52 protein-coding genes (1 of these 52 running past the window's edge) are annotated in these 57,671 nt (G+C 62.9%); 28 read left to right on the forward strand and 24 right to left on the reverse strand.

The window, feature by feature from the left end:
- From E8A46_RS01455 to E8A46_RS01470, 4 genes are all read right to left on the reverse strand, one after another.
- The coding region (locus E8A46_RS01455; RefSeq protein WP_291556458.1) for a hypothetical protein at positions 1-356 on the reverse strand (356 nt) is incomplete at its 3' end.
- 93 nt (positions 357-449) lie between these two features.
- The gene (locus tag E8A46_RS01460; RefSeq protein WP_291556460.1) at positions 450-1,625 is read right to left on the reverse strand and encodes an alpha/beta hydrolase; all 1,176 of its coding nucleotides are present in this window, start codon (positions 1,623-1,625) and stop codon (positions 450-452) included.
- A 195-nt stretch (positions 1,626-1,820) separates the two neighbouring features.
- Entirely contained in the window at positions 1,821-3,365 is a 1,545-nt protein-coding gene (locus tag E8A46_RS01465; protein WP_291556462.1) for an acyl-CoA synthetase, read from the reverse strand.
- Positions 3,366-3,477: 112 nt separating this feature from the next.
- Positions 3,478-4,650, reverse strand: a complete 1,173-nt coding sequence (locus E8A46_RS01470; RefSeq protein ID WP_291556465.1) for an acetyl-CoA C-acetyltransferase — start codon at positions 4,648-4,650, stop codon at positions 3,478-3,480.
- Positions 4,651-4,802: 152 nt separating this feature from the next.
- Between E8A46_RS01470 and E8A46_RS01475 the strand changes: the two genes are divergently transcribed.
- From E8A46_RS01475 to E8A46_RS01500, 6 genes are all read left to right on the forward strand, one after another.
- A complete protein-coding gene (locus tag E8A46_RS01475; RefSeq protein WP_291556467.1) occupies positions 4,803-5,456 on the forward strand; it encodes a TetR family transcriptional regulator in 654 nt (217 codons plus the stop codon).
- 109 nt (positions 5,457-5,565) lie between these two features.
- Positions 5,566-6,324 (forward strand): SDR family NAD(P)-dependent oxidoreductase, encoded by a 759-nt coding sequence (locus E8A46_RS01480; RefSeq protein ID WP_291556469.1) that lies wholly within the window; start codon positions 5,566-5,568, stop codon positions 6,322-6,324.
- 78 nt (positions 6,325-6,402) lie between these two features.
- A complete protein-coding gene (locus E8A46_RS01485; protein ID WP_291556471.1) occupies positions 6,403-7,530 on the forward strand; it encodes an acyl-CoA dehydrogenase family protein in 1,128 nt (375 codons plus the stop codon).
- A 147-nt stretch (positions 7,531-7,677) separates the two neighbouring features.
- Positions 7,678-8,925 carry an acyl-CoA dehydrogenase gene (locus E8A46_RS01490; protein WP_291556473.1) on the forward strand — a complete coding sequence of 416 codons (1,248 nt, stop codon included), beginning with the start codon at positions 7,678-7,680 and terminating at the stop codon, positions 8,923-8,925.
- Between the two features lie 112 nt (positions 8,926-9,037).
- Positions 9,038-10,282 (forward strand): acyl-CoA dehydrogenase, encoded by a 1,245-nt coding sequence (locus E8A46_RS01495; protein WP_291556475.1) that lies wholly within the window; start codon positions 9,038-9,040, stop codon positions 10,280-10,282.
- 148 nt (positions 10,283-10,430) lie between these two features.
- Complete coding sequence (locus tag E8A46_RS01500) at positions 10,431-11,135, forward strand: nitroreductase (protein ID WP_291556477.1); 705 nt, start codon at positions 10,431-10,433, stop codon at positions 11,133-11,135.
- 85 nt (positions 11,136-11,220) lie between these two features.
- On the opposite strand, the gene E8A46_RS01505 is transcribed toward E8A46_RS01500, so the two are convergent.
- Positions 11,221-12,006, reverse strand: a complete 786-nt coding sequence (locus E8A46_RS01505; protein ID WP_291556479.1) for an enoyl-CoA hydratase/isomerase family protein — start codon at positions 12,004-12,006, stop codon at positions 11,221-11,223.
- 11 nt (positions 12,007-12,017) lie between these two features.
- The gene (locus tag E8A46_RS01510) at positions 12,018-13,130 is read right to left on the reverse strand and encodes a cyclic nucleotide-gated ion channel (RefSeq protein ID WP_291556481.1); all 1,113 of its coding nucleotides are present in this window, start codon (positions 13,128-13,130) and stop codon (positions 12,018-12,020) included.
- Positions 13,131-13,557: 427 nt separating this feature from the next.
- On the opposite strand from E8A46_RS01510, the gene E8A46_RS01515 reads away from it, so the two are divergent.
- Positions 13,558-13,914, forward strand: coding sequence for a DUF3307 domain-containing protein (locus E8A46_RS01515; RefSeq protein WP_291556569.1), 357 nt, complete (start codon positions 13,558-13,560; stop codon positions 13,912-13,914).
- Here E8A46_RS01515 and E8A46_RS01520 read toward each other — a convergent pair.
- Positions 13,895-14,401, reverse strand: coding sequence for a GNAT family N-acetyltransferase (locus E8A46_RS01520; protein WP_291556483.1), 507 nt, complete (start codon positions 14,399-14,401; stop codon positions 13,895-13,897). The two genes, E8A46_RS01515 and E8A46_RS01520, sit on opposite strands and share 20 nt — an antisense overlap.
- Before the next feature lie 249 nt (positions 14,402-14,650).
- Here E8A46_RS01520 and E8A46_RS01525 point away from each other — a divergent pair, with 249 nt between their 5' ends.
- Positions 14,651-15,052 carry a hypothetical protein gene (locus E8A46_RS01525; protein ID WP_291556485.1) on the forward strand — a complete coding sequence of 134 codons (402 nt, stop codon included), beginning with the start codon at positions 14,651-14,653 and terminating at the stop codon, positions 15,050-15,052.
- A 140-nt stretch (positions 15,053-15,192) separates the two neighbouring features.
- Here the strand turns inward: E8A46_RS01525 and E8A46_RS01530 are convergent, their stop codons facing one another.
- Positions 15,193-15,513, reverse strand: a complete 321-nt coding sequence (locus E8A46_RS01530; RefSeq protein WP_291556487.1) for a YkgJ family cysteine cluster protein — start codon at positions 15,511-15,513, stop codon at positions 15,193-15,195.
- Between the two features lie 55 nt (positions 15,514-15,568).
- Complete coding sequence (locus E8A46_RS01535) at positions 15,569-16,267, reverse strand: YafY family protein (RefSeq protein WP_291556571.1); 699 nt, start codon at positions 16,265-16,267, stop codon at positions 15,569-15,571.
- A 225-nt stretch (positions 16,268-16,492) separates the two neighbouring features.
- On the opposite strand from E8A46_RS01535, the gene E8A46_RS01540 reads away from it, so the two are divergent.
- A complete protein-coding gene (locus E8A46_RS01540; protein ID WP_291556489.1) occupies positions 16,493-17,221 on the forward strand; it encodes a glutathione S-transferase family protein in 729 nt (242 codons plus the stop codon).
- A 94-nt stretch (positions 17,222-17,315) separates the two neighbouring features.
- Here E8A46_RS01540 and E8A46_RS01545 read toward each other — a convergent pair whose 3' ends face one another.
- Positions 17,316-17,939 carry a pyridoxamine 5'-phosphate oxidase family protein gene (locus E8A46_RS01545; RefSeq protein WP_291556491.1) on the reverse strand — a complete coding sequence of 208 codons (624 nt, stop codon included), beginning with the start codon at positions 17,937-17,939 and terminating at the stop codon, positions 17,316-17,318.
- Positions 17,940-18,072: 133 nt separating this feature from the next.
- Between E8A46_RS01545 and E8A46_RS01550 the strand changes: the two genes are divergently transcribed.
- Positions 18,073-18,972 carry a LysR family transcriptional regulator gene (locus tag E8A46_RS01550; protein WP_291556493.1) on the forward strand — a complete coding sequence of 300 codons (900 nt, stop codon included), beginning with the start codon at positions 18,073-18,075 and terminating at the stop codon, positions 18,970-18,972.
- A 162-nt stretch (positions 18,973-19,134) separates the two neighbouring features.
- Here E8A46_RS01550 and E8A46_RS01555 read toward each other — a convergent pair whose 3' ends face one another.
- Together E8A46_RS01555 and pobA are read right to left on the reverse strand one after the other, a co-directional pair.
- Complete coding sequence (locus E8A46_RS01555; protein ID WP_291556495.1) at positions 19,135-19,554, reverse strand: PaaI family thioesterase; 420 nt, start codon at positions 19,552-19,554, stop codon at positions 19,135-19,137.
- Positions 19,555-19,797: 243 nt separating this feature from the next.
- Positions 19,798-20,967 (reverse strand): 4-hydroxybenzoate 3-monooxygenase, encoded by a 1,170-nt coding sequence (pobA, locus tag E8A46_RS01560; RefSeq protein WP_291556497.1) that lies wholly within the window; start codon positions 20,965-20,967, stop codon positions 19,798-19,800.
- A 139-nt stretch (positions 20,968-21,106) separates the two neighbouring features.
- Here pobA and E8A46_RS01565 point away from each other — a divergent pair, with 139 nt between their 5' ends.
- The 9 genes from E8A46_RS01565 (at position 21,107) to E8A46_RS01605 (ending at position 29,995) form a co-directional block, all read left to right on the forward strand.
- The gene (locus E8A46_RS01565; protein WP_291556499.1) at positions 21,107-22,123 is read left to right on the forward strand and encodes a TRAP transporter substrate-binding protein; all 1,017 of its coding nucleotides are present in this window, start codon (positions 21,107-21,109) and stop codon (positions 22,121-22,123) included.
- Positions 22,124-22,210: 87 nt separating this feature from the next.
- Positions 22,211-22,720 carry a TRAP transporter small permease gene (locus tag E8A46_RS01570; protein ID WP_291556501.1) on the forward strand — a complete coding sequence of 170 codons (510 nt, stop codon included), beginning with the start codon at positions 22,211-22,213 and terminating at the stop codon, positions 22,718-22,720.
- A gap of 7 nt (positions 22,721-22,727) precedes the next feature.
- Entirely contained in the window at positions 22,728-24,047 is a 1,320-nt protein-coding gene (locus tag E8A46_RS01575; RefSeq protein ID WP_291556503.1) for a TRAP transporter permease, read from the forward strand.
- Between the two features lie 37 nt (positions 24,048-24,084).
- On the forward strand, positions 24,085-24,546 hold the full coding sequence (locus E8A46_RS01580; protein ID WP_291556505.1) for a DUF3237 domain-containing protein: 462 nt from the start codon (positions 24,085-24,087) through the stop codon (positions 24,544-24,546).
- 203 nt (positions 24,547-24,749) lie between these two features.
- Complete coding sequence (locus E8A46_RS01585) at positions 24,750-25,550, forward strand: crotonase/enoyl-CoA hydratase family protein (RefSeq protein ID WP_291556507.1); 801 nt, start codon at positions 24,750-24,752, stop codon at positions 25,548-25,550.
- 1 nt (position 25,551) lies between these two features.
- Positions 25,552-27,450 carry a feruloyl-CoA synthase gene (locus tag E8A46_RS01590; protein WP_291556510.1) on the forward strand — a complete coding sequence of 633 codons (1,899 nt, stop codon included), beginning with the start codon at positions 25,552-25,554 and terminating at the stop codon, positions 27,448-27,450.
- Between the two features lie 119 nt (positions 27,451-27,569).
- Entirely contained in the window at positions 27,570-28,331 is a 762-nt protein-coding gene (locus E8A46_RS01595; RefSeq protein WP_291556511.1) for an SDR family NAD(P)-dependent oxidoreductase, read from the forward strand.
- 9 nt (positions 28,332-28,340) lie between these two features.
- A complete protein-coding gene (locus E8A46_RS01600; RefSeq protein ID WP_291556513.1) occupies positions 28,341-28,760 on the forward strand; it encodes a thioesterase family protein in 420 nt (139 codons plus the stop codon).
- 86 nt (positions 28,761-28,846) lie between these two features.
- A complete protein-coding gene (locus E8A46_RS01605) occupies positions 28,847-29,995 on the forward strand; it encodes an ABC transporter substrate-binding protein (RefSeq protein WP_291556515.1) in 1,149 nt (382 codons plus the stop codon).
- 129 nt (positions 29,996-30,124) lie between these two features.
- On the opposite strand, the gene E8A46_RS01610 is transcribed toward E8A46_RS01605, so the two are convergent.
- The 3 genes from E8A46_RS01610 to E8A46_RS01620 are packed head-to-tail and all read right to left on the reverse strand — an operon-like array spanning position 30,125 to position 33,680.
- Positions 30,125-30,868, reverse strand: a complete 744-nt coding sequence (locus E8A46_RS01610) for an ABC transporter ATP-binding protein (RefSeq protein ID WP_291556517.1) — start codon at positions 30,866-30,868, stop codon at positions 30,125-30,127.
- Positions 30,865-32,634 carry a branched-chain amino acid ABC transporter ATP-binding protein/permease gene (locus E8A46_RS01615; RefSeq protein ID WP_291556573.1) on the reverse strand — a complete coding sequence of 590 codons (1,770 nt, stop codon included), beginning with the start codon at positions 32,632-32,634 and terminating at the stop codon, positions 30,865-30,867. Before E8A46_RS01615 ends, E8A46_RS01610 begins: the two co-directional genes overlap by 4 nt.
- Before the next feature lie 5 nt (positions 32,635-32,639).
- The gene (locus tag E8A46_RS01620) at positions 32,640-33,680 is read right to left on the reverse strand and encodes a branched-chain amino acid ABC transporter permease (RefSeq protein ID WP_291556519.1); all 1,041 of its coding nucleotides are present in this window, start codon (positions 33,678-33,680) and stop codon (positions 32,640-32,642) included.
- Positions 33,681-33,865: 185 nt separating this feature from the next.
- Between E8A46_RS01620 and E8A46_RS01625 the strand changes: the two genes are divergently transcribed.
- A complete protein-coding gene (locus E8A46_RS01625) occupies positions 33,866-34,387 on the forward strand; it encodes a MarR family transcriptional regulator (RefSeq protein WP_291556521.1) in 522 nt (173 codons plus the stop codon).
- A 719-nt stretch (positions 34,388-35,106) separates the two neighbouring features.
- Entirely contained in the window at positions 35,107-36,873 is a 1,767-nt protein-coding gene (gene nirK, locus E8A46_RS01630; protein ID WP_291556523.1) for a copper-containing nitrite reductase, read from the forward strand.
- Positions 36,874-36,982: 109 nt separating this feature from the next.
- Here the strand turns inward: nirK and E8A46_RS01635 are convergent, their stop codons facing one another.
- The 9 genes from E8A46_RS01635 to E8A46_RS01675 all read right to left on the reverse strand — a co-directional run bounded on the left by E8A46_RS01635 (position 36,983) and on the right by E8A46_RS01675 (position 47,926).
- Positions 36,983-39,136: an EAL domain-containing protein gene (locus tag E8A46_RS01635; RefSeq protein ID WP_291556526.1), complete on the reverse strand. Its 2,154-nt coding sequence runs from the start codon at positions 39,134-39,136 to the stop codon at positions 36,983-36,985.
- Positions 39,137-39,311: 175 nt separating this feature from the next.
- Positions 39,312-40,598 carry a glycerate kinase gene (locus E8A46_RS01640; RefSeq protein WP_291556528.1) on the reverse strand — a complete coding sequence of 429 codons (1,287 nt, stop codon included), beginning with the start codon at positions 40,596-40,598 and terminating at the stop codon, positions 39,312-39,314.
- A gap of 256 nt (positions 40,599-40,854) precedes the next feature.
- Entirely contained in the window at positions 40,855-42,087 is a 1,233-nt protein-coding gene (locus tag E8A46_RS01645) for an ABC transporter substrate-binding protein (RefSeq protein ID WP_291556530.1), read from the reverse strand.
- Between the two features lie 238 nt (positions 42,088-42,325).
- A complete protein-coding gene (locus E8A46_RS01650; RefSeq protein ID WP_291556532.1) occupies positions 42,326-43,555 on the reverse strand; it encodes an ABC transporter substrate-binding protein in 1,230 nt (409 codons plus the stop codon).
- A gap of 18 nt (positions 43,556-43,573) precedes the next feature.
- Positions 43,574-44,590, reverse strand: a complete 1,017-nt coding sequence (locus E8A46_RS01655) for a branched-chain amino acid ABC transporter permease (RefSeq protein ID WP_291556534.1) — start codon at positions 44,588-44,590, stop codon at positions 43,574-43,576.
- A gap of 2 nt (positions 44,591-44,592) precedes the next feature.
- Positions 44,593-45,471, reverse strand: coding sequence for a branched-chain amino acid ABC transporter permease (locus E8A46_RS01660; RefSeq protein ID WP_291556536.1), 879 nt, complete (start codon positions 45,469-45,471; stop codon positions 44,593-44,595).
- Positions 45,472-45,482: 11 nt separating this feature from the next.
- Positions 45,483-46,196 carry an ABC transporter ATP-binding protein gene (locus E8A46_RS01665; RefSeq protein ID WP_291556538.1) on the reverse strand — a complete coding sequence of 238 codons (714 nt, stop codon included), beginning with the start codon at positions 46,194-46,196 and terminating at the stop codon, positions 45,483-45,485.
- Entirely contained in the window at positions 46,193-46,990 is a 798-nt protein-coding gene (locus E8A46_RS01670) for an ABC transporter ATP-binding protein (protein ID WP_291556539.1), read from the reverse strand. Before E8A46_RS01670 ends, E8A46_RS01665 begins: the two co-directional genes overlap by 4 nt.
- 72 nt (positions 46,991-47,062) lie before the next feature.
- A complete protein-coding gene (locus E8A46_RS01675) occupies positions 47,063-47,926 on the reverse strand; it encodes an IclR family transcriptional regulator (protein WP_291556540.1) in 864 nt (287 codons plus the stop codon).
- 134 nt (positions 47,927-48,060) lie between these two features.
- Between E8A46_RS01675 and E8A46_RS01680 the strand changes: the two genes are divergently transcribed.
- From E8A46_RS01680 to glpK, 7 genes are all read left to right on the forward strand, one after another.
- The gene (locus tag E8A46_RS01680) at positions 48,061-50,157 is read left to right on the forward strand and encodes a 3-hydroxyacyl-CoA dehydrogenase NAD-binding domain-containing protein (protein WP_291556541.1); all 2,097 of its coding nucleotides are present in this window, start codon (positions 48,061-48,063) and stop codon (positions 50,155-50,157) included.
- Positions 50,158-50,332: 175 nt separating this feature from the next.
- The gene (gene pimA, locus E8A46_RS01685) at positions 50,333-52,021 is read left to right on the forward strand and encodes a dicarboxylate--CoA ligase PimA (protein WP_291556543.1); all 1,689 of its coding nucleotides are present in this window, start codon (positions 50,333-50,335) and stop codon (positions 52,019-52,021) included.
- Entirely contained in the window at positions 52,018-53,205 is a 1,188-nt protein-coding gene (locus E8A46_RS01690) for an acetyl-CoA C-acyltransferase (protein ID WP_291556545.1), read from the forward strand. The genes pimA and E8A46_RS01690 overlap by 4 nt, the downstream gene beginning before the upstream one ends.
- Positions 53,206-53,374: 169 nt before the next feature.
- Complete coding sequence (gene pimC, locus E8A46_RS01695) at positions 53,375-54,565, forward strand: pimeloyl-CoA dehydrogenase large subunit (RefSeq protein ID WP_291556547.1); 1,191 nt, start codon at positions 53,375-53,377, stop codon at positions 54,563-54,565.
- 185 nt (positions 54,566-54,750) lie between these two features.
- Positions 54,751-55,893: a pimeloyl-CoA dehydrogenase small subunit gene (pimD, locus tag E8A46_RS01700; protein ID WP_291556549.1), complete on the forward strand. Its 1,143-nt coding sequence runs from the start codon at positions 54,751-54,753 to the stop codon at positions 55,891-55,893.
- Positions 55,894-56,015: 122 nt separating this feature from the next.
- Positions 56,016-56,789: an SDR family oxidoreductase gene (locus tag E8A46_RS01705; RefSeq protein ID WP_291556551.1), complete on the forward strand. Its 774-nt coding sequence runs from the start codon at positions 56,016-56,018 to the stop codon at positions 56,787-56,789.
- A gap of 331 nt (positions 56,790-57,120) precedes the next feature.
- On the forward strand, positions 57,121-57,671 hold the 5' portion of the coding sequence (gene glpK / locus E8A46_RS01710) for a glycerol kinase GlpK (RefSeq protein WP_291556553.1). Its footprint extends 955 nt past the window's final position; 551 of the gene's 1,506 nt are visible here — the first part of the coding sequence; its start codon is at positions 57,121-57,123; its stop codon lies beyond the right edge, outside the window.

Here is a 57,671-nt window from a genome sequence, read left to right on the forward strand (position 1 = left end):
TAGCCGCGAGGATAGAAGCTGTGGTGGTGGTGATGATGGTGGTGGTGGTGGTGGCGATATCGGGGCACGACCACCACGGGCCCATACCGGCGCCAGGCATTATGATGATGATGGTGGTGATGGTGGTGGTAGTATTGCGCAAGCTGGATATTATCACCCGCCGAGGAAACCGGCCCTGATTCATCGACCGCCTGCAGCAGCGCCGCGGCATTGGGAATCGGCTCCAGCAGTTCGGCAAAGGAATTCGCCCTCAACACATCGCTCGGGGCCGGAGTTGGGATCGGTGCGGCTTGCGCGGCGTTGAATGCCCCGAGCGTCGCCATCGCACCCAGAAGTCCAGCGATCTTCTTTTCCATAATCTCTCCTTCAATATCTGACGCCGGGCGCATTACCCGACAGCCGCCAACGCTGGTGGCCGAAAAAGGTTCCGCGACAACCTTGAGTCGGTTTCAGGCCGAAAATGGTTCATCGGCGGCGGTCTGCTTCAGGAATTGCAGTAACCGACGGCTAACTTCACTCGGCTGCTCTTGCTGGACCCAATGTCCGGCGCCCTCGACCAGATGGCAGCCGAGCATGCGGGTGCAGGCGCTTGCCTGCATCGCCTCAAAGACGCCGGGACGCTGATACGTGCCCCAGTCCTGCCGGCCCGAGATGAAGCAGGAGGGCACGTCGATGCTGCGGCCCGACCAGGTTTCGAGCTCGGTAGTGAACAGGCCCGAGGTGCCGCAGCGATACCATTGCAGCCCACCCTGGAAACCGGTGCGTGCATATTCGGCGCTGTAGAAGGCGAGCTCGCGGTCGGGCAGCCATTGATTGGCGGCGATTTGTTCGGTCGAAGGCATTTCCTCCGCGACGGTCTCGGCCATGTTTTTCGCCAGATCCATCACGTAATAGGTCGGCAATCTGGCCAGCTCGCGCGCAGACCATGATTGCAGCGGAGTGGGCTTGTTGTCCTTCCAGTCCGCGCTCTTGTGGTGATAGTAGGCGCGCAGGAAATCATGCACGCCCTGCGGCGCGTGCCACATGTCGGCATTGGCGCCGCGGGTCGAATAGTACCATTGATAATGTTTGCGCGGATGCGGCAGCGCCGCCAGCTCGCGATGGACCGGATCCTCGGCTTTGGGTCGTGGCGGTGCGTCGGCGGTATCGAAGGCGAGCCGCGGCGGCCCTCCGAACGGCGCGCTCATCAGCACGACCGATCGAAACACATCGGGCCGGATCAGCGCGCACCAGGCCGCGACCGAGGCGCCGAAATCATGCCCGACCACGGCGGCGACCGAGTGATAGCCGAAGGCCGACACCAGGCCGAGCGCGTCGCGCACCAGATTGGTGAGCCGGAACGAATTCAGGTCACCGTCGTAACGCGTGTCCCAGCCGGTGGTGCGGCCATAGCCGCGCTGGTCCGGCGCAATCACATGATACCCGGCCTCCGCCAGCCGCGGCATCACCTTGCGCCAACTAAAGGCGAGTTCGGGAAAGCCATGCAGCAACAGCACGCATGGCCGGCCTTTGCTCTCGAAGCCCGCCTCGAGCACATGCATGGAGAGGCCGTTGATGTCTTCGACGAAGCGGGAGCGGATGCCTGATGGGAGAGGGATGTCGGGGAGGGTGGTAGTTTCGTTCATGGCGAATTTATTTCCCCGTCATGGCCGGGCAAAAGCGCCAAGCGCATCTTCGCGCCAGACCTCCCGCCATCCACGTGCTTGCTTGCCAATACGTTGGAAGACGTGGCTGTCCGGCTGCGTAGGCAAGTATACGTAGTCTGCGCAAGGCAGACTACCACGGCCGGGCATGACGGAATGATTGCATTTCGGCTCGCTCTAAACCCTCGCCACCGCCTTCGGCCAGTATTTGTCGCGCAAATGCCGCTTCACCAGCTTGCCGGTCGGCGTGCGCGGCAATTCGGTCGCAAAATCGATGCTGCGCGGGCATTTGATCGGCGACAGATGCTGGCGGCAGAACAGGATCAGCTCGGCTTCCAGCCCCTTGCCCGCTCTTGCTATGTCGTGCGGCTGCACCACCGCCTTGACCTCTTCGCCCATCTCCTCGTTCGGCACGCCGAACACCGCAACGTCGGCAACATCAGCGTGGGTGATCAGCACATCCTCGGTCTCCTGCGGATAAATGTTCACGCCGCCGGAAATGATCGTGTAGGACTTGCGATCGGTGAGATAGAGATAGCCCTCGTCATCGAGATAGCCGACGTCGCCGAGCGTCGACCAGCCCTTGGCGTTGTAGGCGCGCTTCGTCTTCTCGGGATCGTTGTGATAGGAAAACACCGGCGCATCCGCAAAATACACCGTGCCGATCTGCCCCGCCGGCAATTCCTGATCGTTCTCGTCGAGGATTTTGACCTTGCCGACCACCGCGCGGCCGACAGTGCCGCGATGCGTCAGCCATTGCTGCGACGTCGATACGGTGACGCCGTTGCCTTCGGAACCGGCGTAATACTCGATCAGGATTGGACCCCACCATTCGATCATCTTGGCCTTGACGTCGATCGGACAGGGCGCGGCGGCGTGGATCGCGCCCTTCAGCGACGAAACGTCGTAGCGCTTGCGCACCTCGTCCGGCAGCTTCAGCATGCGCACGAACATGGTCGGCACCAGCTGCGACTGGGTGATCTTGTGCTTCTCGACCAGTTTCAGGAAATCTTCGGCGTTGAAGGATTCCATGATGATCGAGGTGCCCCCTAGCGTGATCGCCATCATGTTGAAGCGCAGGGGAGCTGCGTGATAGAGCGGCGCCGGCGACAGATAGATGCTGCCGGCGTTCATCCCGCACATGTCGGCGCAGAGAATTTTCAGGAACGGATTCGGCAGGTCGATCGGGTTGTGCTCCGACTCCCGCTTGATGCCCTTGGGGCGGCCGGTGGTGCCCGACGAATACAGCATGTCATAGCCGGCCTCTTGATCCGGGATCGGCGTGGTCGGCTGCTTCGCCAGTTCCTTGTCCCATGAGCGGAAACCCGGCAGCGGCTCGTCGATCATGTAGAACAGCGGCGCGTCCGGGGCGTTCGAGACCAGCCCTTTGATTTGCTCGGCGCATTTCGGGGAGGTGATGACGACCCGCGCGCCGCAGTCCTTGACGATGTAGCCGATTTCGTCCTGGGTGAGGTAACGGCTGATCGCGGTGTAATACAGTCCGCTGCGCTGCGCCGCCCAGCAGATTTCCATGAACTCCAGCCGGTTCTCGATCAGGAATGCGATGTGATCGCCGGCCTTCAGGCCAAGCGAGCGGATCAGATGCGCGCCCTGGTTCGACAATTCGTCGAGCTGGCGATAGGTGATCGCCTTGCCGGTGCCGGCCATCTGATAGGCGACCTTGCTTGGTTGGGTGCGGGCGTGAATCGACGGATGGGTCATGGGAGTTTCCTTGAGCGAGTAGCGAGTGTGAACGGCGAATAGCGGGCAGCGAATAGAAGGACGTTAGTCCGTATCCATTTGTTACTTGCTACTCGCCAATCGCCTCTCTTTTTTACAGCCGCTCCACGATCGTCACATTGGCCATGCCGCCGCCCTCGCACATGGTTTGCAGGCCGTAGCGCTTGTTGCGCTGCTTCAGCGCGTTCACCAGCGTGGTCATCAGCTTGGTGCCGGAGCAGCCCAAGGGGTGCCCGAGCGCAATGGCGCCGCCGTTGACATTGAGTTTGGCGGGGTCGGCACCGGTAGTCTTGAGCCACGCCGTCGGCACCGATGCAAAGGCCTCGTTGACTTCGAACAGGTCGATATCATCGATTTCCATGCCGGCCTTCTTCAGGGCGCGCTCGGTGGCATGCAGCGGCGCGTCCAGCATGATGACGGGATCGCCGCCCATCATGGTCATGTGGTGGATCCGCGCCATCGGTGCGATGCCGAGCGACTTCAGGCCTCTTTCGTTGACGACCATCACGCCGGAGGCGCCGTCGCAGATCTGGCTGGCGCTGGCGGCGGTGAGCTTGCCGTTCTCGGCGATCAGTTTGACGCCTTTGATGCCGTCGAGACTGGCGTCGAAGCGAATGCCCTCGTCGACGGAATGGGTGTCGCTCGAACCGTCCGCGCGGATGATAGGCAGTGGAATGATCTCGTCCTTGAACCTGCCGCCTTGCGTCGCGGCGATCGCGCGTTGGTGGCTGCCATAGGCGAACTCGTCGAGCTGGTCTTTGGACAGGCCGTATTTCTCCGCCATCATTTCCGCGCCGGTAAACTGGCTGAACTGGATGTGGGGATAACGCTTCTCGATGTTGGGGCTCTTGTAGTGACCAAAGCCGTTCTTCGCCGGCAGTGAGGAAGCAAGACCCATCGGCACCCGCGTCATTGCCTCGACGCCGGCGGCGATCACGACATCCATGGTTCCGGACATCACCGCCTGCGCCGCGAAATGCAACGCCTGTTGCGAGGAGCCGCATTGACGGTCGATCGAGGTACCCGGCACGCTCTCCGGCAGTTTTGAAGCCATGATGGCGTTGCGCGCGATATTGTTGGATTGCTCGCCGACCTGCATGACGCAGCCCATGATCACGTCCTCGACCTGGTCGGGTGCCGCACCGGAGCGTTGCACCAGCGCATCCAGCACGGAGGCCGCGAGATCCGCCGGATGCCAGCCGGCGAGTCGGCCTCCCTTGCGGCCGCCAGCGGTACGCGCGGCGGCTACGATATAAGCCTCGGCCATGGGCGTTCTCCCTGAGGTTTGTCGATAAGGCTGATGAGTGACCGGGCCGGATTTAAGTGTCGCCAATGGATTTAGTCAATCAATCAATTAACTCTTGAGTGAGGCCGCGCCATCGGGTTAGCTGCGCCCGATATCTCCGGGCAGGGCAGGTCATGGGATCACAGTTGAATACCGGCGTAACGCTTGCGCCTGCGAGGAGCAGCACGGCCGAGAAGCTGCTGGTCGCGGCGAGCGAACTGATGATCGAACGCTCGTCGATCGAGGTGTCGTTGAGCGACATCGCGCAGAAATCCGGCGTCAATGCCGCGCTGGTGAAATATCATTTCGGCAACAAGGACGGCCTGCTGCTGGGGCTGTTGGCGCGCGATGCCGCGACCGAAATGGCGCAGCTCGAATATCTGCTAGCGCAGCCGATTAGGCCCACCGCGAAACTGAAGCTGCATATCGCCGGCATCATCCGGGCGTATCACCAGTTCCCCTATATGAACCGGCTGATCCACTATCTGCTGCATGAAAGCAGCGCGGAGGCCGCCGACGAGGTTTCAAAATTCTTTGTCGCGCCGTTGCTCGACTTCCACCGACGCCTGCTCGCGGAAGGCATCAAATGCGGGGAGTTTCGCAAGATCGATCCGGTGCTGTTCTACACCAGTCTGATCGGCGCCTGTGACCATCTGTTCTTCGCCCGGCACGCGATGTCGCGCGCCACTGGCGTCGGACCGGTCACCGAGGAAGTCTGCCGCCAATACATCCGGCACATGGAAGCGCTGATATGCGGCGGCATGCTGACGACGGGAACGGGCGAGTAGCGAATGGAAAGTGGCGAATAGATAACATGACGTCTCTGTCGGTTTTCTATTGGCTACTTCGTATTCGCCATTCGTCACTTAAGAGAAACGCCCAGGGAGAGGGTTTATCATGCAGTTGAAAGACATTGCCGTTCTCATTACCGGCGGCGGATCCGGTCTTGGTGCCGCGACCGCGCGTGCCATGGCCGCCAAAGGTGCTCGCGTCGCGGTGCTCGATCAGAGCAAGGAGAATGCCGAGAAGGTCGCGGCTGAGGTGAAAGGCATTGCCGTCGTCGCCGACGTCACCGATGAGGAGCAGGTCAAGGCCGCCATCGCCAGGGCCGAGGCAGCCCATGGCATCGCGCGGGTGCTGGTGAACTGCGCCGGCATCGGCGGATCGCAGCGCATCGTCGGCAAGGACGGCGTCTATCCGCTGGCCAAGTTCGCGCGCATCATCAACGTCAACCTGATCGGCACGTTCAACGTGCTGCGGCTGTTTGCCGAGCGACTGCTGACCGAAGCTCCGGTTGGAGAAGAGCGCGGCGTCATCGTCAACACCGCCAGCGTCGCGGCCTATGAAGGTCAGATCGGCCAGATCGCCTATTCGGCCTCCAAGGGAGGCATCGTCGGTCTTACTTTGCCGGCGGCGCGCGATCTCGCCCAGCACAAGATCCGCGTCAACACCATCGCGCCCGGCCTGTTCCTGACGCCGCTGTTGATGGGATTGAGCGAGGAAGCACGCACGAGCCTGGGCGCGCAGGTGCCGCATCCGGCACGCCTCGGCGATGCCAGCGAGTACGGCAACCTCGCGGTCCATATCGTCGAGAACGCGATGCTCAACGGCGAGACGATCCGTCTCGACGGCGCCATTCGCATGGCGCCGAGGTAGTTGTTTTCAGCCTCTCACCTTGTGGGAGAGGGCACAGCAATCGGCGCCGCACAGTTTTAGCAAAGGTAGTCCACCGCCATGAATTTCGATTTCTCCGATGAACAGAAGCAGCTCCGCGACGAAGCGCGGAAATTTCTCGCCGAGAAGTGTCCGCCCAAGGCGGTGCGCGCCGTCCTTGACGGCAACGCGCCATATGACCGGGAATTGTGGAAGGGCCTCGCCGGCATGGGCTTCCTCGGTGTCGCGGTCCCGGAAGCCTATGGCGGCGCAGGTGCCGGACATCTCGAACTCTGCGTGATCGCCGAGGAAATGGGCCGCGCGCTGGCGCCGGTGCCATTCTCCTCGACCGTCTATTTGGCGGCGGAAGCCCTGCTGATCGCCGGAAGCGAGGCGCAAAAACAGAAATGGCTTCCCTTGATCGCGGGGGGCTACGCGATCGGCACGCTCGCGCTGTTCGAAGGCAAGGGCAATCCGTCGCCGGAAGGGATAAAACTCCTGGCGTCCGGCAACAGTCTCAGCGGCGTAAAAAAGCCGGTGCCGGACGGCGCGATCGCCGATTTTGTCATTGTTGCCGCCCGCACCGGCTCCACGGGGCGCGACAGCGACATCTCGTTGTTCCTGGTCGATATGAAGGCCGGCGGTGTTGAGGCCAAAACGCTGACCAATGTCGATCCGTCGCGCGGCCAGGCCGAACTCATCTTCAGGAATTGCAAGGCGGAGCCGCTCGGTGCCGCCACTGAAGGCTGGAGCCTTGTTTCGCAGGTGCTGGACCGCGCCGCGGTGCTGCTGGCCTTCGAGCAGGTCGGCGGCGCCGACCGCGCGCTGGAAATGGGCCGTGACTATGCGCTCGACCGTATCGCCTTCGGCCGGCCGATCGGCTCGTTCCAGGCGGTGAAGCACATGCTGGCCGACATGTACGTCTCGGCGACGCTGGCGCGGTCGAATTGCTACTACGGCGCCTGGGCGCTCTCGACCAACGCCTCGGAACTGCCGGAGGCTGCCGCGGCGGCCCGCATCAGCGCGACGCAGGCGTTCCAGCATTGCGCCAAGAACAACATCCAGGTCCATGGCGGCATGGGGTTCACCTGGGAGTTCGACTGCCATCTGTATTACCGCCGCGCAAACGCAACGGCGCTGTCGCTCGGCTCGCTTTCCTATTGGGAAGACGCACTGATCGACCGGATGCGGAAGCGGAATGCGGCTTAATTACCGTGTCCCGGACGCGGTGCAGCGTGCAACGCTGCTCCGCAGAGCCGGGACCCAAGCGGGTCAAATTTAGTGGACCCCGGATCAGCAGCGCACCGCTTCGCGCTGCGCAGCATCCGGGGAACGTATCGAGAGAGAGAAACGCCAATGAATTTCGACGACACCCCGCAGGAGGCCGCGTTCCGCAGCCAGGCGAAGGCCTGGATCGCCGCCAACGCGCCGAAGCAATATGAGGAGGAACTGAAAAAGTCCTCGCTCGGCCGCACCGAGCTCAAGGGCGCCAACATCCTTGAGGCCGCAAAGGCCTGGCAGAAGCGGAAGGCTGAAGCCGGCTGGGCCTGTCTGCACTGGCCGAAGGAATATGGCGGGCGGGGCGCGACGCCGATGGAGCGCGTGATCTGGCAACAGGAGGAAGGCCCGTTCGGCAAGCTTAGCTACGTGTTCATCATCGGTCATGGCATGTGCGGGCCCACCATGATGGCATTTGCCAGCGAAGACCACAAACGCCGTTATCTGCCGCCTTTGGCGTCAGGCGAAAACATCTGGTGCCAGCTGTTCTCCGAACCCGCCGGGGGATCCGACGTCGCGGGCCTGCGCACCCGCGCGGAGAAACACGGCGACGACTGGGTCATCAACGGCCAGAAGATCTGGACCTCAGGCGCGCACTATTCCGACTATGGCATCCTGCTGACGCGCACCGATCCCACGGTGCCCAAGCACAAGGGCCTCACCATGTTCTTCCTGGACATGAAGAGCCCCGGCGTCGAGATCAAACCGATCAAGCAGGCGAACGGGCAGTCCGATTTCAACGAGGTCTATTTCACCGATGTGAAAATCCCCGACACCCAGCGGCTGGGAGCCGTCAACGACGGCTGGAACGTGTCGCTCACCACTTTGATGAACGAGCGGATGTCGATCGGCGCCGGCGTTGCAACCGGCTTCCCCGAATTGTTCGAGTTCTGCAGCAATCTGATGCTGGAGGATGGGCTGGCGATCGATGACCGCAACGTTCGACCGAAACTCGCCAACTGGGCGGTGCGCGCCAGCGGCCTCAAATACACCAGCATGCGCGCGATCTCGGCGCTGTCGAAAGGCGAGCGCCCGGGGCCGGAGAATTCGATCGGCAAGCTGGTCGCGGGATCGATGATCCAGGATATCGCGGCCTTTGCGCTGGATTTGCAAGGTGCGGCGGGTGTGCTGAGCGGGCCCGAGGATGCCGAAGCCAACGGCAAATTTCAGGCGATGCTGTTGCGCGCGCCCGGCACCCGCGTCGAAGGCGGCACCGACGAGATCATGCGCAACATCATCGCCGAGCGCGTGCTTGGTTTGCCCGGCGACATCAGGGTCGACAAGGACGTGCCGTTCAACAAGATACCGACCAAGGGTCGGGGTTAACGAGTCGTCATTCCGGGGCGAGGCGAAGCCTCGAACCCGGAATCCAGAAGTTATCGATCGAGATTCCGGGTTCGCGCTCCGCGCGCCCCTGACGGAAGAGAGGGAGCGCTCAATGAATTTCGATGACACCCCGCAGGAAGCGGCGTTCCGCGCTGAGGTGCGCCGATGGATCGGCGCCAACGCGCCCAGGGAATTCGAGGCGGAGCTTTCCAAGGCTTCGCTCGGCCGGATCAAGTTGAAGAAGCACGACATCGTCGAGGTGGCAAAAGCCTGGCAGAGGAAGAAGTCCGAGGGCGGCTGGGTGTGCCTGAACTGGCCCAGGGAGTATGGCGGGCGCGGCGCCACGGCGGTCGAACGCGTGATCTGGCAGCAGGAGGAGGGCGTCTACTTCAAGCTCACCCACCCGTTCCAGATCGGCGAAGGCATGTGCGGGCCGACGCTGATGGCTTACGGCAGCGAGGCCGACAAACGGCGCTATCTGCCGAAGATCGCCTCGGGCGAGGAAATCTGGTGCCAGCTGTTCTCGGAGCCGTCAGGCGGATCCGACGTGGCCGGTCTGCGCACCCGCGCGGAAGCCGACGGTGACCATTGGATCATCAACGGCCAGAAGATCTGGACCTCCGGTGCGCATTATTCGGACTACGGCATCCTGATCACCCGCACCGACCCCAACGTGCCCAAGCACAAGGGCCTGACCATGTTCTACATCGACATGAAGAGCGCGGGCGTCGAGGTGAGACCGATCAAGCAGGCCAACGGCATGCAGGAATTCAACGAGGTGTTTTTCACCAACCTGCGCATTTCGGACGAGCAGCGGCTTGGCGCGGTCGGCGACGGCTGGAACGTGTCGCTGACGACGCTGATGAACGAGCGCATGACGATCGGGGCCCGGCTCGCGACCGGCTTCTCCGAGCTGTTCGATTTCTGCTGCAACCTGATGACCGAGGACGGACTTGCCATCGACGATCACGCCACGCGTTCGAAACTCGCCAACTGGGCGGTGAAAAACAGCGGCCTGAAATACACCAGCATGCGGGCAATCTCGGCGCTGTCCAAAGGCGAGCGTCCGGGACCGGAAAACTCGATCGGCAAGCTGGTCGCGGGCTCGATGCTGCAGGATATCGCGATGTATGCGATGGATCTGCAGGGTGCGAGCGGCATGCTGACCGATCCGGATGCCGCCGAGGCCGCCGGTCAGTTCCAGGCCATGCTGATGTCGTCGCCTTCGACACGTATCGCCGGCGGGACCGACGAGATCCTCCGCAACATCATCGCCGAACGGGTGCTGGGATTGCCAGGCGACATCCGCGTCGACAAGGATGTGCCATTCAACAAGATCCCGACCAGGGGAAGGTAGTTCGTGTCCCGGACGCGGTGCAGCGCTTTTTGCGCTGCTCCGCAGAGCCGGGACCCAAAGACGGCTATAGATGGACCCGGCTGCAGCGCACCGCTTCGCGCTGCGCTGCAGCCGGGGTACGAAACCCTATTCACGAGAAAGCTTAGCCATGACATCCGTCTCCGCAAATCAAGAACAAGAACCAATCGAGGTTCTCGAAACCCTGCTGGGCGAACGCTTTTCCTGCCGCGCGTTCAAGCCCGACCCGGTGCCGCGCGCTACAATCGAGCGTATTTTGACCGCGGCGCAGAAGACCGCGTCATGGTGCAACAGCCAGCCGTGGCGGCTCGAGATCACGTCCGGCGCCGCGACCAAGAAATTCCGCGATCTGATGTATGGGACAGCCTCCAGCGACCAGCCGAATAGCGGCGACTTTCCTTTCCCGCGCGAATATCGCGGGGTCTATCTGGAGCGGCGGCGCGAAAGCGGCTTTCAGCTCTACAACTCGCTCGGCATCCCGCGCGGCGACAAGATGGGTTACGCCAAACAGGCGCTGGAGAATTTCAACTTCTTCGGCGCGCCGCAGGTCGCCATCGTGCATACCGACGAGGCGCTCGGCGTCTACGGCGCGATCGACTGCGGCGGCTATGTCACGAGCTTCATGCTGGCGGCGCAGGCGCTCGGCGTCGCCACCATCCCGCAGGCGGCGCTGGCGTTTCATTCCGAAGTGGTGCGCCGGCATTTCGGCCTCGGTGACGACCGCCGGGTGGTGTGCGGCATCTCGTTCGGATATCCCGACCGCGCGCACAAGGCCAACAGCTACCGCACCACGCGCGCGAGCATCGCCGATACTGTCACCTTCGTGGACGAATAGAGTAACAAGGAAAACCCCGACCGCCTTTTTCTTCCCTTCTCCCCTTGAAGGAAAGGGCGACGTCCCTCGCAAGTCTGCCGAGAATCTAGAATTTCGGCGGCCGCTTTTCCGAAAACGCCCTGATGCCTTCCTTGATCTCGGCGCCGCGCATGCTTTCGCGATGGCGGCGGTCGGCGGCCTCCTCGTCGAGCTTGCCGCGCGCGAATTCATTGATGGTCCGCTTCATGCCGCGCATCGCGGCCGGCGCATTGCCGGCAAGAATGGCGGCGAGCCTGTCGACCTCTTCGTCGAGCGCCTCGGCCGGCACCATCGCGGTGAGATAGCCGATCCGCAACATCTCCGCTGCGCCGATCTTTTCGGCGGTCAGGAACAGTTTCTTGGCATTGTCGGCACCAAGCCGCGCCACGTAGCGTGCGATGCCGCTTTTGTAATAATGCAATCCAAGGCGCGCCGCCGGCATGAACATTTCGCTAGTGTCGATGCCGATGCGGAAGTCGCAGGCCAGTGCCAGATCGGTCGATCCGCCATAGACGCCGCCATTGAGCCGGCAGATGCTGGGAACGCCGATATCCTCCAGCCGGTTGACGACGGCTTCGAACGCGGATCCGGCGCTGCTCTGTTCAACGGTGCTGACGGCGCGCTCGGCGACCGAGTTGAGGTCGTAGCCGGCGCTGAAGGCGCGGCCGGTGCCGGTGAGCACCATTACCCGAATGGCGGGATCGGCCTCGATCCGGTCAAACAGTTTCAGCAGGACGTCGAGATCGTCCGCCTGCAGCCGATTCAGATGTTTCGGCCGATTGAGGCGGATGGTGGCGCGTGCGCCGTTGAGTTCGAGCACCGGCGGGCTTGCGGCGCTTTCGGCTTCGGACATGGTTTTCTCCGCTATTTATTTTCCAGAACGCGCCGCCTGGCTTCGGCATCGATCGTCTCGGCGAGATCGGGATGCCGGGCCATCAGCAAGCGGAAGTCCACGAGATCGAGCACCAACAGCTTCGATACCCGCGTCGTGGTGATGTTGGCCGAGCGCAGGTTGTTGCCGAGCAGCGCCATTTCGCCGAAGAATGCGCCGGCTCCCAGCGTCACCTTCTTGCCCGGCAAATCGACCTCGACCTCGCCGGCGGCGATGAAATACATGCAGTCGCCGGCGTGGCCCTTGCGGATGATCGTGGTGCGCGCCGGAAGGTCTATCGTGCGCAGCATGCCGGTGACGTCGGCGATCGCCGCAGGTCCAAGGGCGGCAAAGAACGGCACCTTGCTCACCGACTCCCAGGTCTTCAGGAAATTGTCGCGGCGGGTTTCGGCCGCAAAGCCGGTGGCGAGGATACCGGTCCAGAGCCCGAACACGCCAAGGCCGCAGATCATGACCACCGCCGCGACCAGCCGACCGAGCGGGGTGATCGGCACCACATCGCCATATCCGGTCGTGGTCAGGGTCGCGACCGCCCACCATAGGGACGCGGGCACGCTGCTGAAGCCGGCCGGCTGCACGTCGCGCTCCAGAAAATATTCCGCCACCGAGGCCAGGAACAGGACCATCAGGAAGATCACCAGCACGCTCAACAGCGGTCCGGATTCCAGTACCAGCACCCGGCGCAGTTGCCGCAAGCCGGGAATCCCAGGTACAACCTTGAGTACCCAGAGCACGCCAAATAGCCATGCGGATTTGGGGTCCACGCCAAGCATCATGGCGAGCGGCACGGCGATCGCCGCGACCGCATCCACCAGCCCCCGCAAGGATAACGCGTAAGCCCAGCCGCGACCGGTCTGAAAGGCATGGCGAAGCCGGATCACCCATTCGAAGACGAAAAAAGCCAGGCACGCCCACAGCACGGCGTCGATGCCGCGATGCGCTGCCTCGTAGACGGGATCGACCGTGAGCAGAATCGTCATCGCGACGCCGGAGGCGACGGCGACAGAGGCCGGCCTAGTCATATTGCGGCCGGTGGTTGCGACCGCAAATTGCGCAAGGGCAGGGAAAACAAGCGGCTTGGACATCGGGAGGCGGGCGCCTGTCGCTGGAAAATACCTGATCCGGCCGTCTTGGGCGTGGCCGGTCCGACAAAGTGCCCGCGCGGGGGAAGGCCGTCAACGAGGTGCGGAAAACAGCGTTATCGCGCCGGGGCTGAATGGACCCATCGGCGGCCTATCTGACCGGTCCCGGACGCAGCAGGCTCGGGATCTCGCCGTACCTGAACCATGGCGTATCGCCGTTGGGCCACACTTGGTGTTTTTCGAGTTCCGTGCAGGTGCATTCTCGGCCGGGAGATGTCATAAAAGGTCAATGCCGGTTCGATTGGCCCGGCTTCAAGAAGAACTTGCGCTGAACGCCTTCATTTCAGTGCCATTACAGTCTAGCGAGGGCGTCAGCTTGTCGTTTCCCCCCATGTCCGCGTCGGTTCCGGTAGGCGCGCTTCTCGGATGGATGCTGCTGCTAACCGTCAAGCATGTCATTGCCGATTTTGTCCTGCAGACGTCCTGGATGGCCATCGGCAAGGACCAGAAGACCGGATGGGCGCTGCCGCTGCTGGCCCACTGCCTCGTGCATCTTGCGGTTGCAATGACGCTGATCCTGATCGTCGCGCCGCAGTTCTGGTTTGTCGCCCTGATCGATTTTGCCATTCACATCACGGTCGACCGCGCCAAGGGGTTTTGCGCAGCGAGGTTTGGCGTGACCCAGGAGCACCAGCATCCCTGGTTCTGGACGCTGATCGGGGTGGATCAGGCGCTGCATCACCTGACCGGTTTTGGTCTTTCGATATTCATGGCCGCGAACGGTTGATCGGGCCTGCTTGGGGATTTGCATCCCGGATAGACACGCTCAGACGGCGTGGTCCGACATCCCGTTCGATCGGCGTCCAACCCAGTCTTTCGTAATAGGCCGACAACGTCGCCCGCGCACATAGATAGGTGCGACCAAAGCCCAGCGCGAAGCAGTCCCGCGTTGCCTGGTTGACCAGCGCGCCGCCAACGCCGCGCCGGCGCGCTTCCGGCTCGACCCACACTGCGGCGATCCAGGGCGTCCATTGCGGACGCTCGGCGAGATCGGACGCGATGACGGAGGCGGTGCCGAGAAACGCCTCGCCATCATGGGCCACCAGCGCGAATGGAAGGGGATTCGCGTTGAGATTTTCATCGCGCAGGCGCCCGGAGATAAGACTGAGGGGATGGCCGGAATCTCTCCACCACGCTTGCCACACGCGGTCGGCCACCGTGTCGATAAATTGCGGACACTGTCGCAGGTCGGAGATGGTGAACGTCGGGGACATGGTTTGAGGTACCTTGAAGAATGAACGTTGGCGAGCGCCTTGGCGCTACTTCGTCCTTCCCTGCGGGATTCGGGGCCAGCCATCGGGTGGCGATGGCTGGCCGGATGCTGGCAACCGCGCTTGAGGCCGAATCACGGCCGCGCTGCCCGATCAGGCCATCGCGTGCAAGCTATCCGTACGACTACCGGGTGCCGTGGTTAACCTTTCGTTAGAGGATTGCACGGCATCTTGCGGAAAGGGAGAACTGCAATGTTTTCAAGCCGCGACGCCTTCGAGAACGATTTCTGCCCGGTCCGAGATGAATTGCTCGGTGAGATGTATCGCGCCAACGAAAACGGCTTGCCGCAGCTCGTGGCGAGCGTTTCCTCCGATGTTCGGGCCATGCTGGCGCTGTTCTGCTATCGCAGGAGCCACCTTCATTCGCTGGCGCTTTCGATCGCCGCAAGCTGCAGCGAACGCGAACTGATCCAGTTGGGCGGACGGGTCGGCTCTACTCTTTACGCGCTATCCCGCGAACCAGCCGCGCGTGGCATGCCGTCATCGTCCTATGGCAACCGCAAGCCGATCACGCTGTCCACCAGGCCGCTCTCCACCTTCGCGCCGGTCGATGACGAACTCGACGAAGATTTCGCCGAGGCCGTGTCGGCATAATCACCATAGCAGTCGTCCGTGCGAACGCAGGGACCCATAGCCACCATATTCAATTGTTTTAGAAGCGTCCGCCACGCCGCGTTGTTGATGGATCACGCGGTATGGGTCCCTGCGTTCGCAGGGACGACGCCACGGAGAAATCACGCCAGAGCCGGTAGTCCATGCCGTCGCCGCGCCATGGCGCATTCGACGTCGCCGGGCATGCAGGTGCGGCACACCTCGGGGCGAACCGCATAAATCGCGCACGAGGTCTTGACCCCGATCCGGCCTGACAGCGCCGAGCAGCGATCGCCGTCGCAGCGCATTCCCGATTGTCTTTGGTTGACGAATTTTCCCGGAATGAGATCGAGCGCAGCGTCGTCCTCGGTCGTGAATCGCGGCCAGTTCTGCGAATACGAGCAACAGGCCCCGCACGCCTGGCAGGGGCCTTCGGCATCGATGGCGGGTTCGGTTAGTTCCATGTCCGGGGGTTTAGCGCGGAACGGCGTGATCGGCCAGTTGGTTGCGGCACATGCGTCAGATATCGCTCGGATGCTCCCAAACCAGGCTCCTTCGCCACTTTGCCCTGAGCAGGTCGCGCCGTTCGGGATATTTTTCGTCGAGATACGAGGCGTCGACGACGCGGTCGGTTCGAAAACTGCGAAAGTCCCGGCGCAGCTCGCACCATGCGGCCAGAATCCGCACGGCTTCGTGATAGCCGATGGCGATCGGCCAGATCGTGCGCTCGCTGTCACGGCCCTGTTCGTCCCGATAACGCAGCGTGATTTTCTTTCCCTCGTGAATCTGCGTCCGCGTCCGCGCCATGTCGATGCGGTCCAGCTCCTTGCGCGAGCCCGGGCGGGCGCGGCTGGCGGGCTCGAGCACAAAGGGCCGCAAACGCTCAGGCACGGTGTCGGCGATTTTCGCGATCAGATCCTGGGCGGCGCGGGACAAGACGGCATCGGCATGGCCGGCGACCCATTGCGCGCCGAGCACGGCCGCCTCGATCTCATCGGGGGTGAGCATCAAAGGCGGCAGGTCGAAACCCTTCTCCAGAATGTAGCCCATGCCGGCCTCACCGCGGATCGGCACGCGCTGTTCCATCAGGGTTGCGATGTCGCGATAGATCGTCCGCTTCGAGGTTTCCAGCTCGGCGGCGATCGCGTCTGCCGTCAGCGGTTTTCGGGTGCGCCGGAGCACCTGGATGATCTGGAACAGACGGTCGGCGCGTCTCATGGGCGTCTCTTCTGTCTCTTTATGGCGGGTCGCCATCCGATGCTGACAGCATGTTGGCAGCAGGTGGCAAGTATAACGGGACAACACTCCAACCAAGAGGATTTTGTCGATGATCATTCTCTACGGCCTCGACCTCTGGACAACGATGTCGCCGCTGCTGACACCACGGTGGCAGCAGGGGATGGCTAGCCTGAAACGCCTGCTCAGGAAATCGGGAGCGCTCAATTGATCACGCTTTATGGATTTGGCCCCGGCTTCGGCTTGCCGGAGATCAGCCCTTTTGTCTCCAAGACCGAGGTCCAGCTGAAGATGGCCGGCCTTTCCTATCGCAAGGAAAGGGCGAAGCCGACGGCCTCTCCCAAAGGGCAACTACCGTTCATCGACGACGCCGGCGAAAGCATCGCCGATTCCACCTTCATCCGCGCGCATATCGAAGCCAAATATGGATTCGATTTCGATGCGCCGCTGAGTTTGCAGGCCCGTGCGCAAGCCTGGGCGTTCGAGCGAATGATCGAACATCACCTCTATTGGGCGCTGGTCGGTGCGCGCTGGATCGATCCGGAGAATTTTGCCAAGGGACCGACGCATTTCTTCGATGCCGCGCCGGAGCATTTGCGCGAGAAACTTCGCGAGGACGCGCAATTCCGCGTTGCCGAGAATTACCTCCTGAGCGGGCTTGGGCGTCACGCCCCGGACGAGGACATCGACCTTGCGGTTCGCTCGTTGTTTGCGCTGTCGGTGCAACTCGGGGACAAGCCGTTTTTGATGGGGGATGCGCCCTGCGGCACCGACGCCACCGCCTTCGGTACGTTGGCCGGAATCCTGACGCCGTTCTTCACCTCACAGCTGCGGCAGCGAGCCGAACAATTCGGAAATCTCACGGCCTATGTCGACCGGATGATGCTGCAGTACTATCCGGACTTCGCCTGGACACCGCTGCGACAGGCCGCGTGAGGCTTATCGGGTCGCTGCAGGCGACGTCGTCGCAAAGCTGTTGCCGGCCCCGCGTTCGCGGGGCACGACAATGGTATTGTAGGATTTTGCTTAATCACGACGAGACCGTGCCCCTCAACGCCGCCAGCTCCGCCTCCAGTTCGGCGATCCGTGCATCACTTGAGGCCAGTGCCGCCGCGACATCGGCGGCATCGAATTTTTGCGGAATATGCTGCGGGCAATTGGTATCCCACGCGGAAATCCTGAACAGGATCACCTGTTCGGGGCGGGCCTTGTAGCCCTGCGGCATCAGCGATTGCAAAAGCGCGGGATCGTCCTCGACGATGCGCGCCTCGCCCCAGATCTTGACCCGGCGGCGATGGGCGTAATCCATCACGAAGATGTACGTTTTCGGGTTTTCCGAGAGGTTGCCTTGGGTGATATATTGCCGGTTGCCGCTGTAATCGGCGAACGCCAGGGTAGTTTTGTCCAGCATCCTGATGAAGCCCTTTGGTCCGCCGCGATGCTGGATGTAGGGCTGTCCATCGGCGGAAGCGGTCGCGAAATACAGGCTGTTGGCTTGCGCCAGAAACGCAGCGAGGTTGTCGTCGATCTCGGTGCGCCAGCCGCCGCGCGCCTCGACATGGGCATAGGCATCGCGTGATCCCTTGCGGGTCTGGATGGCCTTCACGGCCGGGGTGAACGCAACGTCGCTGGAATAGGTCTGGGTGTCTGACATCGGAATTCTCCAGGTCTTGTCGTAAGTCCCCTGGGCGACAATCCGCCCTTCTCGCCAGCCAAAATGGGCCTTTTCAAAATTTGAACAATCTACTAGATTTACACTTCATAATTGCAATATATGAAATAATAACATGGATCGCATCGACGCCATGCAGGCCTTTGTCGCGGTGGCCGACCTTCAGGGTTTTGCACCGGCGGCACGCAAACTCGGCCTGTCGCCGTCGGGCGTGACGCGGCTGATCGCGGCGCTGGAGGATCGTCTCGGCGCGCGGCTGCTGCAGCGGACCACCCGGTCGGTAGCGCTGACCGATGTCGGCGCGCGCTATCTGCAGCGGGCGCGAGCAATCCTCGCCGATGTCGAGGAGGCCGAAGGATCCGTGCAGGACGAACGCTCGCGGCCAAGCGGGCGGCTGGTGGTCTCGGCGCCGATCGGATTCGGTCGCCTCCACGTCAGTCCGGTGATGTCGGAATATCTGAAGCGCTATCCCGAGGTTTCCTGCGAACTGCGGCTGTCGGATCGCGTGATCAACCTGGTGGAAGATGGCGTCGACCTCGCGGTCAGGATTGGCCATCTCGCCGATTCCAGCCTGGTGGCGCGCCATGTCGGCGAGATGCGGCGCATTGTGGTCGCCTCATCTGACTATCTCAAATCGCATGGCGAGCCCGTGACACCCGAGGCCGTCGCATCCCATCAAACCATTCAGTTCGGCGCGGCGACCGCGTCGCGCGACTGGCGCTTTGTCAGGGAAGGCCGCGAGGTTCGCGTTGCGCCAATGCCGCGCTTTGCCACCAACAGCGCCGATGCAGCGATTCAATATGCCGCGCAGGGCGGCGGCCTGACCCGGGTGATGTTTTATCAGGCGGCCTCCGCGCTCAAGGCCGGCCGGCTGAAAATCGTGCTGGCGAAGTTCGAGCAGCCGGCCGTGCCGATCCACATCGTCTATCCGACTTCGCGGATGTTGTCGGCGAAGGTGCGCACCTTCATCGATCTCGTCGTCGATATCAGCGACTGGCATTTTGGTGTGCGGTAATCTATCGAACATGCCCCGGATGCTGCGCAGCACGCGGCTCTTGCGGCGTGGTGCGCTGCTGATCCGGGGTCGATGCGAGTGCCGCGATGGGTCCCGGCTGTGCGGAGCAGCACGAAGAGCGCTGCACCGCGTCTGGGACACGAACCGGATGAGTGCGTGCGCTCACTCCTGCTTCTTCACCACCCGAAATGTTCCATTCGCCCGCGCGATCACGGCGTCGTCGGCCGTCACAAGACACTGCGCGAAGCACAGCGTGCCGCCGGTCTTGATCACGTCGGTCTCGACCGCGAGCCATTGCCCGATCTGGGCGCTGTTGATGAAATCGATCGACATGCTGACCGTCACCAGCGAACAGGCGCCGCGCATTTTGTGGGCGCAACTGTGCCCCATGGCTTTATCGGTCAGCGCGGCTATCAAGCCGCCATGGACGAACCCGCGCGCGTTGGTATGCGGCGTGGCCAGCCGAAGTCCAAGCACGATCGCATCCGGCGTTTGCTTGGAATAGATCGGCTCCCAGGGATCGGTGAGGGGACTACGCCGGGTTTGGCGCGCAAAGCCGTCGGGAATGTCGGCAGCGGTCATCCGAACGTTCTTTCATTGGCGATAGACGGCATTGAACGCGATCCCAACGCGAATTGCACCGCCTACAAAGTTTAAAACAGGATTTGAGTTTTCGCGCAAAACGAGGTGGCCATATCGTGATTGCGAGGAGTGCAAGCGACAAAGCAATCCATTGGCGCCGGGGCTTCCGGATTGCTTCGCGGAGCCTGTCATCGGGCGCGCGTTCGCGCGACCCGTTGGCTCGCAATGACGTCGCAAAATCCCCTAGTACGGCAGGCCGACGTAGTTTTCCGCCAGTGAGGCCGACGCCGCTTTCGAAGCGACAAGATAATCCAGTTCGGCGAGCTGGATTCGGGCGCCGATGGTTCCGGTGTCCGGAAACTTATGCAGGATCGAGGTCATCCACCAGGAGAAGCGAACCGCCTTCCAGACCCGCGCCAGTGCTTTTTCGGAATAATGGTCGATCCCGGCTGCGGATTTCTCGATGTAATATTCGCGCAGCGCGACCGCGAGGTAATACGCGTCGCTGGCGGCGAGGTTCAGCCCCTTGGCGCCGGTCGGTGGCACGATATGGGCGGCGTCGCCGGCCAGAAACATCCGCCCGAACCGCATCGGCTCGGCGACGAAACTGCGCAAGGGCGCGATGCTTTTTTCGATCGAGGGGCCGGTGACGAGCTTGTCCGCCGTCTCCTGATCCAGCCTTAGCTTCAATTCGTCCCAGAACCTGTCATCCGGCCATTGATCGATGTGATCGTCGAGACTGCACTGCACGTAGTGGCGGCTGCGGTGCGTCGAGCGCATGGTGCAAAGGGCAAATCCCCTCGCGTGGTTGGAATAGATCAGCTCATGGCTGACCGGCGGGGTCTCCGACAGAATCCCGAGCCAGCCGAACGGGTAGACCCGCTCAAACGTCTCGATCGCGGAAGGCTTCACGCTGGCGCGGCTGACGCCATGGAATCCGTCGCACCCGGCGATGAAGTCGCAGGCGATCTCGTGGCTGGTGCCATCCTTGACATAGGTGACACGCGGATGATCGGTGTCGAAATCGTGCGGCTTGACGTCGGCGGCTTCATAGATTGTGGTCAGCCCGGCCGCGTGCCGCGCATTCATCAGGTCGAGTGTTACTTCGGTCTGGCCGTAGATCATCACCGTCTTGCCGGTGGCGGCCTTCAGGTCGATCCGGTGGCGGCTGCCCGCGAAGGCGAGCTCGATGCCGCCATGGACCAGGCCCTCGCGGTGGGCGCGCGCGCCGCCGCCCACTTCGTCCAGCAGTGCGACCGTTCCTTCTTCGAGAAGGCCGGCGCGAATGCGGCCGAGCACATAGTCCGGCGTCTGGCGTTCCAGAATAACGTTGTCGATTCCGTAAGCGTGAAGCAGTTGCCCCAACAGCAATCCCGCCGGCCCTGCGCCAATGATTGCTACTTTTGTCCGCAACACTTGCCCCCCTGATTATTATAGGCTTGAACTTGTCCGCGCGGACGTGGCCGGGCGTACTTGCCATGATAATTATATCATATAACAATATCTGCAAAGGGCCATCGAAGCCCTGCTGTCGGAAGGGGAGAAAATGTCGATGAGGAAGACGCTCCTGGCGCTGCTGTTGGCCGCCAGCATGACGCCCGCGTTTGCGCAGGAAAAAACCTTCGAACTGAAACTGTCGCACTGGGTGCCGGCCTCGCATCCGCTGCAGAAGGCGCTGGAGGACTGGGGCGCCGCGGTCGAGAAGGAATCCGGCGGCACGATCAAGTACAAGGTCTATCCCGCGCAGCAGCTCGGCAAGGCCTTCGACCACTACGACATGGCGCGCGACGGTATCGCCGATGTCACTTACATCAACCCGGGCTATCAGCCCGGCCGCTTCCCGATCATCGGCGCCGGCGAACTTCCGTTCCTGATGTCGGACGCCAAGGGCGGCTCGATGGGGCTCGATGCCTGGTACCGGAAATACGCCGAGAAGGAGATGAAGGATGTCAAGTTCTGCCTCGCCTTCATCCATGCACCGTCGTCGTTCCACTCGCGCACCAAGAAGATACTCGTACCCGACGACGTCAAGGGCATGAAGATCCGCCCCGCCGACGCCACCATCGCCAATTTCGTGACCCTGCTCGGCGGCACCAACGTGCAGTCCTCGGCGCCGGAAGTCCGCGACATCATCGAGCGCGGCGTTGCCGACGCCGTAACCTTCCCGTGGGGATCGCTGGTTTTGTTCGGCATCGACAAGGTGACCAAATACCAGATGGACGCGCCGCTCTACGTCACGACATTCGCCTTCGTCATGAACAAGGACAAGTACAGCCAGATGTCCGACCGGCAGAAAAAGGCGATCGACGACAACTGCAATACCGAAGCCGCCGGCCGTGTCGGCGAACCCTGGGGCAAGTTCGAAGACGCCGGCCTCGACAAGGTGAAGGCGGAGGCGGGTCAGGAAGTCTACGCACTGACTGTAGAGCAGACCGCGCTGTGGAAGAAGGCGTCCGAGCCGCTGATCAAGACCTGGGCCGACAGCGTCAGGAAGGCCGGGACCGATCCGGACCCGGCGATGGCTGAGCTGCGGGCTTCTCTCGCCAAGTACAACGCCTTGACCCAGTAGAAACCCTCTGGATATTTTCACGGCGGTAGAGATGCTTTCCGCCGCCGTGCCCTCGCCTTGCAGTCCCGAAAGCCGTGTGGAGCGGAAATGAAGCGCGCGTCTATGGATCGTTTGATCGATACGATCGAATGGATTGCGGCCGGCTTTGTCGGCATTGTCGCCGCCAACATCTTCATCTCGGTTCTCTTGCGCAATCTCTTCAGTTATTCGATCCCCGACTCCTTCGATATCGGGCGCCTGATGCTCGGCATCCTGATCTTCTGGGGTATCGCCGCCACCAGCTATCGCGGCACCCACATCACCGTCGACCTGATCTGGGGCAATGTCGGCCCGAAATACCAGCGCCTGATCGACGTGTTCGCGACGCTGGTGCTGCTGTTCGTGGTGACGGTGCAGACCTGGACGCTGTTCGACAAGGTGCGCGGCACCTATAACGACAATGTCACGACATTCGACATGCACATGCCGACCTGGCCGTTCTTCGCGGTCGCGTGGGCCGGCGACGTCTCCGCGGTGCTTCTGATCGCGATCCGGACTTACCGGCTGATCTTCCACCCCGAAGAGATGCACGATCCCAAGATCGCGGGCACGGAGTGAGCGCGGCATGAGCACCGATGCCGTCGCCGTGCTGGGGTTCGTGGCGCTGTTCGCGCTGATGTTGCTGCGCGTGCCGGTCGGCATGGCGATGGGACTGGTCGGCGTCTCGGGCTTTGGCTATCTGGTCGGCGGCACGCCGGCGCTCAAACTGGTCGGCCAGACCTCAATGCGCACGGTGACCGACTACACCTTCGGCGTCATCCCGATGTTCCTCTTGATGGGGACCTTCGTCAGCAATTCCGGCATGAGCCGCGATCTATTCCGCGCCGCCAACGGCTTCGTCGGACATTTGCGCGGCGGCCTCGGGATTGCCACGGTCGCGGCTTGCGGCGGCTTTGCCGCGATCTGCGGTTCGTCGGTGGCAACGGCGGCGACGTTTTCGGCGGTGGCCTACCCGGAAATGCGCCGTTTCGGCTATCCGCAGTCCTTTGCCACCGGCGTGATCGCGGCCGGCGGCACGCTGGGCGCCATGCTGCCGCCTTCGACGGTGCTCGCGGTCTACGGCATCATTACCGAGCAGGATATCGGCAAGCTGTTCATGGCCGGCATCATTCCCGGCCTGCTCGCGATGACCATGTACATGATTACCATCGCGCTGATCGGCTATTTCCGGCCGGGCTTTCTGCCGACCGGCGCGCTAACCACATGGCGCGAGCGCTTCGCCGGGCTGAAGGAGATCTGGGCGCCGGTAGTGCTGTTCGTGTTTGTCATTGGCGGACTTTACGGCCTGCCGTTCCTGCCGCGCTTCACCCCGACCGAAGCCGGCGGCGTCGGCGCCACCGGCGCCTTCCTGATCGGCGTGCTCACCGGACGATTGGACAGGGACAAGATCCTCGCCTCGCTGTTGCAGGCGACCCGCACCGCGGCCGCCGTGTTCACGGTGCTGATCGGCGCCTTGATCTTCGGGTATTTCCTCACGGTGACGCAGACCCCGCAAAAGGTCACGGAATTCCTCACCGGACTCGGGCTGGGCAGTTACGGCGTGCTCGCCGTCATCATGGTGATGTATCTGGTGCTCGGCTGCCTGATGGACGCGATGGCGATGATCATTTTGACGGTGCCGATCATCTTTCCGGTGATCTCCCAGCTCGGCTTCGACCCGATCTGGTTCGGCGTCATCATCGTCATGACGGTAGAACTCGGCCTGATCCATCCGCCGGTCGGAATGAACGTCTTTGTAATCAAGAGCGTCGTCAAGGACGTGTCCTTCACCACGATCTTCAAGGGGGTGATTCCGTTCGTGGCGACGGATATCGTTCGGCTGGTCATTCTGATTGCATTTCCGTTGCTGGCGACCTGGTTGCCGCAACACATGATGGTTCGCTAATCCTCTTTCTCGCGAGCAAGAAGGATCCGGGTGATTCATGGAACCTGTGCTTCAAACCAGATACGTCTTCACCATCACCGCCCACATCGGCAGCGTGACTTCGGCCGGCGACATCGGCACCGGCGTGCGCCGGATCATCCCGATCACCGGCGGCGAGGTGAAGGGCCAGGACGTCAACGGCCAGATCTGCGCCTTCGGCGCGGACTTCCAGATCATCCGGCCCAATGAGCTGATCGAGCTGGAGGCGAAATACGCGTTTGCGACCGACGACGGCGCGGTGATCTATGTCGAGAACAGGGGCATCCGCTGCGGACCGGTGGAGCTGCTGCAGAGGCTGAAACGCGGCGAGCCGGTCGACCCGAAACTGATCTATTTCCGCACCGTGCCGAAATTCGAGACGGGCAGCGAAAAATACCGCTGGTTGATGGAAAGCCTGTTTGTCGGCTCGGCCGCGCGCCACGCCGACCGCGTCGTCGTCGACGTGCACCAGGTCTTGTGAGGTGTCACCCGTCGCGGGTCGTCCCGGCGAACGCCGGGACCCATACCCCTGTGGCTGTTCAGTTTGGCCCGGTAGGCGACGTCTTCTGCAACAATTGGCCTCTGTGGTTATGGGTCCCGGCGTTCGCCGGGACGACGAGGAGTTGTTGACACCCTCCTCATTAGTTATAAAATATAACTATTCTCCACTGGAACAATAAACCCATGGGAAACGCCACCTCCACCGCGACCGGTCCATGCGACCTGCTCAAAATCGAGCAGTCGGGCGCGGTGCTCACCGTGGGTCTCAACCGCCCGGCCAAGCGCAATGCGCTGAACGACGGCATCATTCTTGCGATCCAGGATTGCTTTTCGAATCTTCCGGAAGGGACAGGCGCCGTGGTGATCCACGGCATCGGCGATCACTTCTCGTCGGGTCTCGATCTGTCGGAACTGACCGAGCACGATGCGACCGATGGCCTGCGGCATTCGCAGATGTGGCATCGGGTGTTCGATCGCATTCAATATAGCCCCGTCCCGGTCATCGCCGCGCTTCGCGGCGCGGTGATCGGCGGCGGGCTGGAACTCGCCTGTGCCGCGCATATTCGCGTCGCCGAGCCCAGCGCCTATTTCGCGCTGCCCGAGGGCCAGCGCGGCATCTTCGTCGGCGGCGGCGGATCGGTGCGCCTGCCGCGCCTGATCGGCGTCAGCCGGATGACCGACATGATGCTCACCGGGCGGGTTTATTCGGCGACCGAGGGTGCGGCCTATGGTTTTGCGCAGTATCTTGTCGGGGAGGGCGAGGCGCTGGCCAAGGCGATGGAACTGGCCGCTCGGATCGCGAATAACGCGCCGCTGACGAATTTCGCGGTGCTGCAGGCGTTGCCGATGATCGCCGAGGCCAATCCGCAAACCGGCCTCTTGATGGAGTCCCTGATGGCTACCGTGGCGCAGAGCGACAAGGAGGCCAAGCTGCGGATCCGTGCGTTCCTCGATCGCAAGACCGCCAAGGTAAAGCCCACGTAACATGAGCGCCAGACCCGACATCTCCGAGCCGAGCAGAGGCGACGCGCCGGCGCCCGGCGTCAAGGCGTATCCGTTGCGCGCGATTTCGTTCTGCGATCCCGCGGTGTCGATCGAGCGTCGCGCCGACGGCGTGATCTATCTCCGGCCGCAGACGGCGCTCGGCGACTATCCGGGCCGGCTGACCGACCGGCTGCACCACTGGGCGGACGCCGCTCCGGACCGTATCTTCATGGCGGAGCGCGATCCGGGCGGCGGCTGGCGGCAAATCACCTACGCGGAATTGCTCACCTCGATCCGGCATATCGCCTCCGGCCTGCTGGCGCGCGATCTATCGGCTGAGAAGCCGGTCGTCATTCTCTCCGGCAATTCGATCGACCACGCGCTGGTCGCGTTCGGCGCCTTGTATGCGGGAATTCCGTTCTGCCCGGTATCGCCGGCCTATTCGCTGGTGTCGAAGGACTACGGCAAGCTTTCCTATCTGATGAAACTCTTGACCCCTGGTCTGGTCTTCGCCGACGACGCGGATAAATTCACCGACGCGCTCGAAGCCAATGTTCCCGTCGGAACCGAGATCGCCGCCTCCTTTGGCACGGTGCGCAACCGCGATGTGACCATGCTCGCCGATTTGATGGCGACGCCGCTTTATCGCGGCCTCGATGCGGCACATCAGGCCATCGGCCCCGAACGAATCGCCAAATTCCTGCTGACCTCAGGTTCGACCGGCAATCCGAAGGCGGTCATCAATACCCAGGCGATGATGTGCGCCAACCAGGTGATGATCCGGGAAACCATGGCGTTCCTGAAGGACGAACCGCCTGTGATCGTCGACTGGCTGCCGTGGAATCACACCTTTGGCGGCAATCACAATATCGGGCTGACGCTCTACAACGGCGGCTCGATGTATCTCGACGCCGGCAAGCCGATGCCCGGCGGCATCGAGGAGACGGTGCGCAATCTTCGCGAGATTTCGCCGACGGTCTATTTCAACGTGCCCAAGGGATATGAGTCGCTGCTACCCTATTTGCGGGATGATTCCGCGCTGCGCGCCAAATTCTTCCATCGGTTGCATGCGATGTTCTTCTCCGGTGCCGCAATGTCCCCGTTCGTCTGGAACAGCCTCGATGAACTTGCCGTGCGGGAGACGGGATCTCGCGTGCCGATGCTGACGGGGTTGGGCGCCACCGAGACCGCGCCGTTCTTCATGTCGGCCAACCCGCTGACCAGCCGCTCCGGCCATGTCGGGCTTCCGGTCCCCGGCAACGAGGCGAAGCTCGTTCCGAACAACGGCAAGCTCGAGGTTCGCGCCCGCGGACCGAATGTCACGCCGGGCTACTGGCGTCAGCCTGAGTTGACGGCGGCCGCCTTCGACGAGGAAGGTTTCTACAAGCTCGGTGACGCGATCAAGCCGGCCATTGCCGACGATTTCAATGCCGGATTCGACTTCGACGGCCGTATCGCCGAGGACTTCAAACTGGCCAGCGGCACCTGGGTCAGCGTCGGGCCTTTGCGGGCGCGCTTTATCGCCGGCTGCGCGCCGCTGGTGCGCGATGTCGTGATCGCCGGCATCAACCGCGACGAGGTATCGGCGCTGGTCGTGCTCGATCTCGACGGTTGCCGTCTGATCAACCCGACGCTTCCGTTCGATGATCTCGCCGCCATCGCCGGCGATCCCCTGGTCCGCGAGGCGTTTCGCCAGCGGTTTGCACGATTTGTGGCGACCTCGACGGGCTCCTCAATGCGGGTCACCCGCGCGCTTCTTCTCGATGCGCCGCTGTCGATCGATCACGGCGAAGTCACCGACAAAGGTTCGATCAATCAGCGCGCGGTGCTGGATCATCGCGGCGGCCTGATCGAAAAGCTTTATTCGCCAACGCCGGCCGCAGACGTGATAACGCCTTAGAGCATGAGCCGGAAAAGTGGGAACCGGTTTTCCCTCGCGACAAACGCGAAAACGTTTGCGCGGAGATCATGCTTAAACAAAGATCTAGCCAAAGAACCATTCGCTTTTAGGAGGAAACCATGCAGTTGAAGGATCAGGCCGCCATCGTCACCGGCGGGGCATCGGGATTGGGCGCCGCCACCGCGCGCAGGCTGGCCGCGCAGGGCGCCAAAGTCGCGGTATGCGACCTCAACGCCAAGCTCGCCGAGACCGTCGCCGCCGAGATTGGCGGTGTCGCCGTGATCTGCGACGTCTCTGATGCGGCTTCGGCGGAGGCCGCCGTCGCTGCCGCGGCCAAGGCCCATGGTCCGGCTCGGGTGCTGGTGAACTGCGCCGGCATCGGCGTCGCCAAGCGGGTGATCGGCCGCGACGGCCCGATGCCGCTTGCCGAATTCGACAAGGTGATCAGGGTCAACCTGATCGGCTCGTTCAACATGCTGCGGCTTGCGACCGCGGAAATGTCGAAGCTGGAGCCGCTCTCGACCGGGGAGCGTGGCGTCGTGATTTCCACCGCGTCGATCGCGGCCTATGACGGCCAGATCGGACAATCGGCCTATTCGGCGTCGAAGGGCGGCATCGTCGCGATGACGCTGCCGATCGCGCGCGAACTGTCGCAGTTCGGGATTCGCGTGCTGGCGATCGCGCCGGGGCTGTTCCTGACGCCGCTGTTGTCAAATCTGCCGCAGGAGGCGCAGGACTCGCTCGCCGCGGCGATCCCGTTTCCGCGCCGGCTCGGTCATGCCGACGAATTTGCGTCGCTGGTGCTGCACATGATCGACAACCCCTATCTCAATGGCGAGGTGGTGCGGCTCGACGCTTCGCTCCGCATGGCGCCGCGCTAGGGCAATTGCATGTTCGTCAACCGCAGGGATGTGCAAATTCAGTGGGGCGATTGCGATCCCGCCAACATCGTCTATTACCCGCGCTACTTCGAGATGTTCGACGACTCGACCTCGATCCTGTTCGAGGCGGCCGGCTTTTCCAAGCAAAACATTGTCAGGAAATACGGGCTGGTCGGCATTCCCATGGTCGATACGCGGGCGAAGTTCTATATCGCCTCGACCCACGGCGACTGGATCACGATCGAAAGCCGGGTCGAGAGTTTCAAGCGATCGAGTTTCGAGGTGACCCACAAGGTATTCAAGGGCGAGGCGCTGGCGATTGAGGCGTTTGAGACCCGCGTGCTGGTCGGACATCACCCGGACGATCCGTCGCGGCTGAAATCGGCCGCGGTGCCGGAGGAGATCGTTGCGAAATTCATGCAGGGCTGACCCCAGCCGGCGCATGATCTAAAGAAGGGGTCGAATGACCCGCCGATTCTTGATTAGACCAGCAACAACATCCACGGGAGGAATGCATGAAAAAGCTCCGTCTGTCCGTCGCCGTTGCGGCGGCCCTCGTGCTGCCGGCGCTGCCTGCAACCGCGCAAACCAGTGAAATCACCATCGGCATCTCGATCTGCACCACGGGGCCTGCGGCGGCGTTGGGCATCCCGGAGCGCAACGCGCTTGAGTTCGTGCCGAAGGAAATCAGCGGCGTGCCGCTCAAGGTCATCGTTCTCGACGACGGCGGCGATCCGACAAGTGCCACCACCAATGCGCGTCGTTTCGTTACCGAATCCAAAGCCGACATCATCATGGGATCGTCGACGACGCCGCCGACCATCGCCGTGTCCAACGTCGCCAACGAGGCGGGCATTCCCCATATCGGCCTGGCGCCGTTCCCGATCACGCCGGAGCGGGCGAAATGGTCGGTGTCGATGCCGCAGCCGATCCCGATCATGGGCAAGGTGCTGTACCAGCACATGAAGGCGCATGACGTCAAAACCGTCGGCTATATCGGCTACTCCGATTCCTATGGCGACCTCTGGTTCAACGACTTCAAGTCCCAGGGCGTGCCGATGGGCATGACGCTGGTCGATGAAGAGCGTTTTGCGCGGCCGGATACCTCGGTCGCGGGGCAGGTGCTGAAGCTGGTCGCCGCCAATCCGGATGCCATCCTGATTGGCGCGTCCGGTACCGCGGCAGGCTTGCCGCAGACGGCGCTTCGCGAGCGCGGTTACAGGGGCCTGATCTACCAGACCCACGGCGCCGCCAGCATGGACTTCATCCGCATCGCGGGACCGGCGGCCGAGGGCGTGATCATGGCGTCGGGTCCGGTGATGGATCCCGAGGACCAGCCCGACAGCGCGCTGACCAGGAAGCCGGGGCTGGCGCTCAACAAGGCTTATGAGGCCAAGTATGGCCCCAACAGCCGTAGCCAATTCGCCGGACATTCCTACGACGCGTTTTTGGTGCTCGAACGCGTCATCCCGGTCGCGCTGAAGAAGGCGAAGCCGGGAACGCCGGAATTCCGTGAGGCGATTCGCCAGGCGCTGTTGAGCGAGCGCGACATCGCCGCCAGCCAGGGCGTCTATAACTTCACCGAAAAGGATCGCTACGGTCTTGACGATCGCTCGCGCATCATCCTGACGGTGAAAAACGGCAAATACGTCCCGGCGATGTGAGGGGTCCCTTCCGACGGATATCGTAGGGTGGGCAAAGCGAAGCGTGCCCACCTTTTCAGCGATTGTCCTCGGAAAAAAGATGGTGGGCACGGCGCGAAATGCGCCTTTGCCCACCCTAGGCCTGGCGGCTTAAATCCCGCTCGCTTCGTTCTGCGCAAAGCCGAGATAGCTCGCGGCGATGCGTGCGTCGGCCGCGACCGCTTTCGCCGGCCCATCCAGGATGAACTCACCGAGCTCCATCACATAGGCGCGGTTGGCGAATTGCAGGGCGGCCTGCGCGTTCTGCTCCACCAGCAGCACCGATACGCCGCTGGCGCGCAACTCGCCGATGGTGCGGAAGATATCGGCGACGATGATCGGCGCCAAACCGAGACTGGGCTCGTCCAGCATCAACAGCTTTGGTGCGCCCATCAGGGCGCGGCCCATCGCCAGCATTTGCTGCTCGCCGCCGGACAGCGTTGCCGCGAGCTGCCTGCGCCGCTCCTTCAGTCGCGGAAACAGCGCGTAGACGCGCTCAAGCGATCTGGCCGCTTCAGCCTTTGCGATCCGGAACGCACCGAGTTGCAGATTGTCCTCGATGCTCATGGCACCGAACAGCTCGCGATGCTCCGGCACCAGGCACAAGCCCGCCGCGACCCGGTCCTCGATCTCAAGCCGCGCGATGTCTTGCCCTGCGAAAGTCACGCGGCCCTTCAGCGGCAGGATCCCCATGACGGCATTCAACAGCGTGGTCTTGCCGGCGCCGTTGGCGCCGATGATGGTGACGATCTCGTTTTCGGCGACATCGAGCGACACCCCGCGGACGGCCTCGACCTTGCCATAGGCGATGTGCGCCCCGGTGACCTGCAGCAGCGCGCTTGGTCCGGGATTCATGCGACGGCTCCGAGATAGGCCCTGATCACGTCGGGGTTGGCCTTGATCGCCTCCGGCGTGCCTTCGGCGATCTTGGTGCCGAAGTCGAGCACCACGATGCGATCGGCCAGATCCATCACGAATCCCATGTCGTGCTCCACCAGCAGCACCGACATGCCGCCGTCGCGAAGCTGGCGCAGCAGGTTGGCGAGCTGTTGCTTTTCCAGGTGCCGCAAGCCCGCGGCCGGCTCGTCGAGCAACAGCAGCATCGGATCGACGCAGAGCGCGCGCGCGATCTCGACGATGCGCTGCTGGCCAAGCGCCAGGCTGCCTGCCAGCGCGTCGATGTGCGCGGTCAGGCCGACCCGCTCGATCTGGCGCGCGGCTTCCGCCAGCAATTTGGCCTCATCCGCCCGGTCGAGGCGGAACATGCTGGCGAGCGCGCCGGCCTGTCCGCGCAGATGCGCGCCGATCGCGACGTTTTCCAGAACCGTCATGTCCGGCACCAGCTTGACGTGCTGGAAGGTTCTGGAAATGCCGAGCTTCACCACCTGTTGCGGGGTCGCGTTGCCGATCTTCCTGCCAAGAACGGAGATCGTGCCCCCGGAGGAGGTGAGCACGCCGGTGATCAGGTTGAAGGTGGTGCTCTTGCCGGCGCCGTTGGGGCCGATCAGGGCGACGATTTCGCGGGCCTGGACGTCGAAGGAGACGTCGTTGACTGCGATCACGCCGCCGAACTGCTTGCGGGCATGGTCGACCTGCAGCAGCACGTCCGGAGTTAGCGCGGCCCTGGCGCGCGGCGGCAAGGCAAGCGATGTATCGGGCCGCTTGCGATTTAGCCTGAACGGTATGTGCGCCGTGAGCCATGGCCACACGCCGGTCGGGGCCAGCTGCAGCAAGGCCACCAGCAGGATGCCGAACACGATGGTCTCGAGCTGGCCCTCGCCATGAAAGACAAGCGGCAAATAGCTCTGAAGGATTTCCTTCAGGATGACGACAATCGCGGCCCCCAGCACGCCGCCCCAGACATAGCCGGCGCCGCCGACCACGGCGATGAAGAGATATTCGATGCCGGCCTGCGCCCCGAACGGGGTGGGATTGGCGGCGCGCTGAAAATGCGCGTAGAGCCAGCCCGACAATCCGGCCAGCACGGCGGCGTAAATGAAGACCAGAAGCTTGGCGCGCGGGGTCTGGATGCCGAAGGCCTCGGCGGCGACATGTCCGCGCCGCAACGCGCGGATCGCCCGGCCAGTGCGCGAGTCCAGCAGGTTCATGGTGAGCAACGCGCAGAGCACGACCGCGATCCAGATCGCGAAATAGATCGATCCGGGGTCGATCATCCGCAAGCCGCCGATCGCGAGCGGCGGGATGCCGGAGATGCCGTCATTGCGGCCGAGGAATTCCAGCTTGCTGAACAGATAGAACAGGCCGAGGCCCCAGGCGATGGTACCGAGCGGCAGATAGTGACCCGACAGCCGCACCGTGACGAGGCCGAGCGCCACCGCGGCGATGCCGCTCACCAGCAGCGAGAGCGGCAGCGTCAGCCATGGCGAGAGGCCATACGTCGTCGTCAGCACCGCCGTGGTGTAGGCGCCGAAGCCGCAGAACGCCGCCTGGCCGAACGATGTCAGACCGCCGACGCCGGTGAGCAGCACAAGTCCCATCGCCACCAGCGCGGAAAGCCCGATATTGTCCAAGAGCACGATCCAGAACGGCGGCATGCCGGGGATGAACGGGATCGCCGCCATCACAAGCGCGAACCCGATGATGGGTAGCCGCTGCGCCATCGCGATCAATCTTTCTCTTCCTCGACCGCGGGCGCTGCCAGCGACCGCAGCAAGAGAACCGGAATGATCAGCGTGAAGACGATGACTTCCTTGAAATTGCTCGCATAGAACGAGGAGAAGGCTTCCACGCTGCCAACCAGAAGTGCGGCGATCGCGGTCAAGGGGTAGCTCACGAGGCCGCCGATGATCGCCGCGACGAAGCCTTTCAGGCCGATCAGGAAGCCGGTGTCGTAATACAGCGTCGTGATCGGCACGATCAGGATTCCCGAAACCGCGCCGATCACGGAAGCCAGCAGGAACGCGATTTGTCCCGACAGCGCGGTTCTGATGCCGACGAGGCGCGCGCCCAGGCGGTTGACGGCGGTGGCGCGCAGCGCCTTGCCGGTGAGGGTAAAGCCGAAGAAGAGCCAAAGGCCCGCAATCAGCGCGACCGTGACGGCGTAGATGGCGATGCTCTGGCCGGTGAAGCGCAGCGGATCGACGGTGAAGACGGCATCCGATAGTGCCGGGCCACGCTGGCCCTCGGCGCCGAAGAACACCAGCCCAAAACCCTGCAGCGCGAGATGGCAGCCGACTGAAGCAATCAGCAGCACCAGCACCGAGGTGTGCGCGATCGGTTGGAACGCGATGCGATAGAGAAACAGCCCGATGGTCCCGACGATCGACAGCGACAGCGCGATGTTGACGGCGATCAGATGCTGGCGGCCGGCGAGCGAAGTGGTCAGGGCCAGGATCGCCGCGGGAAGCAGGATATTGATCGCGAAGGCCCGTCCAAGGAGGGCGGCATGCAGCGACCGGCGGCCGGCGAACAGGTCGAGGCCAAACGCGACGATGCCCATCGCGACCGCCAGCCGCGCCGTGCCCGGCACCTGACCGGATGACAGCGTGGCGTAGGTCAAGGCGCCATAGGTGACAAACTCGCCCTGCGGAATCAGGATGACCCGCGTGACGGCGAATACCAGTACCAGCGCAAGCCCGAGCAGTGCATAGATCGCGCCGTTGGTAATGCCGTCCTGTAGCAGGAACAGCATGATCGTCATGTTCAAGACCGGGCGCTCCCCCTCATAGGCCGGGCCGCGCGCGGCCGCGAGGCGCCACCCGGCCGTCCAACAGCAGTTGAAACCTGCCGCCGGTATTTGATATGATTGATAACAATTATCGATTATAATCTCAAGCCCGGCCGTTCCCGGCCGGGCATTTCCGAGCCTACCGGGATTGCGAGCACCGAGCGATGACTGTTTCCAAAGCCGCCGCCGTCGACGCCACCAAGGCGTCGCGCGCCGCCCGCAAGGAGCCGGCGGAGGTCGATGCCGACGGCGCCGCGCTGCAGTTAGGCGAATTGTCCGAGTTACTGGGCTACTCGCTCAAGCGCGCCCAATTGAGAGTTTTCGAGGATTTTCTGTGCTGCGTCGCACCGCTGCAGCTGACCCCGGCGCAATTCTCGGTTTTGCTGCTGCTCGACAGGAATCCCGGACGCAACCAGACCGAAATCGCCAACACGCTCGGAATCCTGCGGCCGAATTTCGTGGCGATGCTCGATGGCCTGGAAAGCCGCGACTTGTGCGCAAGGATGCGTTCGACCAACGACCGGCGTTCGCACATCGTGGTCCTGACCGACAAGGGCCGGGCGGTGCTGGCACGGGCGAAGAAGCTCGTCGCCGCCAAGCACGAGGCGCGTCTCAACGAGTTGCTCGGCCCCGCCAATCGCGCCGCCCTGCTGGCGATGCTGGCCAGGATCGCAAGCGAGTTCTGAGGCAGGGCCCGGCAAGTCCATCAGGTGCGGCCCGTTTTCAGTAATAGTGATTACCCGGCGCGTCTTGACGGCGACTCCAATTTGGTCATCATCAAATCGATGAAGCCGCAGTCAACGATGCGTACTCAAATCCATACACGCCCAACCCAACATGCCCCGCGTTGCCCCGCCGGCCAGCGCGACCTGTCGAACCGGCGTCATTGACGTTCATCAAAACCTGGCGCGGGGTCTAAGGTAATAGCCATCAGCCGAGGCGGGCTTTCGTCAAGAGCGTCCCGGTTTCGAAACGTTTTGCGCCATCGAGCCGCAACGGTTGCCGCTGCAATGCGAGAAATCTCGTTACGGACCGCTTTCGGGCCGGGCCGCTGCTCAGAGGATGGAGATTTGGCATGCACTTCGATTGGAAGCATTTGCAGAACTGGATTTTCGGAGTGCTTGGAGGTTCTGCGGCCATCTTGCTGGTGATTGTCGCCGCGAATTCCCCAACGCAGAATACTTCAAAGCCGGCGGGGCCGCCGCCGCAATCACAATCCGCCGCGCCGGCAGCTAAGGGTCAAGCAAGCACTGCCCCAACTCCTCCGCAACCGGCCGCGCCCCCAAATTCCTCGGTCACCAACCATACGGCGAAAGCCTCTGCGCCACCGGCGCCCGCTCCAGTCGGGACCACCGGCGAAGCGGCCAAGGAAGCGGCCAAGCCGGCGCCGATGCACGATCACGCAATGGTCAAAGCCCAAGCCGAGCCGGCTGCGCCGGCCCAAACCCCTTCCGATTCGGACAAGGTTCGACCAGATAGCGTCGCCGTTGCCGCAGGACTGCAGGGCGACGTCGTCGCAGGGCGCCAGGTCTTCAAGAAATGTCAGGCATGCCATTCTCTGGAGCCGGGAAAGACGATCCTGGGTCCGAGCCTTGCCGGGATCGTCGGCCGCAAATCAGCCGCGGACGCCAGCTTCAATTACTCGCCAGCCATGAAGCAGGCGGGTTTGACGTGGGATCCCTCAACACTTGATGCGTATCTGGCGGACCCCGCGAAAGCAGTTCCGGGTAACCGGATGCCATTTCCCGGCCTCAAGACCAATCAGGACCGCAAAGACGTGATCGCGTATCTGGCGGCGGCGGCCGCTCCCGCTGGCGCTCCGCCCGTTGCGAAGGCGGCCGTACCGTCCGCGGCAGAGCCGCAAGCCAAATCAGGTGGCGATTCCGTCTATTTGACGGACGCCAAATACACGCTGCGCACCGGAATCGCGGAAGGAAAAATGGTCTTTCTTGGCGTTGGCGGCTTGATTGACGGGAAGGCAAATCCCGTTCTCACCGCGGCGGAAGGACAAATCGTGCAACTCACCTTGATCAATGGCGAGGGTACCGAACACGACATCGTATTTCCCGATCAAGACGCGAAATCACCGCGGGTGAATGGCAAGGGCGCCAGCACGACCATCGTTTTCCGTGCGGCGAAATCCGGAGACTTCCTCTATTTCTGTAGTGTTCCTGGTCACCGATTGGCGGGGATGCAAGGCCAGTTTCTGGTAACACCCATAGCGGCGCCGCAGACGCTGGTCGAGGCCGACATTTCTCGCGAACCGACCGACCTTCCGCCACCGATCGGCAAGCGTGACCCAAAAACCGTCAGGCTCGATCTGTTCACCGTCGAACAGGAAGGTCGCCTCGCGGAAGCAACGACATTCGGTTACTGGACTTTCAATGGCAAAGTACCCGGACCGTTCGTCCGCGTTCGCGTTGGCGACAGCGTCGAAGTGCACCTGAAAAATTCGGCTGACAGCAACATGATCCACTCGGTGGATTTTCATGCGGCAACGGGTCCCGGCGGAGGGGCTGCTGCCTTGCAGGTCGATCCGGGCGCGGAGAAATCGATGACCTTCAAGGCCCTCGTTCCCGGGCTCTATGTTTATCACTGCGCGACGCCGATGGTTGCAGAACACATTGCCAATGGCATGTATGGATTGATTCTGGTTGAGCCCGAAGCGGGTCTTCCGCCGGTCGACCATGAATTCTACATCATGCAGGGCGAGGTCTACACGGAAGCGGCGTTCGGCCAACACGGAAGCCAGGAGTTTAGCGTCGAGAAGCTTTTGAATGAGCGACCGGAGTATTTCGTCTTCAATGGCTCGGTGGGCGCGATTTCGAAGCTGCATCCCCTGCACGCCAAGGTCGGAGAAACGGTAAGACTTTTCTTTGGCGTGGGGGGACCCAATTTCACGTCGTCTTTCCACGTGATCGGTGAGATCTTCGACAAGGTCTACAATGCCGGGGCCCTCATGAGTCCTCCGCAGGAGGGTATCCAGACCGTCACCGTTGCACCTGGTAGCGCGGTGATCACCGAGTTCAAGCTTCACGTGCCGGGAAATTATACCATCGTGGATCACGCGCTGGCTCGCGTGGAACGGGGACTTGCCGGCCTTCTGATTGTTGACGGTGCGCCAAATCCCGAGATTTATAATGGAACCGTGATGCCCGGCATGGGGCACTGAGGAGCGATCGCCGCAGCCGTGTCGTGGTGAAGCTGCTGATGTTGCATCCGTTCCGCGGGCTGTCCGGCGCGCCCGGCTGAGGGGATTGCCGGGGAGCGCCGGTTTGCGATCAGGCCGCGACAATGCGGCCGAGATCGCTTCGCGGCTCGCGCCCTGACAGAAACAGCCGCTCGATCTCATGGGCGGGGAGCGGCCGGCTGAACAGGAATCCCTGCATCTCGGCGCAGCCCTCGGACGCGATCCTGTCGAGCTGTTCGCTGGTTTCCACGCCTTCGGCAGTGGCCGTCATGCCCATTCCATTTGCAAGCGCAGCCACGGCCCGCACGATATTGAGCGAGCCGGCGTTTTCGGTAATGTCCTTCACGAACGACCGGTCGATCTTGATCTTGTCGAACGGAAAGCACTGAAGATAGGTCAACGAGGAATATCCGGTGCCGAAATCGTCCATGGCGATCCGGATGCCGAGCGCCCGCAGCTGGTGAAGAACAGCAAGTGTCGCTTCCTTGTTATGCAGCAGGACGGTTTCGGTAATTTCGATCTCCAGTCGTGTGGGATGCAGGCCCGAGATCGCGAGCGCGCCAACGATCACCTGCATCAGGCCGGGGTTGCGAAATTGCACCGCCGAGATATTGACGGCGACGCGAAGATTTGCCGGCCATTTGGCTGCGGTCGCGCACGCCTGCCGGATGACCCATTCCCCGATCGGGACAATAAACCCGATCTCTTCGGCCAGCGGAATGAACGTGGCCGGAGCGACCAACCCCTGCTTCGGATGATTCCAGCGTATCAGCGCCTCGAATCCGCTGATTTCGTTGCTCGCCAGATTCACCACCGGCTGGTAATAGAGTTCGAATTCGCCGGCCGGCAGCGCCTTGCGCAGGTCCTGTTCCATGACGCGGCGGGTTTGCATTTGCAGGTCCATCGCGGGCTCGAAGAAGCGGAAGGTGCCGCGTCCATCGCCCTTGGCCCGGTATAGCGCAAGGTCCGCATTGCGCAGCAATCGGTCGGGTCTCAAGCCGTCGCCCGGGCCGACCGCGATGCCGATGCTGGCGCCGATCACGGCCTGATGGCCGTCAAGCTCGAACGGCTCGCTCATCAGCGCGATGATATGCTGCGCGAGAGCGGTTGCCTCGGCGGGATCCCTGATGGGAGCCTGCACGACGACGAATTCATCGCCTCCCATCCGTGCGATCGTGTCGGTCTCGCGAACCAGCCCGCGCAGCCGGTCCGCGACGATCTTCAGAAGCTTGTCACCGGCGGGATGGCCGAACGTATCGTTCACCGCCTTGAACTGATCGAGATCGAGGTGATGAACCGCGACCATTTCCTCCCGATGAATTCGGCGGCCCAGGGCATGTTCGAGCCGTTCGTTCAGCAACACCCGATTGGCCAGATCGGTCAGCGCGTCGTGGTGGGCCATGTATTCGATCTTGACCTCGGACCTGCGCTGCTCGGTGATGTCTTCGTGCGTCGCGACCCAGCCGCCGTCGGGCATCGGCCGATGACGAATCTTGAAGGTGCGGCCGTTCTTCAGTTCGACGATGCTGTCGGTCGGTTCGGCAGAGATCGCGACGTTGTTGCGCCAGCGCAGGTATTCCTCCGTCGACATCGCCGGAAAGCTGCCGGCGGCATAGCGCAGGTCGACGATTTCGGCCAACGGCGTCCCGGGACCGACGCGGTCATGCGGAAGATCATACATGTCGACATAGCGGTCGTTGCACACGATCAGCCGATGAGCGGCGTCGAAGAAGCATAGTCCCTGCGACATGTTGTTGATCGCGGTATCGAATTGCAGGTGCCGGATCCGCAAATCCTCCTCCTGCTCCCTGCCGACCTCCAATTGCCGCTTCAGCCGAGCGCTCATTTGCTCCCGCGCGGTGATGTCCTCATGCGTGGCCATCCCGCCGCCGCCCGGCATCGGATAGATCGTAAATGCAATGATCCGGCCGTCCGCAAATTCCTGGACAGCGGTACCTCGGACGACGCCGCTTCCGATCAGGTCGCGGATGTCCTCATCGGGCTTGGAAGGAGCCTTCAATCCCAAATTCAACCGATGCTGGATAAGCTTCTTGATCGGGGTTCCCGGCCTGACCTGCTCGGGGGCAAGTCCATAAATTTCCATGTATCGCTTGTTGCAGAACACCAGTTCATCGTTGCCATCGTAGATCATGAGCCCCAACGCCAGATTATTGACGGCGGCTTCCAGTAGCCCGCTCGGGTGAGCCGGCTCCGGATCGGTGGCGCGCTCCATGGAATCCATCATATGGCGATCCCCCCTGCAAAAGGTCTGCAGCGCTCCGACGTTGAGAAGCCGTCTATTGGAAGAGCAAGCTGGTAAATTGCAGCCTTGAGATCCCGTGATTTCCGCAAGTTCCTCGGAATTCGCTGAACAAAGCGTTAATGCGGTGCGCCGCGCCGTCCCGCGTCGTCGCCGGTCTCTACACCCCGTCCACCAGAATGACCCTGATATCGTTGACATTGGTCAGCGTCGGGCCGGTCCTGAGCAGATCGCCGGTCGCGGCAAAGAAGGCGGTCGCGTCGTTGTTGTCGAGATAGGCTTTTGGATCGAGCCCGAGCGACTTCATCTTCGCAAAGCTGCCTTGATCGATCATCGCGCCCGCGGGATCGCTGGCGCTGCCGGCGCCGCCGTCCGCGCCGTCGGTATCACCCGCCAGTGCCGACAGGCGAGGCGTGTCCCTGAGCAGAGCGGCCAGCGCCAGGGCATATTCCTGGTTAGGGCCGCCGCGGCCGTTGCCGCGCACGGTCACGGTGAGTTCACCGCCCGAGAGGATCGCGACCCGCCTGCCCTGGCTGCGGGCCTCCAGCGCGAGCCGGGCGTGATCGGCCGCCACATCGCGGGCCTCGCCTTCGAGGTCGGCACCGAGATCGATGATGGCGTATCCGGCGTTCGCCGCCACCTGGATCGCTGCGTCGAGCGAGGCCTTCGGCCGCGCGATCAGTTCGAAGTGCGTGCGGGCGAAGGCGGGATCGCCGGGCTTGCAGCTCTCGTTGGCGGGATCGTCGAGCGCGCGGCGAACGGCATCGCCGACATCAAGGCCGTATCTGGCGACGATGGCGCGGGCGTCGGCGAGCGTCGTCGGATCCGGCACCGTCGGTCCCGACGCGATCGCGGAGGGATCGTCGCGCGGCACGTCCGAGATCGCCAGCGTCACGATCTCGGCGCGCTGTCCGGCGCGCGCCAGCCGGCCGCCCTTGATTCGCGACAGGTGCTTGCGGACGGTGTTGACCTCGCCGATCGGCGCGCCCGAGCGCAACAGCGCCCGCGTCACCTGCTGCTTCTGCGCGAACGACACGCCTTCGACCGGCGCGATCCAGTTGGCCGAGCCGCCGCCCGACAACAGCACCAGCAGGAGATCGTCGGCGCCGGCCTCCTGCGCCAGCCGCAAACTTTGCTCTGCCCCCTTCAGCCCGGCCTCGTCGGGCACGGGATGGCCGGCTTCGATCACCTTGATCCGCCGCGTCGGCACGCCATGGCCATGGCGGGTGGTGGCGAGCCCCGACAGCCGCGCCGGATCAAGCTTGAGCCCATCGAGATAGTGCCGCTCCGCGGCCGCGGCCATCGCGGCGGCGCCCTTGCCGGCGGCCAGGCAGATCACCCGACCTTTTGGAACCGGGCGCAGATGCGCCGCCAGCACCACATCGGGATGTGCGGCGGCGACGGCGGCGTCGAAGATCGCGCGCAGGAGAGGGCGTCTGTCGGTCATGGCGTTACAGAACTTGGCTTGACGGGATGTGAGGTGGGAACATGCATCGCCCTTATCCATCCGATTGCGGCAAAAGAAAACCCCCGCGGGATCATGCGAGGGTTCTCGAGAGCATGCCGCGGATGCAGCGCAGCACACGATGCTGCGCTGCTGACCCGGGGGTCCGCATACTGGCTCGTCTGCTATGGGTCCCGGCTCTGCGGCGCAGCGTGAGGGACGCTGCACCGCATCCGGGACACCAGGCGTGCTGACCTGGCTAGCCGCCGACGTCGCCGCTGATGATATCGCCGAACAGCTCCCACCGCTCGCCCTTGAAGCGCTGCAATTGCAGCTGGCTGATCGGGGCGAAGTTGGTCGCCGAGGTGTTGATCTTGATGCCGGGCAGCAGGACTTCGGTGCGGAAATCCTTGAGGCTTGCGGCCTGCTTCATGATGTTTTCGCGGGTGAGGTTGTCGCCGCACTGCTTCAGCACCTGAACCAGCGTTTGCGCGACGCCGTAGCCGACGATGACCGAGCCGTCGAGCTTGTTGCCTTCCGGGAAATCCTTGGCGAGGAAGTCGAGGAATTGCTTCATCCCGGGGTCGTTGTCCCACTGCGGGTCGGAGACGTCCTTGAGGTAGGCCGCGGAAATGATGTCTTGCGCATTCTGGTAGCCGGCCGGCTTGATGACGCTGCCGACCGACGCGCCGACGTTGTTGAGGATATGCAGCGGCTTCCACTCGATCTCGGCGACCTTCTTGATCGCCTGGGCGGCGAATTTCGGCGTGGTGATATCGACGAACACGTCGGCCCCGGTCGATTTGAGCTTGACGATGTGGTTGTCGATTGTGGGCTCCGTGGTCTCGTAGCTCTCCTCGGCAATGATCATCGCGGCGGCCTTGGCGCCGAGGCCGTCCTTCAGGCCTTTCAGATAGTCCTTGCCGTAGTCGTCATTCTGATAGAGCACCGCGATCTTGGCGGCCGGCTTCTCCTTCAGCAGATATTTTGCGTAGATCCGTGACTCGCTCTGGTAGCTTGGCTGCCAGCCCATGGTCCAGGGAAAATCCTTGGGATCGTTCCACTTGGTGGCGCCGGTGGCGACGAACAGCTGCGGCACCTTCTTCGAATTCATGTATTTGTGGATCGCCGAGTTGGGCGGCGTACCGAGTGGATTGAAGATGAACAGCACCTCGTCGCTTTCCACCAGCTTGCGCGCCTGTTCGACGGTCTTCGGTGGGCTGTAACTGTCGTCATAGCTGATGAAATTGATCTTGCGGCCGTTGATGCCGCCGGCATCATTGATCTTCTTGAAATAGGCGGCCTCGGTCTTGCCGATCACGCCATAGGCGGAGGCGGGACCGCTATAGGGCATGATGTTGCCGATCCTGATTTCGGTATCGGTGGCGCCGGTGTCGTATTTCTTTTGCGCGAGCGCGCCACTGGCGGTTGCGGCAAGCACGGCGAACGCGGCAGCCGACGCGATTGCAATTCTATGCGCGATTACGGGCATTTCGGTCTCCCTCTGGTCCAGTGATGGTTGGCACGTGCATGGTGTGCAAGTGTCCTGGCTCTCTTGATCGAAAGCTCTTGTGACCCTCGCAATTTGAGTACCATTTTACCGGGTTCCTCACAACAAAAAGCCCTCCGCGCGATACGCGAAGGGCTGCTTCTTTAGTAGCCCTGGAGAAGCCGCCGGCGCCGCGGACGACATTTCCGACGCGCCACGGTATTTCGATGCGGCGAACGCGTCAGTTGCTGAGCTCGCCGCTGATGATGTCGCCGAACAGCTCCCATTTCTCTCCCTTGAATCGCATCATCTGGAGCTGGTTGATCGGGGCGAAGTCGGTCGGTGTGGTGTTGATCTTGATGCCGGGCAACAGGGTGTCGGGCGCAAAATCCTTCAGGCTCGCGGCCTGCTTCATGACGTTTTCGCGCGTCAGATTGTCGCCGCACAGTTCCAGCACCTTCACCATGGTCTGCGCCGCGCCATAGCCGTACACGACCGAGCCGTCGAGCTTGTTGGCGTCGGCGTCATATTTCGCAAGGAACGCAAGGAATTTTTTCATTCCGGGATCGTTGTCCCACTGCGGATCGGCGCCGTCCTTGGCATAGGCGGCCGAAAGAATGCCTTGCGAATTCTCGAAGCCGGCCGGCTTGATCACGCCGCCGACGGAGGCCGAGACGTTGGACACGATATGCAGCGGCTTCCACTCGATCTCGGCCATCTTCTTGATCGCCTGCGCCGCGAATTTCGGCGTGGTGATGCTGATGAAGACGTCGGCGCCCGAGGCCCTCAGCTTGACGATGTGATTGTCGATCGTCGGCTCCGAGGTCTCGTAACTTTCCTCCGCGACGATCATCGATGCCTTGGCCCCTAATCCGTCCTTCAGGCCCTTCAGATAATCCTTGCCGAAATCGTCGTTCTGATAGAGCACCGAGATCTTGGCGTCCGGCTTCTCCCTCATCAGGTACTTCGCGTAAATCCGCGCTTCGCTCTGATAGCCGGGCTGCCAGCCCATGGTCCAGGGAAAGTCCTTGGGGTCATTCCATTTGGTGGCGCCGGTGGCGACGAACAGCTGCGGCACCTTCCTGGCGTTCAGATATTTCTGGATCGCCGAATTGGACGGCGTGCCGAGCGGATTGAAGACCAGCAAGACCTCATCGCTCTCGACCAGCTTGCGCGCCTGCTCGACCGCCTTCGGCGGGCTGTAGCCGTCGTCATAGCTGATGAAGTTGATCTTGCGGCCGTTGATGCCGCCCTCGGCGTTGATCTTGTTGAAATAGGCGGCCTCGGTCTTGCCGATCACGCCATAGGCGGATGCCGGGCCGCTATAGGGCATGATGTTGCCGATCCTGATTTCGGTGTCGGCGGCGCCGGTGTCGTATTTTTTCTGCGCGAGCGCGCTGCCGGTGGTGGCGGCAAAAGCGATGACGGTGGTCGAGAATGCGGCAATCAGCAAGTTAAGTCGTGAACGCATGGTTTCTCCTTGGCCTTTTTAACTTTTCTTGAGTTTGCCGAGCAGTTGCTGGGCAATCATGGCGATCTGCCTTGCGCCGTGCGGCACCAGGAAGATGATGAGAAACAGAAGGACGCCGAAGACGGCGCCGGAAAGGCCCTTGGAGATTCCTTCTGCGATGTTGGGGACGAAGATGATGAAGGCGGAGCCTACGATCGATCCCGGCAGCCATCCGACGCCGCCGACGACCATGCCCAGAAACAGCGAGATCGCCAGTGTGATGGTGTAGCCGTCCGGTGCGACGAACTGCACGGCGATCGCGCCCAGGCCGCCGGCAACCCCGGTGATGCCGGCTGAGACGCCGAACGCCAGCGTCTTGTACAGTGCGACGTCGATGCCCATGGCGGAGGCGGCGATTTCGTTGTCGCGGATCGCCATGAAGGCGCGTCCCGAACGCGACTTCAGCAGGTTGACGGAGAAAATATAGATCGCGACCGTGATCACCAGCGTGAAGTAGTACAGCCACATGTCCTGCGACATCGGCAGGCCGAACGGCGCATCCGGCTTGGTCACCACCAGGCCCTGCACGCCGCCGGTCCAGGTTTCGAACACCCCGAGCTTCAATAGCTGCGGCATCGCGGTTGCCAATGCGAAGGTCGCCAGCGCCAGATAGACCCCGGAAAGGCGCAGCGCCGGTTGACCGAACAGGAATCCGAAACCGAAGCAGACGACGCCGGCGATCGGCAGCGTCAGGGCGTAGTTCATGCCGACATGCTCGATCAGGATCGCCGACGTATAGGCGCCGACCGCGTAGAAAGCGCTTTGCCCCAGCGAGAACTGCCCGCTGCCGCCGGTCAGGATGTTCAACGCCAGAACGGCGAGGCCGTAGATCAGGAGCATCGTCAACTGGAAGATGATGAAGTTCTTCACGAACAGCGGCACCAGGATCAGCAATGCCAGCATGACCAGCGAGCTCCCGGCGCCGAGCGTCATGGCCCGCTTGGGAACGGCTTCGACGGCGGGCGCCTCGGTGACGGTTTCCTGCACGGCGCTCATGATCAAACTCGCTTCACGATGGGCCGGCCGAACAGCCCGGCCGGTTTGACGACCAGGACGGTAATGATCAGCGCCAGCGCGATCGGCAGCTTCAGTTCGTTGCCGACGCCGGGGATATAGGTGCCGGCGAGGTTTTCGAAGATGCCGACCAGGAAGCCGCCGATGACGGCGCCGAACGGGCTGGTCAGGCCGCCGAGCACGGCGGCGGCGAAACCGTAGATCAGCACCCCCAACATCATGTTCGGTTCCAGAAACACCACCGGCGCGATCATCATGCCGGCGATCGAGCCGATCGCGGCCGCCATGCCCCAGCCAAGCGCGATCATCCACGAGGTGTTGATACCGACCAGCCGCGCCGATTCAGGCACTGACGCCGCGGCCCGCATTGCAAGGCCCACCCGCGTGAACTGAAAGAACAGATAGAGCAGGACCAGCAGCAACACGGTGACGCCGATCATGCCGGCCTGGTGGGTCGAGATCAGCTGACTGCCGAGAAACGGCGAGGACCCGAACGGTGTCGGATATTGCTTGATGGTGAAATCCCAGATCAGCCCGGCAAAGCTGTTGAGGATTGCATACAGCGCGATGAAGCCGGCGACGTTGGTCAGGATCGGCGCTTTCGCCAGCGGCTTGAACAGCAACCGCTCGATGGCGATGCCGCCGGCGAACGATATCCCCAGCGTGAGCACGAATGCCGCCCAATAGGGCACGCCCCACTGCATCAGCTGCCAGGAGATGAAGGTCGAGAACATCGCCATTTCGCCCTGGGCGAAATTAAGATGCTCGATCGCCTGATAGATCATGACGACGGCCAGCGCCATGCAGGCATAGATCGCGCCGGTGGAAATGCCGGCCAGGATCTGATTGGTAAAAAGCTCCATGGCCGTGCTCCTCAATAGCCCAAATAAGACTTGCGGACATCTTCGTTGTTCGCGATCTCGGCGGCATTGCCCGACATCACGATGCGTCCGGTCTCGATCACATAGGCCTGATCGGCGATTTCCAGCGCCAGTTGCGCGTTCTGTTCGACCACCAGGATGGTGACTTTCTCCTCGCGATTGATCTTGCCGAGAATCTTGAACAGGTCGCGCACGATCAGCGGCGCCAGGCCGAACGAGGGCTCGTCGAGCAGCATCAGTCGCGGGCGCAGCATCAGCGCGCGGGCGACCGCGAGCATCTGCTGTTCGCCGCCCGAAAGCGTGCCCGCCTGTTGCGTATAGCGTTGCTTCAGGACCGGAAAATGCGCGTACATGCGTTCGATATCGGACACCACGCCGGCCTTGTCGCGCCGGGTGATGGCGCCAAGCTGGAGGTTTTCCTCGACCGTGAGGGTCGTGAAGGTGCCGCGGCCCTGCGGCACATGGGCGATGCCGAGCCGGACGATATTTTCGGTCGAGCGGCCGGAGAGGAGAGCGCCGTCGAACTCGATCGCGCCGGTGGTACGCACCATGTTGCAGATCGCGCGCAAGGTCGTGGTCTTGCCGGCGCCGTTGGCGCCGAGCAGCGTGGTCACGCTGCCTTCATTGAGGGCGAACTCGAGGCCGTGCAGCGCCTGAACCTGGCCGTAATAGGCATTGAGGCTCCTGATGTTGAGCATCGCCGTCATGAATCCTTGCTCCCCAGATAGGCCTTGATGACATCCGGGTCGGACTGCACCATGGCCGGGGTTCCCTCGGCGAGCTTGCGGCCAAAATTCAACGCTACCACGTGATCGGCGATCGACATCACCAGGCCCATGTGATGCTCGACGAGCAGCACCGTCACATTGCGGTCGTCGCGAATCCGGCGGATCAGCTCGCCGAGCGCATAGACTTCCTCGTGGTTGAGGCCGCCGGCAGGTTCGTCGAGCAGCAGGATCTTCGGATCGGCAGCGAGCGCGCGCGCCAGTTCCACGCGTTTCTGGGTGCCGAACGGCAGCCCGGAGACCGTGACATGGGCTACTTCGTCGAGCGCGAGGTAGCCGAGGATTTCGTGGACGCGCTTGTTGAGCGCGGCCTCGCCGCGGCGGACCCAGGGAAGTCTCAGCGAGTCGCTGATGATGTCGCTGTTGGTGCAGGAATGGGCGCCGACCCGAACATTGTCGAGCACCGAAAGATTTGCAAACAGGGCGACGTTCTGGAAGGTGCGTCCGATGCCGATTTCGGCGATCCGGTGTGGCCGACGCCGCAGGATGCTCTCGCCCTCCAGCAGGATGTCGCCGGCGCTCGGCTGGTAGAGCCGGCTCAGGCAGTTGAAGAGCGTAGTCTTGCCGGCGCCGTTCGGTCCGATCAGGCCCAGGATCTGGCCCTGATGCATGTCGAACGACACGCCATTCAACGCAATGATGCCCCCGAACACGACGCTGACGTCGCAAACCGCAAGCAGTGGCGATTTTCCCTGCGCCGGCCGGGTTTGCGTCATCTCGCCCCGCACAGGTCGTTGATTGGGCCGGAACGACCGCGCCAATCGGCCGCCCGATCACAACGGTGAAGGCTATCGGATTCCCTCAACCACACGCGCAACCTTCCCTCCTGCTTTCAATTTTTTGCTTTCTTGTTTTCTTGATTGTGGCGCTATTCCGCCGAGCGCGGTTTCGATGTTCCTTACCATTGCCAAAAGGCGCGGTCCAATGTCGCTGCGCAGCCTATCTTCCGTGAAACGGAATGCGGGCGCACCACAATTAAACGCATAAGGACCGGTTCCGTCATTAAGCTTTAGTGCTACGCCGACCGCGTGGATGTCGTCGTGCCAGTCGCCCGCCGAGATCGCAAAACCGTGCTTTGCGACGGTCTCGCCGGCGCGTTCGATGCCGTCGCGCATCCTGGCCCAGCGGCTGCCGTAGTGCTCGCGCAAGTCGCGCAATAATGCGGCGCGCTCGTCATCCGGCAGCGCCCAGATATACGCCCGGCCCATCGCCGTCGTGGCGATCGGAATTCGTGAGCCGACGTCCAGCTGAACGCCGAGCGTCATGCCGCGGCTCTGGCCGAAGTAGATCATGCTGAGACGGTCGCGCCCGCCGACCGCCACCGCTCCGCCGGTCTCGCGCATCATTTCTTCGCGATAGGGCTCGGACAAATGCCGAACGCCGAGATTGGCCAGCGCCGCATAGCCGAGCGCCATCGCCGCAGGCGCCAGCTGATATTTCTCGAACCGCGGAACCGGTGTAAGGTAACCCAGTCTGGTCAGGGTATAGGTCAGCCTGGAGACGGTTGGCTTCGGCAGGTTGGTGCGGGCCGCGATCTCTTGATTGCCGAGAAGCCCGTCGTTGGGTTGAAATGCACGCAGCACATCAAGACCGCGGGAAAGCGCGACGACGAAGCTGCGATCGGTCGCCACTTTCTTACCTGGACGCTTCATGGCCTGCTGTTGCCGCCGCTCTCGCGAACCCTCGTTGACAAGGGACGTGCTTCAAAATAACCCTCGCTGTCAAGATGCGGAATTTAATTCCGCAGTGCGAAATTTAAAAGAATGAACTGCCGAGGGAGATTTCCGTGAACGAAGTGGTCAGGCTCGATCGTCGTGACGTCATTGCCACCGTCACAGTCGACAGTCCTCCGGTGAACGCGCTGAGCGCCGCCGTGCGGGGCGGCATTCTGGATTGCATCAAGCGCGCCGTCGCCGATCCGGAAGTGAAGGCGATCGTGCTGACCTGTGCCGGCCGCACCTTTATCGCCGGCGCCGACATCACCGAATTCGGCAAACCGCCGAAACCCCCGGGCCTTAATGAGGTGCTGATCGAGATCGAGAACTCGCCGAAGCCGGTCATTGCCGCCATTCATGGCACGGCGCTGGGCGGCGGCCTCGAAGTCGCGCTCGCCTGCCACTTCCGCGTTGCGACCAGGGACGCTCGCCTGGGCCTGCCCGAGGTGAAACTCGGCCTGCTGCCGGGCGCGGGCGGAACGCAGCGCCTGCCGCGCGCGGTCGGTCCGGAACTGGCGGTCAAGATGATCGTCGGCGGCGATCCGATTCCCGCTAGCGAGGCGTTGAAGAACGGCCTGATCGAGGAAATCATCGAAGGTCCCGCCGCCGGCGGCGAGAGCTTCGCCCGCAAGGTGCTGGCGGAGAAGCGCCCCTTGCGCAGGCTGCGGGACGACGACAGCAAGCTTGCGGCGGCGAAAGCCGACCGCTCGATCTTCACCAATGCGGTCGCGGCGCTGACCAAGAAGGCGCGCGGGCTGGAAGCGCCGTTCGCCGCCGCCGACGCGGTGGGTGCGGCGATCGACCTGCCATTCGATGAGGGATTGAAAAAGGAACGCGAGAGCTTCCTCAAACTGGTGGCGGGCGATCAGTCCAAGGCGCAGCGTTACGCGTTCTTCTCGGAACGCGAGGCTGCAAAGATCGCCGGCGTTCCGGAGGGGACAAAACCGCGCAACGTCGAGCGCGTCGCCATCATCGGCGCGGGGACCATGGGCGGTGGTATCGCGATGTCATTTGCCAACGCCGGAATCCCGGTGACGCTGATCGAGACCGGCGAAGAACAGCTCAAGCGCGGCATGGGGGTGATGCAGAAGAATTACGAGGCGACCGCCGCGCGCGGCGGAATCCCCGCGGACGCGCCCGCCAAGCGCATGGCGCTGATCAACGGCGTGGTCGGACTTGAAAACGTGCGGGATGCCGACCTGATCATCGAGGCCGTGTTCGAGACCATGGCGATCAAGAAGGAGGTCTTCACCGCGCTCGACAAATTCGCCAAACCCGGCGCGGTTCTCGCGTCCAACACCTCCTATCTCAACATCGACGAAATCGCCAAAGTGACAAAACGTCCGCAGGACGTGCTCGGCATGCACTTTTTCTCACCGGCCAATGTGATGAAGCTGTGCGAGATCGTGCGCGCGGACAAGACCGCGCCGGACGCGCTGACCACCGCGGTGGCGGTAGCGCGCAAGATCGCAAAAGTGCCGGCGGTGGTCGGCGTCTGCGACGGCTTCGTCGGCAATCGCATGCTGGCGCAGCGCGGCAAGCAGGCGGAGAAATTGCTGTTCGAGGGCGCGTTGCCGCAGCAGGTCGATGCGGTGGTGACGAAATTCGGCATGCCGATGGGCCCGTTCGCGATGGGCGATCTTGCCGGGCTCGATATCGGCTGGCGATCGCGCAAGGATCGCGGCATCAAGTCGGAAATTGCCGATGCGCTGTGCGAGGCCGGCCGCTTCGGCCAGAAGACCGGCAAGGGCTATTATAAGTATGAAGCAGGGTCGCGCGCGGCGCTGCCCGATCCCGAAGTCGAGAAGCTGATCGACGAGACCTTGCAGCGGCTCGGCCGCAAGCGCCGCGTGGTCAGCGACGACGAAATCCTCGAGCGCATGATGTATCCGATGATCAACGAGGGTGCGCGGATTCTCGAGGAGAAGATCGCGGCGCGTCCCAGCGACATCGACGTGATCTGGCTCTATGGCTATGGCTGGCCGGTCTATCGCGGCGGCCCGATGTTCTATGCCGATCAGGTGGGCCTGAAGCATATCGCCGACCGCTTGTCGTACTATGCCAAGGAGACGAATGATCCTTCGCTAGAGCCCGCGCCGCTGCTCAAGCGCCTTGCGGCGGAAGGCAAGACCTTTGCGTCGCTGGCGCAGACGGCAAAAGCGGCGTGATGGGGACTAGCGGCACTGGTTCAGTGTTCGTGTTCCCTCCCCCCTTGCGGGGGAGGGTTAGGGAGGGGGGTGGCCGCATCGGGACTGCCCGTGTGGACCCCCTTCCCCAACCCCTCCCCGCAAGGGGGAGGGGAGCCCGCGCAGCCCTGCCCACCTTACCGTCGGCACCGCGCCCATGACCCGTCCCGGCGAAAAATTCTATCCGGAAGGCGTCCACTGGGACGATCCGATCGCGCGGGGAACGCTGCCGGATTTGCTGTCGAAGGCGGTCGCCGATTACGCCGGCCGGCCGGCCTTTGAGTTTCGCGACCGCGCCATCAGCTACATCGAGCTGGAAGCGCTGGTCGAGGTCGCAGCTTCAGCCTATCTCGGTGCCGGCTACGGCAAGAACACGTCGGTGGCGCTGTTCCTCGGCAACTCGCCCGACCATCCCGTGAACTTTTTCGGCGCGCTGAAGGCCGGCGCCCGTGTCGTGCATTTGTCCCCGCTCGATGGCGAACGCGCGCTGTCGCATAAATTGAGCGACAGCTGCGCGCGCATTCTCGTCACCAGCGATCTCGCGACGCTGCTGCCGACGGCGCTGAAATTCCTGGAAAAGGGCCTGCTCGATCGGCTCATCGTCTGCGAGGACGACCATTGGGGCGCGGTCGGCAATCCGCATACGCCGATCCCGGATCACCCCGCGATCACGACGTTTGCAGGGTTTGCGCAAGGCGCAGTGCTGCCGGCGCAATGGCCGACCATCTCGCCCGACGACGTGGCGCTGCTGCAATATACCGGGGGCACCACCGGACTGCCGAAAGGCGCAATGCTGAGCCACGGCAACTTGACCTCCGCGGTATCGATCTATGATGTCTGGGGCAGGCCGGCGCGCGAAAGGCGCAACGCCATCGAGCGCGTGATCTGCGTGCTGCCGCTGTTTCACATCTTCGCGCTGACGGTGGTGATGCTGACCTCGATCCGGCGCGGCAATTTGATCTCGCTGCACCAGCGCTTCGACGTCGAAGCCGTGATGCGCGATATCGAGGTCAAGCGCGCCGCCGCGTTTCCCGGCGTGCCGACGATGTGGATCGCGATCGCGAGCCTTCCCGATCTCGACAAGCGCGATCTTTCCTCGCTGGTGAGCTGCGGCTCCGGCGGCGCGCCGCTGCCGGTCGAGGTCGCGAAAGTCTTTGAGCGCAAGGTCGGCATGAAGCTGAAGAGCGGCTGGGGCATGACCGAGACCTGCTCGCCCGGCACCGGCCATCCGCAGGAGGGGCCGGACAAGCCGGGGTCGATCGGGTTGATGCTGCCCGGCATCGAAATGGATGTGGTCGCGCTCGATGATCCCGCGAAAGTCTTGCCCGCGGGCGAAGTCGGTGAGATCCGGATTCGCGGACCGAATGTGACAAAAGGCTACTGGAACAGGCCAACGGAAACCGCCGAGGCGTTTGTCGGCGATCGTTTCCTGACCGGCGATATCGGCTACATGGACAGCGACGGCTATTTCTACCTGGTCGACCGCAAGAAGGACATGATCATTTCCGGCGGCTTCAATGTCTACCCGCAGATGATCGAGCAGGCGATCTATGAACATCCCGCGGTGCAGGAAGTGATCGTGATCGGCATTCCCGACGATTACCGCGGCGAGGCGGCGAAGGCCTTTGTCAAACTACGCGCGGGCGCGGGTCCGTTCTCGCTGGATGAGCTGAAGGCGTTCCTGGCCGGCAAGCTCGGCAAGCACGAGATTCCCGCAGCACTCGATTTCGTCGATGAACTGCCGCGAACCCCGGTCGGCAAACTCTCGCGCCATGAATTGCGCAATCAGCGATCTTCGCCAGCGCAGCCCAGACAACCACAACTTGCAACAGGAGGTCGCCCATGACCGACGCCGTTATCGTCTCCACCGCCCGCACCCCGATCGGCAAGGCCTATCGCGGCGCGCTCAACGCCACCGAAGGGGCAACCCTGCTCGGTCACGCCATCGGTCAGGCGGTGGCGCGGGCCAAGCTCGATCCCGCGGAGGTCGAGGACGTGGTGATGGGCGCCGCCCTGCAGCAGGGCTCGACCGGCGGCAACATCGCCCGCAAGGCGCTGCTGCGCGCCGGGCTTCCGGTCACGGTGGGCGGCACCACGATCGACCGGCAATGCGCGTCGGGGCTGCAGGCGATCGCACTCGCGGCGCGTTCGGTGATCTTCGACGGCGTCGAGATCGCGGTCGGCGGCGGCGGCGAATCCATCAGTCTGGTGCAGAACGACAAGATGAATGCATTTCACGCCCAGGATCCGGCGCTGCTGAAAATCAAGGGCGAAGTCTACATGCCGATGATCGACACCGCCGAGGTCGTCGCCAGGCGCTACGGCATTTCGCGCGAGCGGCAGGACGAATACTCGCTGGAGAGCCAGCGCCGGGTCGCCGCCGCACAGCAGGGCGGCAAGTTCAACGACGAAATCGCAGCCATCACCACCACGATGGGCGTCGCCGACAAGGCGACCGGCGAAATCTCGTTCAAGGAGGTCACCTTCTCGAAGGATGAGGGGCCGCGGCCGGAAACCACGGCCGAAGGCCTCGCCGCCTTGAAGCCGGTGCGCGGCGACGGCTTTACGATTACGGCCGGCAATGCCAGCCAGCTGTCGGACGGCGCCAGCGCGTCCGTGATCATGAGCGACAAGGAGGCTTCGAAGCGCGGCCTGAAGCCGCTCGGCATCTTCCGCGGCTTCGTCGCCGCCGGCTGCGAACCGGACGAGATGGGCATTGGTCCCGTGTTCGCGGTGCCGCGGCTGCTCAAGCGCCATGGCCTGAAGGTCGACGATATCGATCTCTGGGAGCTGAACGAGGCCTTCGCGGTGCAGGTGCTTTATTGCCGCGACAAGCTCGGCATTGATCCCGAAAAGATCAACGTCGATGGCGGCGCGATCGCGGTCGGCCATCCCTACGGCATGTCGGGCGCGCGTCTCACCGGTCACGCCCTGATCGAGGGCCGCCGCCGCAAGGCCAAATATGTCGTGGTGACCATGTGCGTCGGCGGCGGCATGGGCGCCGCCGGTTTGTTCGAGGTGGTGCAGTAACAGCTGTCGTCCCGGCCAAGCGAAGCGCGAGCCGGGACCCATACCGCGAGGTGTCGCTTTTGGCGTTGGGGTAGACGCCATTGTTACCAACAAAGACCGGTGGTTATGGGTCCCTGCTTTCGCAGGGACGACCCCGGGAGAGAAATTCATTCGCTCACAGGAGGATCCGATGGATCTCAGCTTCAGCAAGGAAGAAGTGGCGTTTCGGGACGAGGTGCGGGCCTTCTTCAGGGACCACGTGCCGCCTTCGACGCGGCAGAAATTGCAGGAGGGCCGTCATCTCTCAAAGGACGAGATGGTCGACTGGTGGCGCATCCTCAACAGGAAAGGCTGGGGTGTGTCGCACTGGCCGAAGGAATATGGCGGCACGGGGTGGACCTCGGTGCAGCACTACATCTTCAACGAGGAGCTGCAGATGCATCCGGCGCCGGCGCCGCTCGCCTTCGGCGTCAGCATGGTCGGGCCGGTGATCTATACCTTCGGCAATGAACAACAGAAGAAGCACTATCTGCCGCGCATCGCCAATGTTGACGACTGGTGGTGCCAGGGCTTTTCCGAGCCCGGCTCGGGCTCCGACCTCGCGTCGCTGAAGACCAAGGCCGAGCGCAAGGGCGACAAATACATCGTCAACGGCCAGAAGACCTGGACCACGCTCGCCCAATATGCCGACTGGATCTTCTGCCTGTGCCGCACCGATCCCGCGGCCAAGAAGCAGACCGGCATTTCGTTCATCCTGATCGACATGAAGTCGAAGGGCATCACGGTGCGTCCGATCCAGACCATCGACGGCGGCTTTGAGGTCAACGAGGTGTTCCTCGATGACGTCGAGGTGCCGGTTGAAAATCTGGTCGGCGAGGAAAACAAGGGCTGGGACTACGCCAAGTTCCTGCTCGGCAACGAGCGCACCGGCATCGCCCGCGTCGGCGTTTCCAAGGAGCGGATTCGCCGCATTCGGGATCTGGCGTCCAAGGTCGAATCCGGCGGCAAGCCGGTGATGGCCGACCAGGGTTTTCGCGAAAAGCTCGCCGCGGTCGAGATCGAGCTCAAGGCGCTCGAACTGACGCAGCTTCGCGTCGTCGCCGACGAAGGCAAGCACGGCAAGGGCAAGCCCAATCCCGCCTCCTCGGTCCTCAAGATCAAGGGCTCGGAAATCCAGCAGGCCACCACCGAGCTTCTGATGGAGGTGATCGGGCCGTTCGCAGCCCCCTTCGACGAGCATGGCGACGACGGCAGCAACGAGGCGATGGACTGGACCGCGCAGATCGCGCCGAGCTATTTCAACAACCGCAAGGTCTCGATCTACGGCGGCTCCAACGAGATCCAGCGCAACATCATCACCAAGGCGGTGCTGGGGCTGTAGGCGACACAGCACGCCGATAACAACTGGCGTCGTCCCCCGCGAATGCGCGGGACCCAGTACGCCGCGGCGGTCGTGCTGACGAGTGGTGGTTGTGATCACTGGATCCCCGCTTTCGCGGGAATGACAATGGAATGTTGGGCGACGGCCGGGGCAATAGCTCACGTCGATTTCGGAGAGACTGTAAAATGGATTTCGATCTGTCGGAGGAGCAGCGGCTCCTCAAGGAAAGTGTCGATGGGCTGCTCGGCGACGCCTACGATTTCGATGCCCGCAAGAAATACATGAAAGAGAAGGGCGGCTGGAGCAAGGCGATCTGGGGCAAGTTCGCCGAGCAGGGGCTGCTCGGCTTGCCGTTCTCCGAGGACGACGGCGGCTTCGGCGCCGGTGCCATCGAGACCATGATCGTGATGGAGGCGCTCGGCAAGGCGCTGGTGCTGGAGCCTTATCTCGCCACCGTGGTGATCGGCGGCGGCCTGCTGCGGCGCGGCGGCTCGGCCGCGCAGAAGGCGGCGCAGATTCCCGGCATCATCGACGGAACCAGGAGCTTTGCCTTCGCGCAGCTTGAGAAGAATTCGCGTTACGATCTTTACGACGTCGCTACTTCAGCCAAGAAGAAGGGTGCAGGCTGGGTCATCGACGGCGAGAAATTCGTCGTGCTCAATGGCGAGGCCGCCGATACCCTGATCGTCACCGCGCGGACCAAGGGCAGCCAGCGCGACACCAACGGCATCGGCGTGTTCCTGGTGCCGGGCGACGCCAAGGGCGTGGCGAAGAAGGGCTATCCGACCCAGGACGGCCTGCACGCCGCCGACATCACCTTCACCGGCGTCGAGGTCGGCAGCGATGCCGCGATCGGCGATCCCGAGGACAGCCTGGCCCTGATCGAGCGCGTGGTCGACGAGGCGCGCATTGCGATGTGCGCCGAGGCCGTCGGCGTGATGGATGAATCGCTCAAGAGCACGGTCGAGTATTTGAAAACGCGAAAACAGTTCGGCGTGCCGATCGGCAGCTTCCAGACCCTGCAGCACCGCGCCGCCGACATGTTCGTCGCCGTCGAGCAGGCCCGCAGCATGTCGATGTTCGCGACCATGGCATCGGATTTCGACGACGCCAAGGAGCGCGCCACCGCGGTCGCGGCGGCCAAAGTGCAGATCGGGAAATCCGCGAAATTCGTCGGCCAGCAGGCGATCCAGCTGCATGGCGGCATCGGCATGACCATGGAGGCCAAGATCGGCCACTACTTCAAGCGGCTGACCATGATCGAGAACACCTTCGGCGACACCGACTATCATCTGCGCCGCGTCACCGAGAGCGGCGGGCTGGTGTAGGACCTCCACCGTCATTGCGAGGAGCGCAAGCGACGAAGCAATCCATTCTTTCCTTTCGTGGCGAGATGGATTGCTTCGCTTCGCTCGCAATGACGGGAAGAATGATGACCAAGGAACCCACCATGAAAAACACCCCGTTCGATCTCTCAGGCAAGGTCGCCGTCATCACCGGGTCCAGCCGCGGCATCGGTCGTTCCTCGGCCGAGCTCCTGGCCAAACTCGGTGCCAAAGTGGTGGTCTCGAGCCGCAAGCGTGAGGCCTGCGAGGAAGTGGCTGATGGCATCCGCGAGGCTGGCGGCGATGCCCACGTCATCGCCTGCAACATCTCGCGCCGCGAGGAGGTCGAGGCGCTGATTTCGGGCGCGACCGGCCATTACGGCAAGATCGACATCCTGGTCTGCAATGCGGCCATCAATCCCTATTACGGCCCGCTGCTCGACATCAGGGACGAGGCCTTCGACAAGATCATGGCCTCCAACGTCAAGAGCAACATCTGGCTCTGCCAGCTGGCGATTCCGGCGATGGCCGCGCGCGGCAAGGGCTCGGTGGTCATCATCTCCTCGATCGGCGGGCTGCGTGGCTCGACCGTGATCGGCGCCTACGGAATTTCCAAGGCGGCGGATTTCGCCTTGTGCCGCAGCCTCGCCGGCGAATGGGGCCCGAAAGGCGTCCGCGTCAATTGCGTCGCGCCCGGCCTCGTCAAGACCGATTTCGCCCGCGCCTTGTGGGAGGACGAAGAACGCCTGAAACGCCGCTGCGCCACCACGCCGTTGCGCCGGATCGGCGAGCCCGACGAGATCGCCGGCGCGGTGGCCTATCTCGGCTCCGACGCCTCGAGCTTCATGACCGGCCAGACCATCGTCGTTGACGGCGGGGTGACGACGGCGTCGGTGTAGTTTTCTTCTCCGTCGCCCCGCACTTCGCGGGACCCATACGAGCGAAGCTTGCTCTTAGCGCCAGGCACAATGCGCTCCCCTCCTCCCGCGAGCGAAGCGAGTGGTGGGGAGGGGTTGGGGGCGGGGGGTGCTTCCGCAAGCTAAGCAGCCTTGGTGAATGCGGCGCGGCCCCCCACCCCCAACCCCTCCCCGCCGCTGCGCGGGGGGAGGGGAGCAGAGTAGAGCGTCATCATATTGACCTTGTTCCCCCAATCCGCTTGCCTTGGCCCAACCAACATCCCGGGAAGCAACGCCAAAAAAACCGCCAGGAAAAACCGCCAGGAAAAACATCATGTCCTTTGTGCTGGCCATCGATCAGGGCACCACCTCCTCGCGCGCCATCGTGTTTCGCAGCGACATCACGATCGCAGGCGTCGCGCAGCAGGAGTTTCCGCAGCATTTTCCGGCGTCGGGCTGGGTCGAGCACGAGCCGGAGGACATCTGGACTTCGACCATCGCCACCTGCCGCGAGGCGCTGAAGAAGGCTGATGTTACGGCCAAGGACATCGCCGCGATCGGCATCACCAACCAGCGCGAGACCACCGTGGTGTGGGACCGCGCCACCGGCCAGGCGGTGCACCGCGCCATCGTCTGGCAGGACCGCCGCACCGCCGATATCTGCGCCAGATTGAAGAGCGAAGGCCACGAGCCCGCGATCTCCGCGAAAACCGGCCTGATCATCGATCCCTATTTTTCCGGCACCAAGGTCGCCTGGATCCTCGACCACGTGCCCGGCGCGCGGGCGCGGGCGGAACGCGGCGAGCTGTTGTTCGGCACCGTCGATTGTTATCTGTTGTGGCGTCTCACCGCCGGCCGCGTCCACGCCACCGACGCCACCAATGC

The organism is Bradyrhizobium sp. (genome assembly GCF_004799445.1).
Lineage (GTDB): Bacteria > Pseudomonadota > Alphaproteobacteria > Rhizobiales > Xanthobacteraceae > Bradyrhizobium.

Coding starts and splice junctions, on each gene's coding strand:
- E8A46_RS01580 (WP_291556505.1), top strand. CDS start 24,085: ATGGAACCTGTGCTTCAAACCAGATACGTCTTCACCATCACCGCCCAC.
- E8A46_RS01595 (WP_291556511.1), top strand. CDS start 27,570: ATGCAGTTGAAGGATCAGGCCGCCATCGTCACCGGCGGGGCATCGGGA.
- E8A46_RS01535 (WP_291556571.1), bottom strand. CDS start 16,267: ATGAGACGCGCCGACCGTCTGTTCCAGATCATCCAGGTGCTCCGGCGC.
- E8A46_RS01615 (WP_291556573.1), bottom strand. CDS start 32,634: ATGGCGCAGCGGCTACCCATCATCGGGTTCGCGCTTGTGATGGCGGCG.
- E8A46_RS01480 (WP_291556469.1), top strand. CDS start 5,566: ATGCAGTTGAAAGACATTGCCGTTCTCATTACCGGCGGCGGATCCGGT.
- E8A46_RS01690 (WP_291556545.1), top strand. CDS start 52,018: ATGACCGACGCCGTTATCGTCTCCACCGCCCGCACCCCGATCGGCAAG.
- E8A46_RS01625 (WP_291556521.1), top strand. CDS start 33,866: ATGACTGTTTCCAAAGCCGCCGCCGTCGACGCCACCAAGGCGTCGCGC.
- E8A46_RS01670 (WP_291556539.1), bottom strand. CDS start 46,990: ATGACGCAAACCCGGCCGGCGCAGGGAAAATCGCCACTGCTTGCGGTT.
- E8A46_RS01545 (WP_291556491.1), bottom strand. CDS start 17,939: ATGTCAGACACCCAGACCTATTCCAGCGACGTTGCGTTCACCCCGGCC.
- E8A46_RS01470 (WP_291556465.1), bottom strand. CDS start 4,650: ATGGCCGAGGCTTATATCGTAGCCGCCGCGCGTACCGCTGGCGGCCGC.
- E8A46_RS01460 (WP_291556460.1), bottom strand. CDS start 1,625: ATGAACGAAACTACCACCCTCCCCGACATCCCTCTCCCATCAGGCATC.
- E8A46_RS01520 (WP_291556483.1), bottom strand. CDS start 14,401: ATGTCCCCGACGTTCACCATCTCCGACCTGCGACAGTGTCCGCAATTT.
- E8A46_RS01660 (WP_291556536.1), bottom strand. CDS start 45,471: ATGGAGCTTTTTACCAATCAGATCCTGGCCGGCATTTCCACCGGCGCG.
- E8A46_RS01485 (WP_291556471.1), top strand. CDS start 6,403: ATGAATTTCGATTTCTCCGATGAACAGAAGCAGCTCCGCGACGAAGCG.
- E8A46_RS01550 (WP_291556493.1), top strand. CDS start 18,073: ATGGATCGCATCGACGCCATGCAGGCCTTTGTCGCGGTGGCCGACCTT.
- E8A46_RS01490 (WP_291556473.1), top strand. CDS start 7,678: ATGAATTTCGACGACACCCCGCAGGAGGCCGCGTTCCGCAGCCAGGCG.
- E8A46_RS01495 (WP_291556475.1), top strand. CDS start 9,038: ATGAATTTCGATGACACCCCGCAGGAAGCGGCGTTCCGCGCTGAGGTG.
- E8A46_RS01500 (WP_291556477.1), top strand. CDS start 10,431: ATGACATCCGTCTCCGCAAATCAAGAACAAGAACCAATCGAGGTTCTC.
- E8A46_RS01645 (WP_291556530.1), bottom strand. CDS start 42,087: ATGCCCGTAATCGCGCATAGAATTGCAATCGCGTCGGCTGCCGCGTTC.
- E8A46_RS01635 (WP_291556526.1), bottom strand. CDS start 39,136: ATGATGGATTCCATGGAGCGCGCCACCGATCCGGAGCCGGCTCACCCG.
- E8A46_RS01465 (WP_291556462.1), bottom strand. CDS start 3,365: ATGACCCATCCGTCGATTCACGCCCGCACCCAACCAAGCAAGGTCGCC.
- E8A46_RS01565 (WP_291556499.1), top strand. CDS start 21,107: ATGAGGAAGACGCTCCTGGCGCTGCTGTTGGCCGCCAGCATGACGCCC.
- E8A46_RS01515 (WP_291556569.1), top strand. CDS start 13,558: ATGCTGCTGCTAACCGTCAAGCATGTCATTGCCGATTTTGTCCTGCAG.
- E8A46_RS01650 (WP_291556532.1), bottom strand. CDS start 43,555: ATGCGTTCACGACTTAACTTGCTGATTGCCGCATTCTCGACCACCGTC.
- E8A46_RS01530 (WP_291556487.1), bottom strand. CDS start 15,513: ATGGAACTAACCGAACCCGCCATCGATGCCGAAGGCCCCTGCCAGGCG.
- E8A46_RS01600 (WP_291556513.1), top strand. CDS start 28,341: ATGTTCGTCAACCGCAGGGATGTGCAAATTCAGTGGGGCGATTGCGAT.
- E8A46_RS01555 (WP_291556495.1), bottom strand. CDS start 19,554: ATGACCGCTGCCGACATTCCCGACGGCTTTGCGCGCCAAACCCGGCGT.
- E8A46_RS01505 (WP_291556479.1), bottom strand. CDS start 12,006: ATGTCCGAAGCCGAAAGCGCCGCAAGCCCGCCGGTGCTCGAACTCAAC.
- E8A46_RS01655 (WP_291556534.1), bottom strand. CDS start 44,590: ATGAGCGCCGTGCAGGAAACCGTCACCGAGGCGCCCGCCGTCGAAGCC.
- E8A46_RS01510 (WP_291556481.1), bottom strand. CDS start 13,130: ATGTCCAAGCCGCTTGTTTTCCCTGCCCTTGCGCAATTTGCGGTCGCA.
- E8A46_RS01575 (WP_291556503.1), top strand. CDS start 22,728: ATGAGCACCGATGCCGTCGCCGTGCTGGGGTTCGTGGCGCTGTTCGCG.
- E8A46_RS01585 (WP_291556507.1), top strand. CDS start 24,750: ATGGGAAACGCCACCTCCACCGCGACCGGTCCATGCGACCTGCTCAAA.
- pimD (WP_291556549.1), top strand. CDS start 54,751: ATGGATTTCGATCTGTCGGAGGAGCAGCGGCTCCTCAAGGAAAGTGTC.
- E8A46_RS01605 (WP_291556515.1), top strand. CDS start 28,847: ATGAAAAAGCTCCGTCTGTCCGTCGCCGTTGCGGCGGCCCTCGTGCTG.
- E8A46_RS01640 (WP_291556528.1), bottom strand. CDS start 40,598: ATGACCGACAGACGCCCTCTCCTGCGCGCGATCTTCGACGCCGCCGTC.
- E8A46_RS01570 (WP_291556501.1), top strand. CDS start 22,211: ATGAAGCGCGCGTCTATGGATCGTTTGATCGATACGATCGAATGGATT.
- pimC (WP_291556547.1), top strand. CDS start 53,375: ATGGATCTCAGCTTCAGCAAGGAAGAAGTGGCGTTTCGGGACGAGGTG.
- E8A46_RS01525 (WP_291556485.1), top strand. CDS start 14,651: ATGTTTTCAAGCCGCGACGCCTTCGAGAACGATTTCTGCCCGGTCCGA.
- E8A46_RS01665 (WP_291556538.1), bottom strand. CDS start 46,196: ATGACGGCGATGCTCAACATCAGGAGCCTCAATGCCTATTACGGCCAG.
- E8A46_RS01610 (WP_291556517.1), bottom strand. CDS start 30,868: ATGAATCCCGGACCAAGCGCGCTGCTGCAGGTCACCGGGGCGCACATC.
- nirK (WP_291556523.1), top strand. CDS start 35,107: ATGGTCAAAGCCCAAGCCGAGCCGGCTGCGCCGGCCCAAACCCCTTCC.
- E8A46_RS01705 (WP_291556551.1), top strand. CDS start 56,016: ATGAAAAACACCCCGTTCGATCTCTCAGGCAAGGTCGCCGTCATCACC.
- E8A46_RS01590 (WP_291556510.1), top strand. CDS start 25,552: ATGAGCGCCAGACCCGACATCTCCGAGCCGAGCAGAGGCGACGCGCCG.
- pimA (WP_291556543.1), top strand. CDS start 50,333: ATGACCCGTCCCGGCGAAAAATTCTATCCGGAAGGCGTCCACTGGGAC.
- E8A46_RS01675 (WP_291556540.1), bottom strand. CDS start 47,926: ATGAAGCGTCCAGGTAAGAAAGTGGCGACCGATCGCAGCTTCGTCGTC.
- E8A46_RS01475 (WP_291556467.1), top strand. CDS start 4,803: ATGGGATCACAGTTGAATACCGGCGTAACGCTTGCGCCTGCGAGGAGC.